Source organism: Streptomyces sp. NPDC031340 (assembly GCF_055569945.1).
In genome coordinates this window covers 1-57,671 of sequence record NZ_JBVIIE010000022.1, presented here as the reverse complement: position 1 = coordinate 57,671, position 57,671 = coordinate 1, and the positions used below count along the sequence as shown (strand labels likewise).

Genomic DNA, 57,671 nt, shown 5'->3' with positions numbered 1-57,671 from the left:
CGACCCCTCCTCGCACCAGGGCCGTACCACGCTCGCCCATGAGCTCACCCATGTCATCCAGCAGCGCAACGGCCCGGTGGACGGGACGGAGGCGCCGGGCGGGATCCGGGTGAGCGACCCGTCCGACCGCTTCGAGCAGGAGGCTTCGGCCAACGCCGAACGCGTGCTGGCCGCCCCCGCTCCGGCTCCCGCCCCAGACCTCGCCCCGGCGCCGGTCGCGGCGCCCTCCGATACCGCCCCGTCGACCGCTCCGGCAGCCGCCACGGCACCCGTGCAGCGCCAGGCCGCCGACGACGAGGAGGAGGAACCGGCTGACGTGCAGGGGTCGTTCGTGCAGCGGGCTGCGGAGGGCGGGAACGAGGAAGAGGAGGAGTCCGCGCCCGAGGCGTGAACCCCTCCCCTTCTCTTCCGGTTTCGCGACTCCCGTCCCTCCCGGTTTCGCGGGCTCGCCGCGCGTCAGCCGTTCAGCCGTCGGTCTCCGTGTTCGCCTTCGCCTTCGCCGTGATCTTGCCGCCGAGGAACAGGGACTCCGAACACTGCGACGGCGCCGGGGCCTTGACCGGCTTGCCCACCTCCCGGCAGCTCACGGCGATGGTGATACGGCCGCCCGAGCGCACCTCGATGGGGGTGACGAAGTGGTAGTCGGAGTCACGGAAGTTCTCCAGCGCCAGGTTGAGCAACTGCCCGTCGTCGGTGGAGATCACCAGGGTGCCCGCGTCGCCCTGCGGGTTCTGCACCACGATGTCGGTCAGTTCGAAGGTCTTGCCGTCCGGGACCGCGTACGCGGTCCGCCGGGTGGCGGCGCCGCCCACCGCGTCCCGCACCTGAACCCGGGCGCTCTCCGGTGCAGTGGAACCTCCGGACCCGCCGGACCCGCCGGACCCGTCGGATCCGCCGGACCGGCCGGGCTCGCCGGTCGCGCCGCCCGCCGGGGACGCGGAGGAGTCCCCGCCGGAGCCGGCCGAGCTTCCGTTCCCACCGCCGCCGGCCGGGTCCTGTCCCTGTCCGTCCTTGCCGCCGCCCTTCTGGTCGGCGTTCCCCTGCCGTACCGCGGACTCCAGGGCCTGCGGGGTGATCGCCTCACGGGCGGCCGACCGTACGGTGGGCCGCAGTACCGCGTACCAGAGCCCCACCAGCGCACCCGCCGCCAGCAGCGCCACGACGAGGGCGCGGGGAAGCCAGCGGGGCAGGATCGCCTGCTGCTCGTAGGAACCGTCCACGATCACCGGCTGGTACGGGTCCTGCCCCTCCGGCGTCCGGGGTGCCACCGCCACCTGGAAGGGGTGGGTGACCGGCATACCGCGCCACAGCCGTTTGGCGGGGCGCACGGTCAGCGTGGCGAACCTGGCCTGGCCGGGCGGGATCTCCACCTCGGCCGTGTCGAAGGCCAGCCGAGCCGCTTCGGTCGCTCCCCGCGCGCTCAGCGCGATCATGACGGGCGTGTTGCCCCTGTTGTCCACGGCCAGTTTGTGCCGCCCGCGCCACGTACCGCTCGAACCGGGCGGCACCAGTTCAGCGGTGATGTCGGTGAACGGGCTTACCGTCACGATCCGTTCGAGGACTGCCGTCTCGCCGCCGTCGGTCGTCGGCACCACACGCAGTCCGAGCGGTGTCTCTCCGGGCGCCACCTCCGAGGTGCGGGGCGGAGACAGCTTGACGGTGGCGCTGCCGGTAGCGCCCGGGTAGAGGGACAGGCTCTCCGGTTCCACCGTGGCCCAGCCGGCGCACGGCCCGACCACCTCGAACCGGCATTCCTCAACGATGGTCCCCGAGTTGAGCACCTGCACCGCAAGATCCGCCACGCCGCCGGGCTCGACGGTGACGGAAGACTCGTCCAGGCTCGCCGAAACACTCATGCGGCGCACCGTATTGTCCGCTACGACCCGCCAGGACCGGCCGCGCAGGAACACTTTCGGGCAATCCCGATGCCCTGTGAGTCACCAGCAATTCCCTTCGACATTCCAGGGCATTACCGTGGTCAGTTGGTAAAGGGGGACCCATGTGAATGAAACGTGATGCTGCCATGCTCACGATCTTTGCATCTTTCCCTGGTGTTCTCCCTCAGTCGCCCGAAGAGAGAGAGCGACATGTTGCAGATGAACGGAGAGCGCATCACGGTGGCGCTGCGCGCCCAGGACCCTTTGTCGCAGGCGGGAGTTTCCAGCCAGTTACGCACCCGCCCTGAAGTCAAGGTCGTCGAATGGGAGGAGGAGGACGCACCGCAGGTGGTGGTCGTCGTCCTCGACTCGGTCGACGACGATGCGTTACGCCTGTTGCGTCAGATCCGGCGGACCAGTACCGCGCGGGGGGTACTGGTCACCACCCACATAGACGAACAACAACTCGTGAACGCCGCCGAATGCGGCTTCGTCGGCGTCGTGAGGCGCTCCGAGGCGACCCCCGAACGGCTGGTGCAGGTGATCGGCTCCGTGGCGAGGGGCGAGGGCCAAGTGCCGCCCGACCTGCTCGGCAGCCTACTCGAACAGGTCGGGCGGCTCCAGGGACAGGGGCTCGCACCGCACGGGCTCTCCTTCACCGGGCTCTCGGCACGCGAGATCGAGGTGCTGCGACTGGTGGCCGAGGGGTACGACACCGCCGACATCGCCCTGAATCTTTCCTACTCCGAACGCACGATCAAAAACGTTCTGCACGCCGTCATGACGCGTCTGAATCTGCGCAACCGTTCACACGCGGTGGCATATGCGATGCGGCAAGGGCTGATTTGAGAAGCAGGTGGGGGTAGTCCCCCAATGCCTCATAGGGCAGCCGGTCCTTCCCCAAGGGCTGGCTGCCACCCCGCTGCCTCACGTATCCGCGATCCGCGATGGTTCGAAGACCAAACGCGCGATGTCCTGACGTACGTCCTGAGTGGGGTGTTCAGTGCGTTCTGTACGGGGGTTCCGGCGCTTTCCGTCACCCGCCGGTGCACGTCCTCATCAGGTGGTCCACATCGGCGTACTGACCGCCGTACTGCTCCTGGTGATCGGTGTCGTCACGGGAGCCGTCTACGGCGTGCCGGCCGCCACTCCGCAGCCGACGGTGACCCCGGCAGTGGTGGACGAGCCGCTCGACCCGGGCGGATCACTCACGGTGGACAAGCGGGTCCGTACACCCGTGGTACCGCCCCGGCCGGACGTCGTCCTGCTGGTGGACGGCACGGGCAGCATGCAGCCCACCATCGACAACGTCCAGAAGAACCTGAGCAGCATCACCGGCCGGGTGCGCGAGGAACAGCCCGACTCCCGCTTCGCCGTGGCCACTTACGGCGACCAGGAGGTCGACGGAGACCGGGTCTTCACGGTGCTCCAGGGACTCACGGACGACCTGGACGCCGTACAAGCAGGCGTCAACGGCCTCACCGCCGACCGGGGTTCGTACAGTCCGGGTCCCGCCGAGGACTGGATCAACGCCCTGTGGCAGATCGGCAACGGGGCGGGAGGGCAGACCGTCTTCCGGGAGGGTGCGAGCCCCGTCGTGGTGCTCGTCGGCGATGCCTCCAGTCACGACCCCAGCAAGGATCACACTCTCACCGATGCCGTGAACTCCTTGATGAGCGTGGGGGTACGGGTCATCGCCGTCGACGTGGCGACCGAACTCGGCGACGGTCTGAACGGCAACGGCGACAACGGCAACGGCCCCGGACAGAACCGGGAGCCGACCCACGATCCCGACCAGGCGAACAAGGTCGTACAGGCGACCGGGGGCAAGCTCTTCCAGAACATCGACGCCGACCAGGTCGCCGACACCGTCGTCCAAGGGCTGACCAACCTGCCCACCACCGTCACCCATCAGACGGTCAGCTGCGATCCCGCCCTCTCCGTCACCCTCGACCCACCGAGCCTGCGGGTGACGAGCGGGGAAACCGCCGCCTTCGACGAGACGATCACGGTGGCGGACGACGCCCCGCAGGGCATGACCCTGAGCTGCACCGTCCAGTTCCTGCTGGACGGCAAGCCACCGAGCGGAATCGCGCCGGCCGACGTGGTGCCGACCCGGGAGGTCCGCGGACAGCGGACCGCTTCCGGCGGATCCCCCGGCGACTCCGCCGACGGAGCGGCCGACGGAGGCGCCGACGCGGTGGGCGAGGCCCAGGGCGATTCCGACGGCAGCACCGGATCGGGTGCCGGACCGGATACCGGATCGGCCGCCGGGACCGTCGCCGGGACGATCCACGGCGTCATCGGCGGAGCCATCGGCGGTGTGGCCGGTGGCAGTGACGGTTCCGGCGGCCGGAGCACCGACCCCATCGGTGGTGTGATCGCCGGCGTCACCACGGGCGGCGGCGCCGGGAACGGCGGCCTGCCGACCGGCTCCGGCGGTGTGACCGGGGGCACCCGGACCGGCGGCCAGGACGGCGGCGGAAGCAGCGATCCGGGCCCCGCGGACTACCAGGAGCAGATCACCATCACCGTCAATGACGTGACCGCCCCCGTCGTCACGGTCGACGACCGAACCGTCGAGGCTTCCGGCGGCGACGGCGCCGTCATCGACTTCACCGCCACCGCCGAGGACGCGGTCGACGGCACGCTGCCCGTCACCTGCGACCCCGCCCCCGGCTCCCGTTTCCCCGTCGGCACCACCACGGTGACCTGCACCGCCACCGACTCGTCCGGCAACACCGGCACCGACACGGCCACCTTCACCGTCACCCCGGCTCCCGTACCGAAGCAGGCGGACATAGCCGTCACGGCGACCGCGTCCCCCGTCCCCAACTACACGGGCCTGAAGACCCGAGCCGGCTTCACCCTCACCAACGCGGGCCCCAGAACTGCCAAGAACGTTGTTCTGACGACCAGTTGGCCGCGCGTGCAAGGCGACGGCAAGCGCACCCTGTCCGCCCTGTCGAAGTGCACCCACGCGAAGCCCTGCACCATCGCGCCCGGCGAACGCCTCTCCGTCACCCAGAGCGCCGTCTACGACACCGCCGTCAGCGGTGAGATCCGTGCCTCGGTCACCGGCTCACCACGCGACCCCCGGCGCGCGAACAACACCGACACGGCCCGCATCCGCGTCCTCCAGCCGAAGCTGACCGTCACACCGCGGGTGGCCAGTCCCGGCGATGTGGTCGTGGCGCGCGGCAAGGACTTCCCGCCCGGCCGCACGGTCGCGCTCAGCTGGAAGCCGGGCATCACCGCGGCGCGTTCGGCGGTACGGGTCGGCCCGGACGGGACCTTCGAGGCGCAGGTGCTGGTGCTGCGCAAGGACCAGCTCGGGCCCCGCGTGCTCCGCGCCGACGTGCGCGGCCTGGACCGGCTGACGAAACCGGTGCTGATCGTGCAACCCAGCCTCCAGCCGCCGGACTTCGCGGGCCGGAGGTGAGGACGAGCCGTGATCCACGAGGTCGACGAGGCGCTGCGCACGATGTTCCGGACGGACGCTCTGGCGGGCGGCCGGGTGGCGGTTGTCTTCGACGCCCCCACCCGGGACTGGGCCGCCAAGGTCAACGCCCCCACCGTCAACCTGTACCTGTACGACATCCGTGAGGACATGCGCCGCCGCGAACGTGGCCTGCTCAACGAGTACGACGAACAGGGCACCATCGTGGCCCGGCGCCGCCCGCCGCGCTTCTTCAAGCTGTCGTATCTGATCACCGCGTGGACCAAGCGCCCCGAGGACGAACACCGCCTGCTCTCCTCGCTCCTGTCGTGTCTGCTGCGCTACGAGGCCCTGCCCCCCGCTCAACTCAGCGGCGCCTTGGGCGAGCTCGACGTCTCCGTACCCATGACGGTCGCGTTGCCGCCTCCCGAGGACCGTTCGTTCGCCGATGTGTGGAGCGCGCTCGGCGGCGAACTCAAGCCCTCGCTCGACCTGGTGGTGAGCGTGCCGGTCACCGAGTCCCCGGTGTACCCGGCGGGCCCGCAGGTCGGCGAGGAGGGCGTACGGCTCGACTTCGGCGAGCTGCCCCCGGACCGGCCGGCGCCCACCGCCCCAACCCAGCCGATGCCCGGCGGCGCCAACCTGCCGGTGTACGGGGCCCGCCGGGGCGGCATCGCGTCACGCGTGGCGGAGGAGCACAGGGAATGACGCTCCCCACGGACCCCTGTACCGCACCGGCGGACACGGACGCCTCCGACCCTGGCCTGCGCCACCTCCTGGACCGGGCGATCCTCGTCGAACAACGGGTACGGCGGGCGGTCCACGCCCGGCAGGTCACGGACCCGGCCCCGGACGACGCGTTCCGCGGCCTGTACCTGAGCGACGAGACGATCCACCGCCTCCTGGAACACGGCCGCCACCTCACGGTCACCGCCCCCGACGACACGGACGCGGTGTTCCTGGCCGAGACGGAGTCACGTGCCGACGCCGCGGAAGCGGCAGGTCGGCCCACCCGACTGCGGTCCCTGGCCCATGACTTCGGCCTCTCCCCGCTGGACACCGAGATCCTGCTGATCGCACTGGTCCCGGACCTGGACGACCGCTTCGAGCAGTTCTACGGCTACCTGAACGACGACGTCACCCGCCGCCGCCCCACCGCCGGTCTCGCCCTCGGCCTGTGCGGCCTGTCCGCGGCCGACGCGGCGGCCAGGTCACGCCTGTCCCCGCAGGCACCGCTCCGCTCCGGCGGCCTGCTGCTGGTGGAGGACCAGGACCGTCCCTTCCTGGCCCGCTCCCTCCGCGTCCCCGACCGGGTCACCGCGCACCTCCTCGGCGACGACACCCCCGATCCGCGCATCGTGGACGTTCTTGCTCCCTGGCAGGACGTCCCCGGCGTCGGCGACCCGTCGGGACTCGCCCATGCCCTCGCCACCGGGGTTCCCTTGGCATACCTCCGCGAGGAACAGGGCGGCGCGGGCGCCGCGCTCGCCGCCTCCGCGCTGGCCCGCGCGGGCCACGGTGTGCTGGGCGTCGGCCTGGACCGCCTGGCCCGCGATCCGGACCCCGCCGAGGCGGTCCGCGTTCTCACCCGCGAGGCCCGGCTGACCGCCTGCGGACTGGTGTGCGCACCACTCGACACTCTGACCAGGGAGCCGGACAAAACGGAGATCATCCGCCTGGTGACGGACGTCCCCGTCCCCGCGGTCCTGACCGGCCGGGCGCCATGGGACGCGACGTGGTCGTCCCGCCCACCCCTGCTCCTGCACGCCCCCCGCGTGGAACCGACGGCCCGGGCCGCACTCTGGTCGAACGCGTACCCCGCCCCCGTCCCCCCTGACTTGGACCTGGACCTGACCCGCCTCCTCTCCCCCTTCCTCCTGACCCCCGACCAGATCGTCAGAGCCGCCCGAGGAGCCTCCCAGGCCGCCGCGCTGGACGGCGGCACCCTCCACCCGGACCACATCCGCGCCGGCGCCCGCGCGCAGAACGCCGCGGGCCTCGACCGCCTGGCGCGCCGGATCGAACCGGCGGTGACCTGGTCCGACCTCGTCCTCCCCCCGGCCACGCTCACCCAACTCCGCGAACTCACCGCCCGCGCCCGCCACCGCGACCGGGTCCTCGGCGAGTGGGGGATGCGTCCGGGCGGCGGCCGGGGGCGCGGCGTGACGGCCCTCTTCGCGGGCGACTCGGGCACCGGCAAGACCATGTCCGCCGAGGTGATCGCGTCCGACCTGGGCCTGGACCTCTACACGGTCGACCTGGCCACGGTCATCGACAAGTACGTGGGCGAGACGGAGAAGAACCTCGAACGGATCTTCTCCGAAGCGGCCGGCATCAACGGCGTCCTCCTCTTCGACGAGGCCGACGCCATCTTCGGCAAGCGCTCGGAGGTCAAGGACGCGCACGACCGCTACGCGAACGTCGAGAGCGCGTACCTCCTGCAGCGCATGGAGACCTTCGACGGCCTGGCCATCCTCGCCACCAACCTTCGCGCCAACCTCGACGACGCCTTCACCCGCCGCCTGGACCTGGTCGTCGACTTCCCCGTCCCCGACGCCACCCAACGGCGCGCCCTCTGGGACCGCTGCCTGGGCCCGCTCCTCCCCCGCACCGCCGACCTGGACCTGGACTTCTGCGCGGACTCCTTCGAACTGGCAGGCGGCAACATCCGCTCGGTAGCGGTGACGGCGGCCTACCTCGCCGCGGAGTCGGGCGCCCCGGTGACGATGGCGAACCTCATCCACGCGGTCCAACGCGAATACCAGAAACTGGGCCGCCTGACCCTGGCGTCGGAGTTCGGGCCGTACCTGGAGCTGCTGGACTGACCCGAACCACACCCCGGCTACCGGTCCGACCCGTGTCCGGAGGTGCCGATGCTGCCTGCGAAACCCGCCATCGACCAAGAGAGTATGATTCTGAGTATGACTATGAAGCGGGTCACCGTCACCATCCCCGAGGAGCTTCTGAGCTCGATTCGTGAGCGCATAGGGGAGCGCGAGCTGTCCGCCTATGTCACGGACGCCCTCGTCCAGCAGGACAGGATCGACCGCCTCGGTGAACTCTCCGACTGGCTCCAGGAGGAGCATGGCGCCGTCACCGACGAGGAGCTGGCCGAAGCCCGGCGCATCCGCGAGGCCGCTCTGTCCCGCATCGCCGCCCAGCTCGCCGCGGAGCAGCGGGGCGCCGCGTGACATCACCGGTCACCTACGTCTTCGACAGCGAGGCGCTCTCCCGGGCAGTGCGGGGCGACCGGGTGGTTGCGTCCCTCATCGAGGACGCCCGCCGCGAGGGCATCCCCATCGTCCTCACGCCCATGACCGTCGTCGAGGCCGACGACGGCCGCATCCCGCAGGCCCGGTGGAACTGGATCACCTCCCGGCTCACGGTCCACCCTCTGGGCGCCGATCAGGCCAGGTCGGCCCAGGTACTCCGGCGAGCCACCGGGATACACGGGCACAAGTACGTCATCGACACCTTCCTCGCCGTCACCGCCCTCGACCAGCCGGGCGCCGTGATCGTCTTCACCTCAGACGTCGACGACCTGTCCAAACTCCTCGCCGACCAGCCGCGCATCGTCGTCCAAGCACTCTGACGGCCTGTGGTCCGCGTGCGGGGCCGCTTACGCCGCCGCCTATCCGTCGCCACCCTCGTCTGCTACAGGCACGGCGAACGCTCGCGGCTGATCTACCGCCCCTGCCCGGACGCCCGGCCCGACGGACGCAAGAGCTTCTCCTGGAAGGACTACCGCGACCTGATCCAGACCGCGCGCCAGCAGCTCGGCGACCCGATCGTGCTGGTCTGGGACCACCTCAACACCCATCTCACGGCGGGCATGCGCCGCTACATCGCCGGGACTGGCTCACCGTCTGCCAACTCCCGCCCTACACACCCAACCTCAATCCGATCGAAGGTATCTGGTGGGTACTGCGGCGCACCACCACGGCCAACCGCGCGTTCGCCGAACCGCAAGACCTGATCACCGCCGCCCGGCAGGGGTACGCCAGTTCCAGTACCGCCACGACGTCCTCGATGCCTGCCTCACCGGCACCGGACTCATGCCCACCCCACCATGACAACATCACGCATTGAGGGTCAGTGACTGCCCAGGGCCTTGCTCGTTGCGCTTCCGGCCCATCACCCGATCGGCGACTCACTCGAAGAAGCTCATTGATCTGCGGACCTTTGCCGAACCCTGCGTTCGATGGCCCAGTCGGTGGATTTCTTTGCCATCCAGGCAGTCTGCCGCAGTGTGCTCTCGCCCTCGGCTCGGGCGTCGAGGGCAATCCGCACCAATGCATCGCGATCATGCCCTTCTCCTCTCGCCGCGAGACTCAGGGCCGTACCCATCCGGATTGCAGGGGAGGAAACGCCCATCCTATCGTGAAGCCACTGCACGTCGGATGCACTGCCCAGCCGAAGTGTGATGGCTAGATTTGCCACCCCTTCGATTATGTCGATCTTCAACGGTTCGCCAACCTGCTCGCCATAGATCTGCCGGAGCGTTGAGATCAACTCCGGGCCGGATTCTTTAATATGTGAAAGCAGGTAAGCTGCCGAGCTTCGTACCGCTTCGCTATTATCCGCCCCGAGAAGGGGCATTACCGAGGCAATAGATTCCCTGTAGCTCTTTGAGATCGACTTCTCCCACGCAACCATCTCGGTGAAGTGATGCCGCATGGCTGGCTCATCGTCCCACCGGAACTGCCACGCCCCCAACGTATATTCGTACGCATCGCCCAAATAGTTGAGAATCTCTCTCCGGATGGACACCTCTGGACGCATGACTGCATCCAGCAGCATCGGAATTGCCGCGACAGCCTCTTTCGTGAATGCGACACCCTGGGGGCTGATCCTCTCTTCAAGAACACCCAGGGCTGAAGCGGCCGTCCGGCAATCTGACGCACAAGCCCGTTTGATCAGTTTCTGTAGCTTCACGCAGCATTCCCCAGTTTCACGCAGTCGGCGATCAGCGGTTTCTGATTGCTATGCCCATGTCAGACAGTAGGGGTGCACAGAACGGGCAAGGCATATACGGATCTCCATAATTATCCATTTCCGCATGCGCCGCCTCCATATTTCCATTTCTTGCCGGGTTGCTGACATGCTCGCCACCCTCGACATTCTCGTACACCCTGTTACGCCTGTTTCGCTCAGCCCTCTCCTTGTCCTTGGCGACCCTATCCTCGTATGCTGCATTGAGGCACTCTATCTCAGCGCAGCCGAGATGGTGATTCGGTCGCAAGCGCCTGATCTCCTTGAGTGCATCCGCATTGAGGGAGGACGCCGGACGCATTTGCATGCTTCTTCCTTCAAAGTATCCGCCATCTTGAGTGCGGAGAATCGCCACAGCCTTACACCTCCCCTTATTACTCTCAGCTAAGGCCATGAGTTCATCAGAATTCTTGTTTTTCTTTGACCTCTTGTTAGAACGCTTCTCCTTCTTTGGGTTTATTTTGCCGACGATCAACCAGTGCACTTTGTCGCGTGTTGCATAGAGTCGAGTTAGACCGTATTTAACCCGTAGAGGACTAAGGATCGGATTAATATCACTTTTCTCTGTATCGTCACCCGGCAGCTCGTTTACTTGTGCAACGGCCGCGTCCACGGCTTTGTCGAGGCGGGCCTGCTTCTCTTCTAGGGACGCTTGCTCGTGTCCTGTATTTTTCTTCTCGCTGAACTTTCCCTTGACTCTTGCCCAGAGTTTTTTTCCTGCTTTGGCGATGAATCTGGCGATTTTATCGATGGCGCGATTGAACGGCCGTGAGACTTTCTGGAAGACCTGTTTGATCTTATTGGCCAGGCCGCCGATCCCCAGCAGCGACGCCAGGAATCCAATCAATAGGGGAATGCTCGCCGCCAGGGCTGTTTCGACCATCTTCGGGACGCCTGCCGAGCCCCCGTTGGCGATGGCCACCACCGCATCGAGCACCGCGTTGACGAAGTCGATGATCTGGGCGCCCTGGGTCACGATGAAGGTGACGATGTCGACGATTCCCTTGACCGCGCGGACGAACGCCGAGGCCGGGTTGAGGAGGGAGAGGATCCAGGTGATGCCGGCGATGATGACCGTGGGGATCAGGTAGGACTTGAGGTCCTCCAGGATCGTGGACTTCAGGTCGCCCACCTCGGCCTGGATCTCGTCGACCGCGCCGGCCGGGCCCTCCGTCGCCAGGGCCTTCGCCACCGGGACGGACTGTTCGACCGTGTTCATCGCCTGGTCGGGGACGCCCTTGCGGGTGATGCGGGCGCGGATGTTCGCCCAGGTCAGGCCCAGGAGGGAGGCGATGAGCTGGATGATGCCCTTGAGGTCGAAGCGGGAGGGGATCTCGATGCCCGCCTTCGCCGACGTGCCCAACAGCCAGGAGACCAGGCCTGATTGGAGGTGCGTGCCGATGTTCGAGACGAATTGACGAAGGCCGGCGCCTACCGCACGGACCAGGTTGCCCAGGAAACCGATCGGGTCCTTGATGATCTTGGTGATGGCGGCCGCGGCCTTGGCCAGGATGCCCATCAGGAGGTTCTTGAGCTCCTTGATGGTGTTGATGACGTCCTTGACCGCGTCCACGGCCTTCTGGACCAGGCCCTTGTTCGCTTCCTGGAGTTTCTTGATCTCCTCGTCGACCTTGTTGAGGGCCTGGGTGTACTTCTGGGCCAGGGTCTGGACCAGTTGCTTCGACTTGTCGTTGACCTCCGATTCGAGGTCGTCGAACTTGTCGGCGAAGTCCTTGGCCGCCTCCTGGCCGAACTGCTTCAGGTCGGCGGGGAGTTTGTCCACCTCCCGCTTCAGGTCCGCGCGGCCCTTCGCGATCCGGGCCTTGGCCCTGCCGAGTTCCGTGCCGATCGTGTCGGCTATGGACGAGATGACGCCCTGCATCATGCGGACGTAGAGCTTGCGGGACTCCTGGAAGAGCTGGTTCGCCTCCTCCGGCATGCCCGCGATCTTGTCCTTGGCCCACTTGGCCGGGCCCCAGAAGCCGCCGTACCGCTTGTCCTTGTACGCCTTCATCCGGCGTTTCTGGTCGGCGTTGAAGGCGTCGCGGGCCTTCTTCTCCCCGTCCTGGAAGGCTTTGTCGACCTTGCCGTCCAGGCCCGTCAGGATGGCCTCGACGTCTTTCTGGGTGGCGTCGAAGACCTTCTGGAGCCTGGCGGTGACCTCCGCCCGCTTCTGCTCGTCCTTCGACTTGGTCTCGCCCTTGCCGCCGTCCACCTGTTTGCCCGCCGCGTCGCGGGTCGCCGTCAGGGCGGACATCGCCTGGGCGCCGGCCGCGGCCGCTCCGGACTTGGCGGTCGCCAACTGGGCCTTCTCGGCGGTACGGGCCTGGGCGGGGGCCGTCGCCGAGTGCTGCTCGGCTTTGCGCTTCTCCCCCAGCGCCGTGGTGAACTGCGGTTCGTTGCTCCTGGCCAGCTGCTCCTCGGTGACGTCGGCATCCGCCATCTGCTGGTCGGTCTTCTTCGGACCCTCGGAGAAGTCCGTGACCGCGGGCGGCTGTTGCTGCGGCGTCGCGTCGGCCGCGTTCGGGGCACCGGGATTCGCCGGAGGCTGGTCCGGGTGCATCGGGACGACCCGCTTCTCCTTGGCCTTGGAGGTGTCGGGGGCCGCCTTGGTCGTGGTCTCGATGTCCTTGGCCGAGGCCTTCTTGCCGTCGGTGACCTTGCCGTCGACCTCGCCCTTGATCTTCTCGGCCTTGTCTGAGTCGGCGAACTTGTCCGCCTCGTCGAGGTTCTTGGGGGCCTGGGCGGCGATCGCCTCGTTGACCGCCGCGATGAAGGCGGCCTTGTCGAACTCCCCGGGCTTCGCCGCGTTCATCTTCTCCGCGTTGGCCGCCTTGCCCTGGGCCTCCTTGTCGTCGGGCGGCGCCTTCGCCGCGTCCTGGGCCGAACGGGACTCTGCGGTCGCGGGTTTGTGCTGGGCCAGCTTCTGCTTCTTGGCGGCGATGTCGGCGGTGACCCTGCGCATGCCCGGCGCCTGCGACGGCGGCGGCTTCACCGGGGCCGTGTAGCGCTGCGCCACGAGACGGGAGACGGCCGCGTTGCCGGCCGCGCCCTGAAGGCGCTGTAGATTCCGCGGGTTCAGCCCCCGGCCCGAGGGCGCGGGGGGAGGCGTCCGCTCGGGCACGGGGGCGGGGGCGGGGTCCGCCTGCCGCGCGGACGGGGCGGACGGGGTGGGGCGGTCCTTCGGTGAGGCCGGCGATGCCTTGTCCGGGGCCGACTTCACCGCGTCACCCGGCCGGCCGCGCGGCGTCGGGACGGCAGGGCCGGCGGCGGCGATGGGGGCGGCAGTGGCGTCCGCGGCATGCTCTTCAGGGTGCCGACCTGTTCCGCGCGCGCAGGTGACAGGCCGGGTAGCGACGCGGGCAGAACGGCGTGCCCGAAGGGGAAGGGGCGTCGGCTGCACCTTCGGGCACGGAGTTCTGTACGCCGGTGCGGCCGAACGCCCTTCTTCGCAGATCGGCCGCACCGGAAAAATCACTGGCGTTTCCCCGGTCAAGGAGAGTGGTATGCCGTCGTACCTGTCCCCGGGCGTCTACGTCGAAGAGGTGGAGTCCGGGTCACGGCCGATCGAGGGGGTCGGGACCTCGGTCGCCGCCTTCATCGGGTTCGCCCGGAAGGGCCCGTTCCACGAGCCGACACTGATCACCAACTGGACGCAGTTCACCACCGTCTTCGGTGACTTCGTCGAGGGGACCTACCTCGCCACCTCCGTCTACGGATACTTCGCCAACGGCGGCGGGATCTGCTACGTCATCCGGATCGGCGGCACGGAAGAAGGCGGAGCCCGGGAAGAGGGAGCCCAGGAAGCGGAGGGCACGGAGGGCGTGAGGGAGGGCTGGCTCGGACCCACCGCCGCGCTCGGACCGTATGTCGTCAAGGCGCTGCCCGGCGTCACCGGGGAGATCACCGTCGAGGTCGCCGACCCCGAGGGCGAGGATCCGCCGCAGGACGTCTTCACCCTGGTCGTGAAGCGGGACGGGGTGGTCGCCGAGACGTATCCGTCGGTCACCACCAAGCGCAGCAAGGACAACGTGACCACGCAGGTCAGGGCCCGGTCGCGGCTCATCCGGCTGGAGGAGTCCGGCAAGGGGGCCGCACCCACCCGTCCCGGCGCGCAGTCCGTGACGCTGGCCGCGGCGCCCGGACCCGGCCCCGGCGCGGGGGCCGTCGCGGTGCCCGACACGCTGTCGGCGGACTCGTACGTCGGCGATCCCGAACGGCGCACCGGCTTCGGCGGTCTGGAGGCCGTAGAAGAGGTCACGATGGTGGCCGCGCCCGACCTGATGAGTGCCTACCAGCGGGGAGCGCTGGACCTGGAGACGGTCATCTCGGTGCAGCGCGGGCTGATCACCCACTGCGAGGCGATGGGGGACCGGATCGCCATCCTCGATCCGCCGCCCGGACTGAGTCCGCGGCAGATCAAGACCTGGCGGGAGGAGACGACGGGCTTCGACTCCAAGTACGCCACGCTGTACTACCCGTGGATCAAGGTGTTCGACCCGGCGGTGGGCCGCGACGCGTTCGTGCCGCCGAGCGGGCACGTCGCCGGTGTCTGGGCGCGCAACGACGAGACGCGCGGCGTGCACAAGGCGCCGGCGAACGAGGTGCTGCGCGGCGCGGTCGGGCTGCAGACGCAGATCACCAAGGGCGAGCACGACCTCCTCAACCCCATCGGGCTCAACTGCATCCGTGCCTTCCCCGGCCGCGGCATCCGGGTGTGGGGCGCGCGCACGCTCGCCGACGACCCGTCGTGGCGGTACCTGAACGTACGGCGGCTGTTCAACTACCTGGAGGAGTCGATCCTGGCGGGCACCCAGTGGGTGGTCTTCGAGCCGAACGACGACGCGCTGTGGGCCCGGGTCCGGCGCACCATCTCGGCGTTCCTGGTCAACGAGTGGCGCAAGGGCGCCCTCTTCGGGCTGACCCCGGACGAGGCCTTCTACGTGAAGTGCGACCGCGAGACCAACCCTCCGGAGTCCATCGAGGCGGGCCAGGTCATCTGCGAGGTCGGGGTGGCCCCGGTCAAGCCGGCGGAGTTCGTGGTGTTCCGGCTCGCCCAGCTCTCGGCGGGGTCGGGCGGGATCGACGAGTGACGGTGGGTGGCTTCGAGGCCCTCACGACGGACGGATTCTAGGAGGCTTGCATGCCGCTCCCCGAGCTCGACAGCTCCGTAGGACACTCCTTCGGCCTGGAGTTCGACAGCGTTCTCATCAAGCAGATCACCGAGGTCAGCGGTCTGAAGATGGAGCAGGACGTCATCGAGCTGAAGCAGAACACGGCCGACGGCAAGTACGCGATCAAGAAGTTGCCGGGCCGTCCCAAGGCCGGAGAGGTCACCGTCACCCGCGGCCTGACGGAGGACAACAGCTTCGAGCAGTGGATCAAGGACTCCCGGTTCGGGAAGATGACCAACGCCCGCCGCAACGGCTCGATCATCGTCTACGACTACGAGGGCCTCCCGATCAAGCGCTACAAGCTGATCAACGCCTGGCCCAAGTCGCTGGAGATCAGCACGCTCAAGGCCGGTGACACCTCCGTGCTGACGGAGAAGCTGGCGATCACCTACGAGAGCGTGGAAGTCGACTGATGTGGCGCAACACGATCGCCGCGTCGGCCCCCGGCGGTACGGAGGCGGACCGCGGCGGGGCGGTCGACACGCTGCGCACCGAGTTCCCCTTCGCGTTGCCGCGCGGGTACGTGGACGAGTCCGGGACCGTGCACCGCGAGGGGATCATGCGGCTGGCGACCGCCCGCGACGAGCTGGTGCCGCTGCGGGACGACCGGGTCCGGGAGAACTCCGCCTACCTGTCGGTGGTGCTGATCTCGCGGGTGCTCGTGCGCCTCGGCACGATCGAGGACGTCCACCCAGGCATCGTCGAGGACCTGTTCGCCACCGACCTCGCCTTCCTCCAGGACTTCTACCGCCGGATCAACGCCGAGGGGCACACCCGCGCCGCGGTCACCTGCCCCTCGTGCCGGGAGAACTTCGCGGTGGACCTGTCCGGCGGTGGTCGCCTGGGGGAATCATGACGTACGCGGCCGACCGGATCCATGAGGAAGTCGCGTACCTGGCCTTCCACTTCCACTGGTCCCTCGACCAGATCCTCGATCTCGAGCACCCGGACCGGCTGCGGTACGTCCAGTACGCCGCCCGGCTGAACGAGCGGTGACGCGGATGGGGTGGCTGTCCTGGCTCGCCGGTGGGCGCGGGCGCGGCGACGGTGCGCGGGGTCCCGCCGCGGGGAGCGCGCCGGACGCGAGCGGTCCGCCGGCGCACGCACCGGGGTGGCGGGAGGTGCCGCCGTTGCAGCGTTCGGTGGGCGCTCCCGCCCTGGTGACGGATCCGGCGGGGTTCCGCGGTTCGCTGGGCACCTGGCGGGACGCTTCGTTCCGCACCCCGCTCGGCCATCTGGTGAGTCCTGAGGCGCCGTCCGGGCTGGGCCACGGGCTCGTGGAGCCGACCGCGTCCGCCGCACCGCCGACGGTGAGCCGTCAGGCGCACCCGGATGCCTCGCATCGGGAGGCCGCCGGCCCGACGCGGGAGTCGGGCGCCCCGGGGTTGAGCGGTGGACTGCCGCTTCCGGTCGTTCCGTTGCAGCGATCGGTGGACGCTGGTGGATCCGACGACCTTTCGCCCACACCCGGCGCAAGCGGTGCCGACGACGTGGACACCGCCGCGCCGTTGGTCTCGGCCCCGGCTCCCGGCCTGCCGTTGCGTCAGCTGGACCGCGTACCGGTCGAGGACAGACAGGCCGGTACGACGCCGGAGGGCACCCCGCCGGCTTCCCCGCCGACACCGTCAGCACGGTCGGCGCCGACGTCCGCGTCACCGCCGGTCCAGCGGGCCGCCGAGCCCGGGTCCGCCCGCCCGCACGTCGGCTTCGGCCTGGGTGAGCCGTTGACCTCGCTGCCGCCCACGGCCCAGCGGAAGCCCGCCGCGAGCAGCGGTGGCGCCCTGCCTCCGGACGAGCCCAGGTCCGCCCCGTCGGCGGACCCGTCGTCCAAGCCGCTGCTCGCGGACGATCCACTCGTCGCGCGGCTCCAGGACCCCGGCCCGACGCCCGCACCCGCACCCGCACCCGCACCCGCACCGGAGCCGACCGTCGCCGCCACCGCCACGCCTGTACCGATCCAGCGGGCCACCGCGGCCGGAACGCCGGTGCCGGCCGAACCGGTTACGGCGGCAGAGCCGGTGGTGCCGCTGGTCGCACAGAGGTCGGTACCGCTCTTCTCGGAAGCGCGGGGCGGGCCCGGTGCGCACCCGGTCGAGGCCGAGCCGCGCGTCGTGCCGCTGCGGTGGGCGTCCGGTCCCGGGGACGGCCCGGCGGCGACGGCGGGCGGGGGTCCCGCGGGCGCGGCTGGAGCGCCGTCAGGACATTCCCCGGTGCCGCCCGCCCAGCGATCCGCCCAGCGATCCGCCCAGCGATCCGCCCAGCGATCCGTCGCTCCGGCGGCGGCCGACCCGCCGCCGGCCGTACGGACGCCCTCCCCCGCGGCGCCCCGCCCGCTGCCGGACGCCGGTGCGGTGGCCGTCACCGCGGGGGTGGCCCAGCGCATGGCCGACGGCTCGGTGGTGTTCCGCTCACCGTCCGCGTCGGCCGTACGTCCCGAGTCGTACGGTCCGCCGTCGGCGGCGGTGCCGCTCCCCCAAGCCGTACAGCGCGTGTCGTACGCCCCGTCGCCCGGGTTCGTGCAGCCCGGGTTCGTCCAGCGTGACGCGTCCGGTTCCGGGCCTCCGCCCCTAGACCCGCCCGACCCGCCGGACCCACCGGCCGCGTCCTCCGAGCCGTCCCCCGAACCGCCCCCCGAGAGCTCGGGCACCGCGTCGTCCGCCGCCGGGGAGCAGGCCCGGGATCAGGCGTCCGGCGGCTCCGGGCGCGGCGCGCCGAAGGTGGACGACGAGCTGGTGCGGGCCCTGGTGGCGCCGCTGAGCCGGCTGCTGAAGGCGGAGCTGCGGCTGGACCGGGAACGGGCCGGCCGGCTGATCGACACCCGGCACTGACGCGGCGCCGACGAGCGCGGAGAGACGGACGAGTGCGGAGGGACACCAGACACCCGGCACCGACGGGTGCGGAGAGAAGAGGTACGGCATGTCCGTGACCGATGACCCGGCGGTCAGCGTCTGCTTCGTCGTCACCGTGGACGGCATCGAGCTGGGCTCGTTCAACACGTGTGAGGGCCTGGGCTGCGAGGTGGTGCTCGAACAACGCGAGGAGGGCGGCAACAACGGTCACCTGTGGCAGCTGCCCACCCGCCTGAAGTACCCGAACATCAAGCTGTCGAGGCCGCTGACCCGGGACACCGAGAAGGTGGCCAAGTGGTTCGCGAGCATGACCACCGGCATCAAGCGCAGGACGGCGCACATCGAGGCGCGCACCGGCGACGGCCGCAAGGTGGCGCAGTGGGGGCTGCTGGAGGTGGTGCCGGTGCGCTGGAGCGGGCCCGCGTTCAACCCTGAGTCCCCCAAGGTCGCGACGGAGACCATCGAGATCGCCCACCACGGCTATGTGATGGAGGGCTGAGCGGTGGGTTCACCGGTGGCGTTCAGCGCGGCGGGCGCGGGGGCGGGTGCCGTCCGGGGGGCCGGTGGCGGGTCCCGGCCCAAGCTGGAGCACGCGTACCTGGAGCTGCGCACCCCGCCGCCGGGCGGCAGTCTGACACCGGGCGCGCCCTGTGGCCGGATCGACTTCCAGTTCAATCCGAAGGAGCTGTCCCTGACCAAGGCGGCGGCCTGGAAGCGGACTCCGGCCAAGGGGGCGAAGAGCGCGGGACCGCCCGAGTACCAGGGGCCGCAGCCCAGCAAACTCACGGTGGAGATGTTCTTCGACGCGAGCGACACGCAGGACACCAGCGTGGTGAGCGCGGTCGAGAAGCTGTTCGCGTGCTGTGTGCCGACGAGCGAGACGCGGCAGCAGCAGCGGGCCTCACCGCCGTGGGTGGTCTTCCACTGGGGCGGGCTCACCGGTTTTCCCGGTTACGTCAGCCAGGTGCAGGCGAAGTACACCCTGTTCACCACCTCCGGAGTGCCGATCCGGGCGGTGTGCCAGGTCACGATGGAGGAGATCACCGGGGAGACTCCGGGGCAGAACCCCACCTCGGGAGCGCTGCACGCGCGCCGGGTGCACCGGGTGCGCGCCGGGGACTCGCTGGCGTTGCTGGCCTGGCGCGAGTACGGCGACCCGGCCGCCTGGCGGGCGATCGCGGAGGCGAACGGGATCGACGATCCGATGCGCCTGCCCGAGGGCCGCGAGCTGCTGCTTCCCGCGCTGGACGAGCTGGAGCGGGGCGCGGGCGGTGGCGACGGACACGACGGAGGTCGGTGAGGCCGGTCATGGTCAATCAGAGCGTCGCCAAGGTACTGGTGGTGGAGTTCGACGGCCGTCCGCTGCCACCGCCGGTGGCGAACACCCTGGTCGAGGGGTACGTGGACGACAGCCGGACGCTGCCGGACTTGTTCGTGCTGCGTTTCCGCGACCCCGGCCGGGTGCTGCTGGAACAGACGGGCGTCCGGATGGGTACCCGGGTGCGGCTGCTGGCCGTCGCCGGGGGTGGTCCCGCGCCGCGTCCGCTGTTCACCGGGAGCGTGACGGCGCTGGAGGTGGAGTTCGACGACACGGGCACCTTCACGGTGGTGCGGGGGCTGGACGAGTCGCACCGGCTGCTGCGCGGCCGCCGGGTGGCCGGCTACCAGAACATGACGCTAGCGGACATCTGCGTCCGGGTGGCGCGGCGTGCGGGGCTGCAGCCGGGCACGGTGGACGTGGCGGGCCCGGTGCTGGAGCACGTGGCCCAGCCGAACGTCAGCGACTGGGAGTTCCTGAGCTCACTGGCCGAGGAGGCGGGCGCGCAGATCCATGTGACGGACGGCCGGCTGAACGTCGTGCGGCCCACGGAGGCGGGTGCCGCTCCGGAGACGTCCGCGCGGGCCGAACGCGATCCCCTGGTCCTGGAGCTGGGTGACAACCTGCTGCGCTGCCGGGCCGGGGTGTCCGCCGCCGAGCAGGTGTCGGCGGTCGAGGTGCGGGGCTGGGACGTACGGGCGAAGCAGCCGCTGGTGGGCCGCGCCGACGCGGGCCGGGCGGCGACGCTGGAGCTGGGGGTGACGGCGGCCGAGGTGGCACAGCCGTTCGGCGAGGCGGACTTCGTGGTGTCGGACGCGCCGTACGACAACCAGGCGCGGGTGGACCAGGCGGCGAAGGCGCTCGCCGCGCGGATCGCGGGGTCGTTCGCGGAGCTGGAGGCGGTGATCCGGGGCAATCCGGAGGTGCGGGCGGGTGGCGCGGTCACGCTGGCCGGAGTGGGCGCGCCGTTCGAGGGCCGGTACACGGTGACGTCCTCACGGCACGTGTTCGATCCGGTCCGCGGCTACGAGACCTGGGTGACGGTCTCCGGGCAGCAGGAGCGTTCGCTGTTCGGGCTGACCGGCGGCGGGCCTGGAGGCGGTACCGGGGCGGGCTCCCGGTGTTCCGGGCTGGCGAACGGCACCGTGACGGACACCAAGGACCCGGAGGGCCTGGGCCGGGTCAAGGTGCGGTTCCCGTGGCTGTCCGACGAGTACGCGAGCGACTGGGCGCGGACCGCCCAGGCGGGCGGGACCGGCGGTGGAGCGGCGTTCATCCCCGAGGTCGGCGACGAGGTGCTGGTCGGGTTCGAACAGGGGCACCTGGACCGTCCCTACGTGCTCGCCGGTCTCTACAACGGTCAGGACAGGCCGGGGCAGGGGCAGGGCGGCGCGGGACAGGCCGCGGGCCCGGGCGGCCAGGGGGGCCAGGGGGGCGGTCAGGACGCGGAGGCTGTCGACCCCACGAGCGGCGCCGTCAACAAGCGCGCGTTCGGCTCTCGCGGCGGCAACAGACTGGAGCTGCTGGACGCGGCGAACGGCCCGCAGGGCGTACGGCTGGTGACGGGCGACGGGAAGCTCAGGATCGATCTCGACCGCAGGGGCACCACCATCGTGGTGCACAGCGACGGCACGGTGGAGATCGAGGCGAAGGAGCAGGTCTCGATCAAGGCGGGCAGCGGGGTCGCGCTGGACGCGGGCAGCGGCACGCTGGAGCTGACCGGCGACGCGGTGAAGCTCACCGCCCGCAGCGGGGTCCAGGTGGACGGCGGCACCGGCCGGGTGAAGCTGTCCACCGGCGGCGCGGTGGAGGTGCGGGGCAACCAGGTGGCGGTGGACAGCACCACCCGCACCGAACTCAGGGGCGGTAACACGCTCACCGTCAACTCGCCGCTGGTGCGCATCAATTGAACCGCACGGCACGGCACGGCACCGAACGGATCAGGATCAGGCAGGGGGCACAGCACATGCCAGCAGCCGCACGCGTCGGCGATCCCACCGGGCATCCCGGGGTGATCGGCCCGCCCGGAGTGCCCACGGTGCTGATCGGTGGGCGGCCCGCGGCCACGGTGGGCACCGCGCACCAGTGTTCCTCGCCCGCCGCGCACGGCCCGTCCGCCCTTGCCCCGCCCGGCAGTTCCAGTGTGCTCATCGGCGGCCGGCCGGCCGCCCGGGTGGGCGACGCGGCGGCCTGCGGCTCGCCGGTCACGTCCGGGTGCCCGAGCGTGCAGATCGGAGGGTGAGGGATGGGCCGGCAGTTCATCGGCGCGGGCTGGGCGTTCCCGCCGCGCACGGACGCCACCGGCAGCGTCGCGCTGGTGCGGGACGAACGCGAGATCGCGGAGTCGATCCGGCTGATCCTGGCCACCTCGCCCGGCGAGCGGCCGATGCGTCCGGAGTTCGGGTGCGCGCTCGGCGACTACGTGTTCGCGCCCGCGGACGCCGGCACGGCCGGGCAGCTCGCCTACGAGGTGCGGCTCGCCCTGGAGCGGTGGGAGCCGCGCATCGAGGTGACGGACGTCGCCGTACGGTTCGACGAGGCGGACGACGGCGTGCTCTACATCGACGTCGGGTACGCGGTGCGCGGCACCAACGATCCGCGCAACCTGGTCTTCCCGTTCTATGTGATCCCGGACGGCGAGGGGTCCGCATGACGCTCCCCAGCCCCAACCTGGACGACCGGCGCTTCCAGCAACTGGTGGACGAGGCCAAGCGGTTGGTGCAGCAGCGCTGCCCGGAGTGGACCGACCACAACGTCTCCGATCCCGGCGTCACACTGATCGAGGCGTTCGCCACCATGGTCGACCAGCTCGTCTACCGGCTGAACCGGGTGCCGGACAAGAACTACCTGACGTTCCTGGACCTCATCGGGGTGCGGCTGTACCCGCCGACGGCCGCGCGCACGGAAACCACGTTCTGGCTTTCCGCGCCGCAGCCCGACACGGTGCGCGTCGCGGCCGGGACCGAGGTGGCCACCGTGCGCACCGAGACCGAGGACGCGGTGGTGTTCACCACCGGCCGGGATCTGTCGATCGTGCCGTGCGCGCTGTCCCGTCTGGTCACCTGGCCGGCCACCGGCGATGCCGCCGACCGGTCCGCGGAGCTGGCCCTCGGCCGTGACGTGCCGTGTTTCGGCACCGCTCCCACGCCCGGGGACTGCCTCTGCGTCGGGCTGTCCCAGCCGGTGCCCGGCTGCGCGGTGGTACTGCGCCTGGACTGCCGGGTGGACGGCGTCGGGGTCGATCCCCGCCGCCCGCCGCTGGTCTGGGAGGCGTGGGACGGCGCCGCCTGGGCGGCGTGCGAGGTCGAGAAGGACGACACCGGCGGATTCAACAAGGCCGGCGAGGTCATCCTGCACGTGCCCGCCGCGCACACCGCCTCCGTGCTGGCGGGGCACTCCGGCGGCTGGCTGCGCTGCCGCCTGGTGGACGCCGCGGCGGACCAGCCCGCCTATGTGGCGTCGCCGACGGTCCGCCGGGCGAGCGCGTTCACGATCGGCGGAACGGTGGCGGCCGCGCACGCCGAGACCGTCGTGGAGGAGGTGCTGGGCCTGTCGGAAGGGGTGGCCGGGCAGGGCTTCCGGGTGGCCCGGCCACCGGTGGTGGCGGACGAGCAGCCGTTCGTGGTGGAGGTGGCCGAGGGACGCGGCTGGGTGGAGTGGACACGGGTGGACGACTTCGCGCACTCCACCCCCTACGACCGCCACATCACCCTGGACCCCAACTCCGGCCAGGTGGACTTCGGGCCCGCCGTGCGGGAAGCCGACGGCACGCTGCGGCTGTACGGCGCGGTACCGCCGAAGGGCGCCCCGGTGCGGGTGCGGTCCTACCGTACGGGCGGCGGACGTCGGGGCAACGTGGCACGGGGCGCCCTGCGGGTGCTGCGCAGCTCGCTGCCGTTCGTGGCACGGGTGGAGAACCGCCGTCCGGCGCTGGGCGGGGTGGACGGCGAGACGGTGGAGAACGCGCGGGTGCGGGGGCCGATGACGCTGCGCACCCTGCACCGGGCCGTGGTGCCGCGCGACTACGAACTGCTGGCGCGCGAGGTGGCGCCGGACGCGGCCCGGGTGGCCTGCGTCCCGGCGGGACCGGGCGATGCCGGGGAACCGCCCGAACAGGCGGGCGGTGTAAGGCTGTTGGTGGTGCCGGCCGGTCGCAACGACGAGCAGGGGCGGATCCGGTTCCAGGAGCTGATCCCGCCGCGGGACACCCTCGCGATGATCGCGTCGTATCTGGACGAGCGGCGCCCGATCGGCACCCGGCTGGTCGTGGAGCCGCCCTACTACCAGGGCGTCACCGTGGTCGCCTCGGTGGTGCCGGGCCGCGGGCTGGCGGTCGAGCGGCTGCGGGGCGCGGCGTTGGCCGCGCTGTACGGCTACTTCAATCCGCTGACCGGCGGGCCGGACGGGCAGGGCTGGCCCTTCGGCCGCCCGGTGCACTCCGGGGAGGTGTTCGCGGTGCTGCAACGGGTGCCCGGCGTCGACCTGGTCGAGGACGTCATGCTGTTCCCGGCGGACCCGGTCACGGGACAGCGCGGCGACGCCGCCACGAAGATCGAACTGGACCGGCACGCACTGGTGTTCAGCTATGAACACCAGCTGCGGGTGAGGGAGGCGTGAGTGCGCGGAACACTTCCCGGACTGCCGACACCGCACCCGCTGCTGCATCAACTGCCCGCGGTCTATCTGGACCAGCCCTTCGTCGCCGGCTTCCTGAGCGCGCTGGACGAGGTGCTGGCGCCGGTGCTGCTCACCCTGGACAACCTGCCCGCCCACCTGGATCCGCGCACCGCGCCCGAGGACCTGCTGTCGTTGCTGGCGGGGTGGGTGGCGGCGAACGCGGACGAGGACGGGGACGGGGACCGGCCGGTCGGCCGGCGCCGCGCCGTCGTGGCCGGGGCGGTGGCCCGGCACCGTCAGCGGGGGACCCGGGCGGGACTGGCCGCGGCGATCCGGGCGGAGACGGGCCTCGAACCGGAGATCAGCGAGAGCGGCGCCACGTCCTGGTCCGGTGAGCCGGGGTCGGCGCTGCCCGGTTCGGCGCGGCCGTGGGTGCGGGTGCGGCTGCGGATCGCGGACGCGCAGGCGGTGGCACCGGCCCGGGCGCGGCTGGAGAGGCTGGTGGCCGCCGAGGTGCCCGCGCACGTCGGGTACGAGGTCGAGGTCGTGGCGGCGGACGGGACTGATGCGTGATGATCTGTCCCGACTGCGGCCACCGCAACGCGCCCGGCACCCGCTTCTGCGCGTCCTGCCGGGCGTTTCTGGCGTGGGAGGAGGAACGGGCCGGGGAACCGCCTCCCACCACGGGCCAGGCCACTCCCCCGCCTCCGGAGACACCGCCGGAGACAACGCCGGAGACAACGCCGGATTCGCCTCCGGAGACAACGCCGGCCACACCCCCGTCCGACGCCGCCGGCCCGGCCACGACGACGTCCCCGGCCACACAGACGTCCTCGGCCGCACGGACCTCCCCGGCGCCACAGACATCCTCGGCCGCGCAGACGTCCCCGACCGCGCAGACGGGGGCGCCGTCGGCAACGCCGCCCGTGGTCGCCCCGCGGCGGCCCGACGACCCTCCCGAGCGCGCACCGGACCACCGCACCGGCGCCGCCGCGGACCCGCCACCCGAGGTGCCGCCCCGGCCGGACTCACCGCCGCACCGCCCCGGCCGCGCCTGCCCGGGCTGCCGTGCCGAGAATCCGCACGACCGGCGGCTGTGCGAACGCTGCGGGACCCTGCTCGACCCCGCGCGGCCGCCCGGCCAGGCTCCCCGGGCGCCCTGGTGGCGTCGCGTCCTGCCGGGTCGCGAGCGGCGGCCGCCGGCCGCCGGAAGCAGACCCAGGACTCGGGCGTGGCGCCGGCCGCGACTGACGCTGCCGGTGTTCCTGATCGTCCTCGCCGTCGCGGCATGGCTCGCCCGGGCGCAGTTGACCGAGCTGTTCACCTTCGCCGAGGACAGCGCCGGTGCCCCGAAGCCGCTGCACCCCGCGCAGGTGCGCGCCTCCAGCCAGACGCCGTCCCACCGGGCGCAGGCGGCCTTCGACAGCCTCAGCAACCGCTACTGGGCGCCGGCCGCCACAGGACCCGGCACGGGGCAGTATCTGGAAGCCGACTTCGAACGGCCGGTGCGGTTACGCAAACTCCTTATCACCTCCGGGAGTTCGACGAAGGCGGACGAGTTCCTCGGCCAGGCCCGGCCCGCGCGGATCACCGTCACCCTCATCTCCTCACAGGGCGAGCACACCACCAAGAACCTGGACATCGACGACAAGCCCGGCCAGCAGAGCTTCGACGTCCGGGGAGCGGACGTGACGCGGGTGCGGCTGACGGTGGACGCCGCCTACGCCGCACGGAAGGACCGCCGGGTGGCCATCGCCGAGGTGGAGTTCTTCGGACGCCAGTGAGACTCGGCAGCACCATCCACCGCGAACATGCGACGAAAGATCCTGCGCGACTGCCGTCTCAAGGGAGACGGCGTACACCACGCCGTGCTCGGCATCGCACGTCTGCACAACGTCACCCTCGCCGGGTGACGGAAAACGAGCAGGTCATCTGCCGCGCTGTAGATCATTTACGGGACAACGCCTAGGCATCCGTGTGGACGGCGCGTCGGCGGAGGCTGATTCCTATCGCCGCCACGATCTGTCGAGAGCGATCGACTTGAGTTGGCTCATCGTCAGCACGGGTCTCTTCCGGGTCGCGGGCGTTCCGAAGGAAGAGGCGTTCAGCTCAGTCACCAGAACCCTGAACCCGTCTTCGTACAAGACGTCGGCATCCCTCTGGACGGCACCGGTCTCCTGGTCCGGCTTCCCCTGCCGCGTGACGATTCTGGCCCCGCCAGGCGTGGAATCAGAATACCGGAACAAGGAGAACATCTCGGGGCTTTTTTGATCCCATTGCTGGATGCTGATGGCCAGCAACGACTTTCCTTTTCCGTCGTCCACTGTCAGATCAACGTAACCGCGATCCCCTCCCTCCTCATCGGCAATGGTCAGGTCCTCGCTCAGCATACCCTTCAACTGTGCAAGAATTTTGTGCTTTTTCATCCTTCCTGCGCTCGGTGGCGTGGGCGGGGCCGGAGGCTCCGGCACATGCGGGAGGAGCGACGTCCATTCGGTTGACATCGCGATCCTGGATAGTTGGCCGATGGTCAGCGGCAGCGATCCATTCGGCGCCTTGCCTGCGTTCCTTTTCTCGGCTTCCGTCTGCACGACGGACACCTGACCTCCGCCCCGACCCGTGAACTGCGCCACCCACCGCTCCTTGGAGTTAGGATCGAGGAGCTTCTCGTGGCCTTGATAGGAAATCAGCTTCCCGCCCCTCTCAGCCGTCTTCTCGACGCAATGGTCATACGGATGGGTGGAGCGAAGTGGGCACGCGGGGTCGGGTGTACCGTCCGGGAGCCAAGAAAGGCTGACTTCGACCAAAGATGCCCCGCGATCATTTCTGAACAGGATTTGGCCGGAGGATGCAGCCGACGTCGCCCCATTCCTTGGGAGCTCCGACACCCGCCCGTGCGGCAGCAGCGTCATGAGGGACTGTGCCATACGGTCCGCGGACACAGGTCTGCCTCCCGGCCGATTTTCCACCGCTTTCGACACCGCAAGAGCGATGAGCCCCAGCATGATGACCGCCGAAAGCGAAACGACTCCCCGGAAATTGCGAGAGACCAATGATCTCGACTTCTCCTCGATCGGTGAACTTTTCTTCATCCATAACATGAAATCACCAGCCCGCTGTTGTGTGCTGCCGTCAACTGTTCGGCTGTCACGCCGCTCATTGAGGCGTGACAGCCGAACAGCTATCAAGCAGGTCGACCGACTAGCAGTCGGCCCACAGGCCGCCGACGGGGGTGACACCTATGAAGGCCCCGTCGCTGATCACCGAATCCAAAGGGTCGCTGTACGTGAACGGGGCCCCAACGTATGGCCATGCTCCGTTCTGGAAACCGTACTTATCGGAGGCATCTCGACTGTATCCGCAGATCCTCCACTGCTCGTTCCAGTTGATAACGGAGTTGATGGGCTGCGGGAATGTCTTGAATCCGCCGCTCTCGTTGCAGTTGTAGAAGTACTCACTTCCCGAATAGTTCTGGCCCGAGTAGAACCAGGCGTATGCGCAGTCACTGACGGACGCTGCCGAAGCGGGAGTTGACGTGACGACCGAAGCCGTCACACCACCCCCTGCCGAAAGAATCGCCGCGGCAATCAATGAGACCATCTTCTTCATCATTCTGTGCAACCTTTCTTCAGTATCGTTTTACCGGTGGCGGGAAGTTCATGGTTCTATTGCGGAATTCCCTGGATTTCGGAACGCCTTCCCGCCGGGAGCGTCGCCGAAAGGGAACGGCGGGCTGCCGGAACCCCACTCCCGGGGACCCCCGAGTTGCGACCGACCCGGAAGCTCTCCCAGATACTGAGGTGGTAGCGCCTGGACGCGGTTGACGTACACAGGGCGGGCGGGCTGGGCCGTCGCAGTCTGCGTGGCGTTCGATGGCTTCGTTCTGACGGCGCCTGGCGCCGGACGATCTCCGTGGCTACCCATGGAAGCCGGCGGTTCGGGTAAAGGCGCGGCTGGGAACGGAACACCACGCGTCGACGGTGCGGAAGCGCCCGTTCAGGTCGGTCTGCCGGGAGAGCACTGAGAGCATGGCCCTCGCAGTTGCGGCGACGAGCTCGCAGACCGCACCACCGCGTGAGTGGGCAACCCGATCCCGCCCTTCCTCCGGTGCTCGGTGGACCGACCCTTCCGGCCGGCGCGGGCTTGCGCTTGGCCCCTCGATGCAGGGATCTATGACGCTTCGCGCGCACCGGTCAGGGGTCGACCCACATCATCGAAGATCAAGGAAATATCTCCTCACCGTAGCCAACCCGGCTTGGCGCCAGACCCGTTGACGCAACCCTAATACTGATTGGACACACTGTCCAACGATCTGTGCAATGACTTCCCTCCATTGGCTGGCGTCCGCACCAGAAGGGCGCAGTGAACCGGTCGCGTACGGACTGCCCGTACCGGGATGTCCGTCATGGCTGTCGGGTACCAGCCGTCGTCAATTGAGGTCCGTGATCTCGCCGCGGTTGATCGACCTCGACGCCTGGCGCCCGACAAGGCCGGTTGATCGCCGACCGCATACATTCAGGCGTGGCTTCTCACGTTCGGGTCCCAGCGGCTTCGCGGCAGTCTCGTGGGCGCCGTCGTGCCGGGCCAAGCAGTCCGGCGCGCGAGCCGGGCATGCGCCGACGCCCGCCGTCGAGCAGGTGCGGTTCAGGGCGTCAGTTCCGTCGGAAGCTCGGCGGACAACGTTGGCCAAGGAAGCGCTCTTCGGCACGGATCCCGACGCGCACGTGACCGGTGTGGCGGTGCCGACCGGGACGGGGGGCAAGGTACCGGGCCACTGGCGGGTCAGCGGCCGGTGGTCCTACAGCTCCACTTCCCCGAACGCCAGACGGGCCGCAGTCGGCGCGCTGCTCAAGAACGATCAGGATGTGGTCGTCGGCCAGGCGCTGGTCCTGATCCCCGTCGGCGACCTCACACCGGAGGACACCTGGCACATGCCCGGCACGCGGGCCTCGTCCCGGCCGTCGGCCCAGAGGTGTACGGCAAGTCGCTCCTGGACGTCGACGAGCTCGTGAGCCTCACGGTCTGACCGCGGGAGCCTGATGGTCCCACCGGCCCCGAGCGGTGCCGCCGCCCCCACGAGAGCCGTTCCGGCCGCTCCGTAGGATGGCGGCATGGCTTCCACCACGCGACGACGTTCCACCGCGGCCGACCGGCGGGCCGCACTCGAGGAGCGCATGGTGTCCGCGCTCGAGGAACTCCTGCGGGGCGGTCTGACCTACACCGAACTGAGCGTCGAACAGATCGCGCACGCCGCGGGGATCTCGCGGTCGACCTTCTATCTGTACTTCCGCGACAAGGTCGACGTCCTGCTGCGGGTGAGCGGTTCGCTCAGGACCCGGAGCTACGAGATCGCGGAGGCGTGGGAACCCTGCGGGCCCGACGGCGGCGCCGACGGGCTGGCCCGCACCTACGAACAGATCATGCGTCACTACCGCGAGCACGCGGCCCTGCTGTCCGCCATCCACGAGGTGGCCGCCTACGACCCCGCGGTCCGCGACTCGTGGTCGGCGCACCAGGACCGCTTCGTCGACAACACGGTGGCGGTGCTGGAGGAGGAGCAGCGGGCCGGCCGCACGCCCGCGGACATCGATCCGCGGCTCGCCGCGCGGTTGATCGTCCAAGGGGGCGGCGAGGTCATCACCCGGCAGGTGGTCGGCGGCGACGGCAGCGACGACGCCGACGTGGCCCGGGAACTCGCCCACGGCTACTGGCACGGCGTGTACCGCCGCCCGGCGGGGCGGCCCACCGTTCGCCGGTGATCCCGGCGGCTGAGGAGCGGGCGTGCTCGATGGTGTCGTAGGCGACGATGTCGAGGATCGTGCCGTCGTCGCACACGACGATCCGGCGCCACTGGAAGCCGGGGCGGCCCTTGAGGTACTTACGGTGCAGGTGCGCACTCGACGCGCGCCGGGCCGATCGTCAACACGTCGGCGCCGGCCAGGGAGAAGAATCGAGGAGATCACTGGAACGACGACACCCGCCCCAGCCAGGAGCTGGAAGCGGGTGCTGACTTCCCCTGCCCGAAAACAGGACAACGTGGCGGAACCTGGGGAACTCTGCCTCTGTGTGTCCGAGGGGGGACTTGAACCCCCACGCCCGATAAAGGGCACTAGCACCTCAAGCTAGCGCGTCTGCCATTCCGCCACCCGGACCAGGTGTCTGCCGCCCGGCCGGGGTGTTCCCCCGCGGCGACGAGGACAACAATACCAAGCTTTCAGGGTGCCTTTCACCTGCGTTTTCCCGGGGATGCCCGCCCATGCCGGTCCGGGGATGCCCGTCCTGCCGGTCCGGGGATGGCGGGCGCGGTCAGGACCGGGCGCGGGCGTGGTACGACCGTCGCGTGTGCTCGGTGTGGTCGCGCATGAGCGCCGCGGCGCGCTGTTCGTCCCCGTCGGCGATCGCGGCGGTCAGCGCGCGGTGCTCGGCCCAGGACTGCCGGCCGCGCTGCCGGGCCACGGGCGCGTAGTACCAGCGCACCCGGCGGTCGACCTGCGCCGCCAGGTCGGCGAGGACCGCGTTGCCGGCCAGCTCCATGATCTTCGCGTGGAACCGGGCGTTCAGGCGGACGGTCACGTCGAGGTCGACGTCGATGTCGTCGGCGTCGGCCTTCTCGGCCTCGGCACACAGTCGCTCCAGCACGGCGAAGCCGGCGCTGTCCGGGTGCGCGGCGGCGAGCCGGGCCGCCTCGGCCTCCAACAACGTCCGCACGGTGAGCAGTTGGTCGACCTCCTGGTCCGTCGGCTGGTGCACGAACGCACCCTGGGCGGGCCGCAGATCGACCCAGCCCTCGGTGTTCAGCCGCTGCAGCGCCTCGCGCACGGGCTGGCGGGAGACGCCGAGATGCCCGGCGAGTTCGCTCTCGACCAGGTGCCGGCCGGGCTCCAGGGCGCGCGTGGTGATGAGTTCGAGCAGTGCCTCGTAGACGCGGTCGCGCAGCGGGCCGGGCCGTTCCAGCCTGGGCACCGCCCCCTGCGGCAGCCCTGTCGGCAACATCGGGATGTCCCCCTCCCGGCAGCGCGGGACGACGGCAGACGTGGAAATGACGGTGCGCTTGTCCTCGGTCCGCAGTCTACGGCGCACCGTCACCCAGGGCCCGGAAAGCCCACCGGGAGCCCGGCGGGCGAACGGCCCGAGCAGGGGGTCTCAGGGGCAGCGTACGACCTGGCCCGCGTAGGACAGGTTCCCGCCGAAGCCGAACAGCAGGACCGGGTCCCCGGTACCGATCGCGCCGCGTTCGACCAGCTTGGACAGGGCGAGCGGGATGCTCGCGGCCGACGTGTTGCCGGAGTCGGTGACGTCGCGGGCGACGACCGCGTTGACGGCGCCGATCTTCTGGGCGAGGGGTTCGATGATGCGCAGGTTCGCCTGGTGCAGGACGACCGCGGCGAGGTCCTCGGGCGCGAGGCCGGCCCGTTCGCAGGCCTGGCGGGCGATCGGGGGCAGCCGGGTGGTGGCCCAGCGGTAGACGCTCTGCCCCTCCTGCGCGAACCGCGCCGGCTGCCCCTCGATGCGCACGGCGTGCCCCATCTCGGGCACCGAGCCCCACAGCACGGGCCCGATGCCGGGCTCCTCCGCCGCCTCCACCACCGCGGCCCCCGCCCCGTCGCCGACGAGCACGCAGGTCGTACGGTCGCTCCAGTCGGTGACGTCGGACATCTTGTCGGCGCCGACGACCAGGGCGCGGACCGAGGCGCCGGCGCGGACCGCGTGGTCGGCGGTGGCCAGGGCGTGGGTGAATCCGGCGCACACGACGTTGAGGTCCATCGCGGCGGGCGAGGACATGCCGAGCCGGGCGGCGACCCGGGCGGCGGTGTTGGGCGAGCGGTCGACCGCGGTGGACGTGGCGACCACGACCAGGTCGATGTCGCCGGGCGTGAGACCCGCCGCCGCGAGCGCCTTGGCGGCGGCGTGGGCGGCCAGCTCGTCGACGGGTTCGTCGGGTCCGGCGATGTGACGCGTGCGGATGCCCACCCGGGTCCTGATCCACTCGTCGCTGGTGTCGACCAGGGCCGCCAGGTCCTCGTTGGTGAGCACCTTGGCGGGTTGGTAGTGGCCGACGGCGGTGATGCGCGAGCCGTTCATCGGGTGGGTCCCCCTGGTTGCCTGGGTAACGGGAGCCCTCAGTCTGTTCAGTGACCCGTGAGTACGGCGGCAGCCGAGGCGACAGGATTCGGCCGCCGGGGTTGTCGGCTTCCATCAGGATCTCGGACGACCGAGCAAGTCGACCGCGCCGACTGCGAGGCGGGCCGCGGCCCCACCCCCTCCATGTGCAGGACAATGAGTCTCCGCATCGAATGAGTTTCCGCATCAAGGGCCGCTCCGGCTACCAGTTGCCAGCTACCAGCTACCAGCTACCAGCACGTACAGAACCGGGACTGAGACACGACATGGGACGAGTCACGGAACGACGCAAGGTGATCCGCATCCGCGACGGGGCCGTCTCCACGCGCCCGGACACGCTGGTCGCCGAGGAACCGCTGGAGATCCGGCTGAACGGCAGACCGCTCGCGATCACCATGCGCACCCCGGGCGACGACTTCGCCCTCGCCGCCGGCTTCCTCGTCAGCGAGGGCGTGCTCGCCGAGCGGCAGGACCTGCGGAACATCGTGTACTGCGCGGGCGCCACGGCGGACGGACACAACACCTACAACGTGGTGGACGTGCAGACCGCGCCCGGGGTGACGATCCCGGACATCACCCTCGAACGGAACGTGTACACCACGTCCTCCTGCGGGCTGTGCGGCAAGGCCAGCCTCGACGCGGTGCGGACCACCGCCCGCTGGCCGATCGCCGACACTCCCCCGCTCCGCCTGGACCCGGACCTGCTCGCCAGCCTCCCGGACCGGCTGCGCCCGGCCCAGCGGGTCTTCGACCGGACCGGTGGGCTGCACGCCGCCGCCCTGTTCGCCGAGGACGGCGCACTGCTCGACGTGCGGGAGGACGTGGGCCGGCACAACGCCGTCGACAAACTCGTCGGCCGCGCCCTGCAGAACGGGGACCTGCCGCTGTCGCGGGCGATCCTGCTGGTGTCCGGCCGTGCCTCCTTCGAGCTGGCGCAGAAGGCCGTGATGGCCGGCATCCCGGTGCTCGCGGCGGTCTCCGCGCCGTCCTCCCTCGCCGTCGACCTGGCCACGGAGACCGGCCTGACCCTGGTCGGCTTCCTGCGGGGCAACTCCATGAACGTGTACGCGGGCGGCGAACGCCTGGTGCTGAACTGATGGCCCGGTAGCCGCCCGCGGCGGCGCGGCGGTCGAGGGCTCCGGGCTGTGGCCGGCCATGGACCGGGTGGGCGCGAGCCGCTAACGTCGCGGAGCGTGCCCGACGACGCACGAGCACGACAGCGAACGGGGACCGGCCTCGGCCTGCTGCTGGCGCTGGTCCTCGGGGCCGTGCTGCTCACCCCGCACGGGCGGGGCGGCGGCGGGGAGGGCGAGGGCCGCTGCGCCCCGCACGCCGTGTCCTCGTGGGCGGCGGACTCCGCGCTCACCGGCGAGTTCGCCCGCTACGGCGACGACGGCGCCCGTACCGACGACTGGACCGGGGGCGACGGCACCCACTCGGTGCGGCTGCCGGACGGCCGGGTGCTGTGGCTGTTCTCCGACACCTACCTCGGCCGGGTGCACGGCCCGCCCAACCCGGCCGGCGAGTCCTCCGCCTGGCGGGACACGAGCGCGCCGCTGGTGCGCAACTCGGCGGTGCTGATGCGCGGCGGGCGGCTCAGCGGCACCCTGCCCGCCCCGCTGTTCGCCGACCCCGCGCCGAACCAGTGGCGCTGGCCGGTCGCGGCCCGTGTCGAACCGCGCGCGCCGGGTGCGCGGGAGCGGGTGGTGCGGGTGCTGCTGTGGGTGCGCACGGCGGGAGCGCCGCCGTGGGTCTACGGGGTGCCCACCGCCACCGAGGTCGCCACGCTCACGCTGCCCGGCCTGCGCGTGGAGTCGGTGGTGCGGGTCCTCGACCAGGGGCTGGTGCCCGACCCCGCCCGCCGGGTGCTGTTCGGCACGACGCTGGTCGAGGAGGGCGGCTGGACGTACGTCTTCGGCGGCGACGACCGGCAGGCCGCGTCCCGTCCGGCCTCGTCGGCGTACCTGGCGCGGGTGCCGGAGGGCAGGCTCGCCGATCCCGCCGCCTGGCGGTACCGGCAGGGGGCGGGGTGGGGGCCGCGGCCGCTGCCGCTGCGGGGGGCGGCGGTGGGCAGCGCGTTCTCGGTGGTGCACCGGGGCGGGACGTACCTGCTGTTCACCATGGCCGCGGGTGTGAAGGGGATGACCACCCTGACGTCGTACTGGGCCTGCTCCCCCGCGGGGCCCTGGCACGGGCCGGGCGCGGGCGTCCGGCTGGCCCTGCCGCGGGGCCGGGTCGCCGCCTACAACCCGCAGGCGCATCCCGAACTGTCCGCCCGGGGCCGTCCGGTGCTCAGCTACGACGTCAACTGGACGGAGGCGCAGGGCGCCTCGGCGAGCATCAACGCGGACGTGGGGTTGTACCGACCGCGGTTCGTGACGCTGCGCCTGACTCGGTCTCGGTGACGTCCTCGACGGGGTCGTGGGAGCGGCGCTTGGCGATCACCGCGCACACCATCAGCTGCATCTGGTGGAAGAGCATCAGCGGCAGCACGGCCAGCGAGGCGTGGGCGCCGAACAGGACACTGGCCATCGGCAGTCCGGAGGCGAGGGACTTCTTGGAGCCGGCGAACTGGATGGCGATCCGGTCGCCGCGGCCGAAGCGCAGGGCCTTGGCTCCGTACCAGGTCAGCGCCAGCATCACCGCGAGCAGGACCGCCTCGACCGCCAGCAGGCCGCCGAGCCTGGCCGGGCTGACCTGGTGCCAGATGCCCTGGACCATGCCCTCGCTGAAGGCGGTGTAGACGACGAGCAGGATCGAGCCGCGGTCGACCAGCCCGAGGACCTTGCGGTGGCGGGCGACGAAACGCCCGATCCAGGGGCGCAGCAACTGCCCGGCGAGGAACGGCACCAGCAGTTGCAGCACGATCTTGACGAGGGAGTCCGCGGAGAACCCGCCGCCGCTGTTGCCGAGCAGGGCCGCCGCCAGCAGCGGGGTGACGACGATGCCCACCAGGGAGGAGAAGGAGCCCGCGCAGATCGCGGCGGGGACGTTGCCGCGGGCGATGGAGGTGAAGGCGATCGACGACTGGATCGTCGACGGGACGAGGGTGAGGAACAGCAGGCCGTCGTAGAGCGGGCGGGTCAGCAGCACCGGGACGGCACCGCGGGCGGCCAGGCCGAGCAGCGGGAAGACGACGAAGGTGCAGGCGAGGACGGTGACGTGCAGCCGCCAGTGCCGCAGTCCGTCGAGTGCCTCCCGGGTGGACAGCCGGGCGCCGTAGAGGAAGAACAGGACGGCGATCGCGGCGGTGGAGGCACCGGAGGCGACGTCCCCGGCGGTCCCGCGCGCCGGGAAGAGGGCCGCGAGGCCCACGGTCCCGAGCAGCAGCAGGATGTACGGGTCTATCGGCATCCAACGCGGCCATTGCAGATGCTTCACGGTGCTCCACTTGCTGGTCTGTTCCGACGGTGCGGGGGGTTGATCCTCTCTCCATGGTCCCCCTCGGGCCGGTGATCGGGAATCCGTCATACCGCTCTGACTGTGATGTCGTTCCGTGATGACCGGCTATCGTGTTCCGCGTGTACGACACCTCCCACCTGCGCACCTTCCTGGCGGTGGCGCAGACCCTGAGCTTCACGCAGGCCGCGCGGCGGCTCGGGGTGCGCCAGTCGACCGTCAGCCAGCACGTGCGGCGGCTGGAGGACAGCGCCGGGCGGCAGCTGCTCAGCCGGGACACACACTCCGTGGAGCTGACGGAGGACGGCGAGGCCATGCTCGGGTTCGCCCGCCGGATCCTGGAGGTGCACGAACAGGCGGCGGCGTTCTTCACGGGTACCCGGCTGCGCGGCCGGCTGCGCTTCGGCACCTCGGAGGACTTCGTGCTGACGGGGCTCTCGGAGATCCTGGAGGCCTTCCGGCACGACCACCCGGAGGTCGACCTGGAGCTCACGGTGGGGCTGTCCGGCATCCTGCACGAGCAGCTGGCCGCCGGAAAGCTGGACCTGGTGCTGGCCAAGCGGCTGCCGGAGGACCCGCGCGGTGAGCTGGTGTGGCACGACGAGCTGGTGTGGATCGGGGCGGAGCGGCTGCGCCTGGACGCGGACCGCCCGGTGCCGCTGATCGTGTTCCCGCCGCCGGGCATCACCCGTGCCCTCGCCTTCCAGGCGCTGGAGCGGCAGGGTCGCCCGTGGCGGGTGGCGTGCACCAGCACCAGTCTCAACGGGCTGATCGCGGCCGCCCGCGCGGGCCTCGGGGTGATGGCGCACTCCCGGCGGCTGATCCCGCCGGGCCTGGTGCGGGTGCCGGACCGGGCGGGGCTGCCGGAGCTCGGCCAGGTCGACTTCGTCCTGCTGCACGACCGCCGCCGCGCCGCCGCCCGCGGCGCGGCCGAGGCCCTGGCGTCGGCCGTCCTGGCGGCCGGCGACCGGCTGCACCGCAGGTAGGGCCACCCGTCGCGGCAGGACGCCGGCCGGGACGGCGGCGGAAGCGCTGCCGGGGAGGGGCCGGCCGGGGCGGTGGTGCCGGAGTGACGGAACCGGGCTCGGCGGCGCAGAGAGAAGGAAGACGGCCGCGCGGCGCGGACCACGCAGACCAGGCGGACGGCGCGGACGAAGCGGCCGGGGGTGGACACGCGGGTGCGTGATCGGGTCGTACAGATTCGGTGGAGATTACCGTCCCGAAACTTACTGAATGGTCAGTTCCCTGTCCGACCCTTCCCCATGTGCGCCCATTTTCCGGCACCGACCAGCACATAACTGAGCGTTTCTCGGCTTTTGCCCCCCTCCCACCCCGCCCCGGCGTGGGGTAGCTTTCACGGCGCCGTGCGGAGCGTCACCAGGATCGGGGAGCGGGGTTTGCGCGAGTTCACCAACCCTCCGTTGGCGTTGCCACCGCCGGTGGGCGGACTGGCCGACGTCGTCTTCCGGCGTGCCCAGGACGATCCGCTGCACATCGCCATGGGCCGCAAGGACGGCAGCGGGGTGTGGCGGGACGTGACCTCGGCGGAGTTCCGGGACGAGGTGCTGGCCCTCGCCAAGGGGCTGCTCGCCCAGGGCATCCGGTTCGGCGACCGGGTCGCGATCGTGTCCCGCACCCGCTACGAGTGGACGCTCTTCGACTTCGCGCTGTGGACGATCGGCGCCCAGGTGGTGCCGGTCTACCCGACCTCCTCGGCCGAACAGTGCTTCTGGATGCTGTACGACGCCGAGTGCACGGCCGCGATCGTGGAGCACGAGGACCACGCGATGACCATCGCCACCGTCATCGACCGGCTGCCGCGGCTGCGCCGGCTGTGGCAGCTGGACGCCGGGGCGGTGCGGGAGCTGTACGACGCCGGGGCCCACCTCGAGGACGACGTGGTGCACCGCCACCGGCAGGCGGTGACGCCGGACTCGATCGCGACGATCATCTACACCTCGGGCACCACCGGCCGCCCGAAGGGCTGCGTCATCACGCACGGCTGCTTCATGTACGAGGCGGACACGGCCATCGAGCGCTGGGAGCCGGTGTTCCACTCGAAGAAGGGCGACGAGGCGTCCACCCTGCTGTTCCTGCCGCTGGCGCACGTCTTCGGGCGGATGGTGCAGGTCGCCGCGGTCCGGGGCGGGGTCCGCTTCGGCCACCAGCCCCAGCTGCACGCCGCGGCCCTGCTGCCCGACCTGGCCGCGTTCCGGCCGACGTTCGTCCTCGCGGTGCCGTACATCTTCGAGAAGGTCTTCAACTCCGCCCGCCGCAAGGCCGAGAAGGAGGGCAAGGCCGGGGCCTTCGAGAAGGCCGTCGACGTCGCCGTGAAGTACGCGGACGCGGTGGAGGCCAAGGCGTGGGGCATCGGGCCCGGGCCGACGGCCGGTCTGCGCATGCAGCACCAGCTCTTCGACAAGCTCGTCTACTCCAAGGTGCGGGCCGCGATGGGCGGCCGGATCCGCAACGCCATGTCGGGCGGCTCGGCGATGGACCGCAGGCTGGGCCTGTTCTTCGCGGGCGCCGGCGTGCAGATCTACGAGGGGTACGGGCTGACCGAGACGACGGCCGCCGCGACCGCCAACCCGCCCGAGCGCACCCGTTACGGCACCGTCGGGCAGCCGATCCCGGGCGTCACCGTGCACATCGCCGACGACGGCGAGATCTGGCTGCGCGGCCCCAACGTCTTCCACGGCTACCTCAACAACCAGAAGGCCACCGACGAGACGCTGCACGACGGCTGGCTGGCCACCGGCGACCTGGGCTCCCTCGACGCCGACGGCTACCTCACCATCACCGGCCGCAAGAAGGAGATCCTGGTCACCTCCGGCGGCAAGAGCGTCCCGCCCGGGGTGCTGGAGGAGCGCGTCCGCGACCATCCGCTGGTCAGCCAGTGCATCGTCGTCGGCAACGACCGCCCGTACATCGCCGCCCTGGTCACCCTCGACCAGGAGGCCGTCGAGCACTGGCTCACCATGCGCGGCAAGCTGCGGATGACGCCGGCCGAGCTGGTGCGCGACCCGGACCTGGAGACGGAGGTGCGACGGGCGGTGGTCGCCGCCAACACCCTTGTCTCGCAGGCGGAGTCGATCCGCACCTTCCGCATACTGGCGCAGCCGTTCACCGAGGAGCACGGTCTGCTGACCCCGTCCCTCAAGCTGAAGCGGAAGGCCATCGAGAAGGCGTACGCGAGCGAGGTCGAGGCGCTGTACCGGGTGTAGCGGCGCCGGATACAGCGGCGCCGTACCGGGTGCAGACATGTGTCCGGTGGGCGGATTCCGGTGTCAGGAATGCATCACGGCCCGTGATCGTTGACGATGGGGAGTATCACCTGACACGCGACCGTAAGGATCAAGAGCTCGTGAGCAGCAAGGTCCCCCCGATCACCCTCAACAACGGCGTCGAGATGCCCCAGCTGGGCTTCGGCGTCTGGCAGGTGCCGGACGACGAGGCGGAGCGGGCTGTCGCCACCGCGCTGGAGGCCGGGTACCGCAGCATCGACACAGCGGCGATCTACGGCAACGAGGAGGGCACGGGCCGGGCGATCGCCGCCTCCGGCCTCCCCCGCGAGGACGTCTTCGTCACCACCAAGCTCTGGAACGGCGACCAGGGGTACGACGCCACGCTGCGCGCCTTCGACGTGTCGCTGGCGAAGCTCGGCCTGGACCACGTCGACCTGTACCTCATCCACTGGCCGACGCCGGACCGGGACAAGTACGTCGACACCTACAAGGCGTTCGAGAAGCTCCACGCCGACGGCCGTGTGCGGGCCATCGGCGTCTCCAACTTCGAGCCGGAGCACCTGCGGCGGCTGATGGACGAGACGTCGGTGATCCCGGCCGTCGACCAGATCGAGCTGCACCCGCACCTGCAGCAGCACGCGGCCCGCGAGTTCCACGCGGAGCAGGGCATCGCCACCGAGGCCTGGTCGCCGCTAGGTTCCGGCAAGGGCCTGCTGGAGGTCCCGGCGATCGTCGCCATCGCGCAGAAGCACGGGCGCACCCCGGCCCAGGTGGTGCTGCGCTGGCACCTCCAGCTCGGCAACATCGTGATCCCCAAGTCCGTGACGCCGTCCCGGATCAAGGAGAACATCGAGGTGTTCGACTTCAGCCTGGACACCGAGGACCTGGCCGCGATCAGCGCGCTGAACGAGGACCGGCGCCTGGGCCCGGACCCGTCGACGTTCAACGTGGCCTGATCCACGGGCAGTCGGAGGCCGCCCGCCCTGTCCGGGGCGGGCGGCCTCGCGGGTGTTGGAGCGCTCTCGAAGTCAAGACCGGGCTCGGTTCACCCGGGGCGGTTCACCCGGGGCGGACGGCGGTGTGCACCGTGTGGGCGGCCAGCACGAAGACGTCCGGACGGTGGTGCACGCTCGCCCGGTCGTCGGGGTCGAGGAGACGGTCGAGGGTGGCGCGGTCGTCGGCGTCCAGGGCGTCGCCGAACCCGTCCCGCAGCCAGGACAGGCTCGCGGCGACGTAGGCCCGGGCCCGGTCGGGGGCCGGTGCGGGCAGGTCGAGGAGGAAGCTGCGGGTGCGGGCGTGCGTCAGGCCCGCACCGGTCAGCAGGGCCGGCCAGTCCTCCACCTCGTCGACGGAGCCGGGCAGATCGGCCCGCATGCGGGCGAACCGCTCGGCCTCCAGGGCGTCCAGCCGGGCCTGGAGACCCGGGCGCCCGAAGCCGAGGTCGCGCGGCAGGTACCGGGACGGCAGCCCGCCCTCCATGATCGCGAGCGTGCCGCCGGGCGCCAGCCGACGTGCGAAGGCGGCGAGGGCGGCGCGCTGGTCGCCCAGGTGGTGCAGGCTGCGGCCGGCCCACAGCAGGTCGGCCGGGTAGTCCGACTCGTCCAGGACGTCGGGGAGTTCACCGGCGAGCGTGTCGAACCGGTCGGCGTATCCGAGCCGGGCGGCCCGGGCCCGGGCACGCTCCAGGAGTGGCTCGGAGCCGTCGACGGCCAGCACGCGGGCGCCGGTGAACGTCTCGGCGAACAGGCACGAGACGACTCCGGGACCGCTGCCCGCGTCGACGATCAGCCCCGGCTCGGTCACCTCCTTGCCGAGCCAGAAGAGTGCCTGCTCGTACAGGGGGGTGAACAGTTCGGCCTGGGCCTCGAGGAACGGGGCCATCTCGGCCCAGTCGATGTCCGTGTGGTGCCCGTGGGCAGGGTGGCCGTGGTCGTCGTGGCCGTGGTGGCCTTGGTGGCCGTGGTCCGGGTGCGCCATGGTCGTCAGCCTCTCGTCCTGGGATGCCGCCAGCGTGCTCCGACGCACCGGACGAGGCCAATTCTGTTGCGGGCGCGGCAAAAAACGGGATGCGCGGGACGCGTGGTCCCGCGCGAGCCGCCGGCCGACGAGGTCGGCCGTGGATTTCGCGATCCGCCGGGGTCGTGCCCGGGAGGGCGACCCCGGCGGATCACCGGTGACCGGCCGGGATGTGGTTCACCGGCAGGTCACCGCGTTACTGCGCCACCGCACTGCCGTGCTACGGCAGCGGCGGGTAGGCGTTCTGCATCAGCTGCTGGAACTGGGCCGAGAACCAGTGCCCGGACAGCGGCGCGTTCGGCAGGGCGCCCGACATGCTGTTGCCGTTGCGGGCGTTGCCCGTGTACGTCGGGTCGCACATCCGGTCGAAGCCCTTGCCCTCGTCGTTCGCGATGGCGCTGCTGGAGCCGTCGGACTCACCCGGGGGCTTCATCCAGACGTAGGCGTCGATGCCGGCCGCGGGGCTGGCCTGCGGGCGCTCACCGAGGCCGGCGCCGGACTGGTTGCACCAGTTGCCGACGTGGATACGGCGGTCGTAGCGGCCGCCGTCGACGTAGGCGTCGACGCTGGTCGTCGGGCCTGCCGAGGTCGGCCGGGCGGTGCCGCCCCAGCCGTTGCGGGAGGTGTCGATCAGCATGCCGATGTTGGAGTTGAAGCCCACCGAGACCAGTTGGTTGCGGAAGGCCTGCGCGAAGGAGAGCTCGTCGACGTAGCGGTTCCAGTCGACCCACTTCGACTGGCGCACGGAGGTGCCGTTCACCGAGTCGTTGATGGTGAAGTGGTCTTCCTTCAGGGCGCTGTAGTTGGCCGTGTTGGTGATGAAGCCGGCGACGTCGTCGACGGTCGCGCCCTCGCTGGTGGCCGCCTGCTTGAACAGGGTGGCCGACGCGCCGAAGTTGTCGTCCCAGCCGATCCAGCCGTGGTGGCCGGCGTCGAGGTAGTTGTAGACGTTCGAGATCGCGCCGAGCTTGGCGAGCGCGTAGCCGACGCCCTTGATGTAGTTGCCGTTGGCGAGCATGGTGTCGCAGTTGGCGGTGGCGGTGGGCCGGCTGCCGGTGTTGGTGACCAGGTTGGGCAGCGAGTCGATCTCGATGGTGGTGACGATCCGCAGCGAGGAGTACTTCGGGTCGGCCAGGATCGCCGCGATCGGGTCGATGAACTGCGTCTTGTACTTGTCGATCTCCGTCGGGCCGAGTTCGCCGTTGGAGGCGAGGGCGGCGCAGTCACGGCCGGGCAGGTCGTAGATGACCAGCTGGACGACCTCTTCGTTGCTGCCCTTCTGCGCGAGGGCCTTGTCGAGGTGGTCGCGCAGGCCCATGCCGCCGTTGACCCCGTTGATCGCGGCGATGCGGTCCAGCCAGACGCCGGTGGGCTGGTTGGAGACCCGGCTGCCGCCCGGCTCGGCGGCGGCCTTCGCGGACCACTCCGGGTTCACGTAGACCTTGGCGCCGGCGTACGGGTTGTCGACGCGGCCGCTCGGGTCGGTGGTGCCGCCGCCCCCGTTACCGCCGCTTCCGTCGTCGACGTTGCAGGTCACGCCGTCGAGGGTGAACGTGCCCGGCACCGCGTTGGTGCCGCTGTAGGTGCCCTGGAACCCGAAGCTGGCCGAACCACCGGTCGCCAGCGTCCCGTTGTAGGACTCGTTGTTCGCCGTCACGGCGGTGCCGCTCTGGCTGACCTTGGCGTTCCAGTAGTTGGTGATCTTCTGGTTGCCGCCGTAGGACCACTTCAGCGACCAGCTGCTCTTCGCGGCGCCGTTGTTCGTCACCGTCACGGCGGCGGTGAAGCCGGTGTCCCACTGGTTCTGCACCTTGTAGTCGACGGTGCAGGGGATGGCGGACAGGCCGGCGTCCGCCGGGACGACGGCCGTCGCCGTCCCGGCCGTCCCGGCGACCAGCGCCAGGGCGGCGAGTATCGATGTTCTCGTGCGGCTCATGAAAGCGGGTTTCCTGTTCTGTCGGGGGATCAACCGTTCAGCGCGCGCAGGTGGTCGCGCAGCCCCGCGCCGTACGACGTGGGGGTACCGTCGTAGGCGGAGATGAGGGAGGGACCGGAGGAGCAGTCCCAGGTGTTCCAGGTCCAACCGAGGTAGGAGAGCCCCCGGTCGTCGAACCACTTCATGACCTGGTCGACGAAGGAGTGGGAGCAGGTGTTCTCACCGATCTCCCCGGCCACCAGCGGCACCTGGGCCGCCACCGGAGCGAGCGTGGAGTTCCAGCAGCTCTCGTTCGAGCAGGTGTTGAAGTTGTAGACGTGATAAGCGGCGACGAGATTGCCCGTGGGGTCGCTGGGCTTGTACGTCAGCCACTGGCTGAGGTCGTTCGAGTAGGCGAGCCCGCCGGCCAGGACGACGTTCTTCGCGCCGGTGGCGCGGACCGCGTCGACCAGGTCCTGCATGCCCGCGACCTCGTAACCGATGCCGGGGCAGTTGCCGCCGTCCCGCCAGCACTGCCACGCCTGGGTGGTCGTGGAGGTCGCACGGTCCGGATAGGGCTCGTTGAACAGATCGAAGGCGACGGCCGGATCGTCCTTGAAGGTACTCGCCACCGAGGACCAGAACGAGGGCGAGTACTGCATGTCCGGCATCGGCTTCTGGCAGGTGGCGTGCACGTCGGAGCAGCCGGCCGAATTGCCGGTGTACTGGCCGTAGCTCCAGTGCAGTTCGACGATCGGCGTCATGCCGTGCGCCTCGACACGGGCCACCAGGTCCTTGACGGCATTGACGTAATTGGCCCCGCCGTACTCGGGCTTGATGTTGGAAAGGCCCAGCCAGCACTCCTCGTTGAGAGGAATGCGGACCGTGTTGGCCTTCCAGTCCGCTATCGCCTTGACCGCGGCATCGTCGACGGGACCGTCCCAGATGCCGTAGCCCTGCACGCACATGAACTCGCCACCGGACCGGTTGACACCGAGCAGCCGGTGGGTCGTTCCCCCCGCGTCCACGAGCTTGTTGCCCGAGACGTGCAAGGCGGGCGCCGGGCCGCCGCCCGTGCCGGGCGGGTCGCTCGGCGTGGGCGTCGGTGTAGGCGTCGGCGACGGCTCGGCGTCGACGTTACAGGTGGTGCCGTTGAGCGTGAACGACGCCGGCACGGCGTTGTTCCCCGACCACGAGGCGATGAACCCGGCGCTGACGCTCGCGCCGGTGGCCAGGGAACCGTTCCAACTCTCGTTGGCAGCGGTCACCTTGGTGCCTGACTGGGACCACTTGGCGTTCCAGCCCTGGGTGACCTTCTGTCCGCCGGAGAAGTCGAAGCCGAGGCTCCAGCTGCTCAGCGCGGCCGAGTTGTTGGTGATCGTGACGGAGCCCTGGAAGCCGTCCGCCCACTGGCTGGTGACGGAGTACTCCACCGTGCACGCGGGCGTGGCTCCCTGCGCCGTCACGGCCGGCACGGTGACCGCCCCGATGAGGGCGGTCGCACCGGCAATGGCTAAAAGTGCTGAACGCGGGGGGTGTCGCATGAGCGACTCCTTGCAGATCAGGCGCACCGCAACCGGCGCGTCGACTGATGGAACCGCTCCCACTGGTGAGCAAGAAGCTAGCGCCAAGTGACCGAGCTGAACAGAGGGTGACAGAAACTTTCTTGACTTGTCCTTGTCACACAGCCGTCGAATCTTTTCGACTCTTCGAACATCTTGACCGCTCCTACCCTCATCCCCACTATGGGAGCGCTCCCACTGGTTCAAGGCTTGTTGCTCCTCCCCACTTTCTCCGAGCCGCAAGGAGGAACCGGCACATGCATTCCAGACGCAGACGCCGCACCGCATGGGCGGGGCCGCGGCGCCTGTGGACCGCCGCTGTGGCGGTCCTCGCGCTCCCGTTGGCCATGCTGTCGACGGGCTCAACGACCGCCCAGGCGGCGGCACTTCAGTGCAGCGTCGACTACAAGACCAACGACTGGGGCTCCGGCTTCACCGCGGATCTGACGATCACCAACCGCGGTACGGACGCCATCGACGGATGGACGCTGACGTACAGCTACTCGGGCAACGAGAAGCTCACCAACGGCTGGAACGGCACCTGGTCCCAGTCCGGTCAGCAGATCACGGTGAAGGACGCCGGGTACAACGGGAAGGTGGCCGCGGGCGCCGCCGTCTCCACCGGCGCGCAGTTCACCTACAGCGGCACCAACGCCGCGCCCACGAGCTTCGCGATCAACGGCACCACCTGCGCCGGCGCCCACCAGCCGCCGGTCACCGTGCTGACCAGCCCCACCGCGGGCGCCGTCTACACGCAGGGCGACGCGGTCCCGCTCGCGGCCACCGCCGCGGCCGCCGACAACGCGACGATCAGCAAGGTCGAGTTCTACGACGACACGACGCTGCTGGGCACCGACACCAGCTCGCCGTACACGTTCTCGGCCTCTGGCTTGACCGTGGGCAGTCATTCTCTGGTGGCGAAGGCGTACGACAGCCTGGGCGCGTCCGCCGAGTCCACCCCGGTCGGCATCACGGTCGCCTCCGGTCCCGCGGTGGTCGCCGCACCGACCCAACTCGGCGTCCAGCAGGGCAAGACGGGCACGTACGAGGTGAAGCTGTCCACTCAGCCCTCCTCGAACGTCACCGTGACGACGGCCCGCGCGAGCGGCAACTCCGGCCTCACCGTGTCCGGCGGTACGACCCTCACCTTCACGCCCTCCAACTGGAACACCGCGCAGCAGGTGACCGTCACCGCCGACTCCTCCGGCACCGGCTCGGCGACCTTCGAGTCGACGGCGACCGGCCACTCCAAGGCCACCGTCACCGTCACCGAGCTGGCCGCCTCCAAGGCGTACGACGCCCGTTTCCTGGACCTCTACGGGAAGATCACCAACCCGGCGAACGGCTACTTCTCGCCCGAGGGCATTCCCTACCACTCGGTCGAGACGCTGATCGTGGAGGCGCCGGACCAGGGTCACGAGACCACCTCGGAGGCGTACAGCTACCTGCTGTGGCTGCAGGCCATGTACGGCAAGGTCACCGGTGACTGGTCCAAGTTCAACGGCGCGTGGGGAATCATGGAGAAGTACATGATCCCCACCCACGCCGACCAGCCCACCAACTCGTTCTACAACGCGTCCAAACCGGCCACCTACGCGCCGGAGCTGGACACCCCGAACGAGTACCCGGCCAAGCTGGACACCGGCGTGTCGGTCGGCTCGGACCCGATCGCGAGCGAGCTGAAGAGCGCGTACGGCACGGACGACGTCTACGGCATGCACTGGATCCAGGACGTCGACAACGTCTACGGCTACGGCAACGAGCCCGGCTCGTGCGAGGCGGGGCCGACGGCGACCGGACCGTCGTACATCAACACCTTCCAGCGCGGTCCGCAGGAGTCGGTGTGGGAGACGGTTCCGCAGCCCACCTGTGACGCCTTCAAGTACGGCGGCACCAACGGCTACCTGGACCTGTTCACCGGCGACTCGTCCTACTCCAAGCAGTGGAAGTACACCGACGCCCCGGACGCCGACGCCCGTGCGGTGCAGGCCGCCTACTGGGCCGACGTGTGGGCGAAGCAGCAGGGCAAGGGCAGTGACGTCGCCACCACGGTCGGCAAGGCCGCCAAGATGGGCGACTACCTGCGCTACGCCATGTACGACAAGTACTTCAAGAAGATCGGCAACTGTGTCGGCCCGTCCACCTGCGCGGCCGGGACCGGCAAGGACGCCTCGCACTACCTGCTCTCCTGGTACTACGCGTGGGGCGGCGCCACGGACACCAGCGCCGGCTGGGCCTGGCGCATCGGCTCCAGCCACGTCCACGGCGGCTACCAGAACCCGCTCGCCGCGTACGCGCTCAGCAGCTACGCGGACCTGAAGCCGAAGTCGGCGACGGGCGCGGCGGACTGGAGCAAGTCGCTTTCGCGGCAGCTGGAGTTCTACCAGTGGCTGCAGTCGTCCGAGGGCGCCATCGCGGGCGGCGCGACCAACAGCTGGGCGGGCCGGTACGCGACCCCGCCGTCGGGCACGCCGACCTTCTACGGCATGTACTACGACTGGCAGCCCGTCTACCACGACCCGCCGTCCAACCAGTGGTTCGGCTTCCAGGCGTGGTCGATGGAACGGGTCGCCGAGTACTACCAGCAGACGGGTGACGCCAAGGCGAAGGCGGTGCTCGACAAGTGGGTGAAGTGGGCGCTGTCCAAGACCACGATCAACCCGGACGGCACCTACCAGATCCCGTCGACGCTCCAGTGGTCGGGCCAGCCCGACACCTGGAACCCGTCGAGCCCGGGCTCCAACAGCTCGCTGCACGTCACCGTCGCCGACTACACCAACGACGTGGGCGTGGCCGCCGCGTACGCCAAGACCCTGACGTACTACGCCGCCAAGTCCGGTGACGCGACGGCCAAGTCGACGGCGAAGGCGCTGCTGGACGGCATGTGGGCGAACTACCAGGACGACCTGGGCGTCGCCGTCCCGGAGACCCGCGCCGACTACAGCCGCTTCAACGACAGCGTCTACGTCCCGAGCGGCTGGAGCGGGAAGATGCCGAACGGCGACACGATCAACTCGTCGTCGACGTTCTCCTCGCTGCGTTCGTTCTACAAGAACGACCCGGCCTGGTCGAAGATCCAGAGCTACCTCGCGGGCGGAGCCGCGCCCGTCTTCACGTACCACCGTTTCTGGGCCCAGGCGGACATCGCCCTGGCCATGGGCTCGTACGCGGAGCTTCTCGAATAGCCCCCGCCGAGCGCTCCGCGGGAAGGGCGGCACCGCGACCGCCGCCCTTCCCCGGAACCGCTTGAAGGCTCCGTGTGCGTGGCCTCGCCACCTGACGGCGAGGCCGACCTGCCGGGCGGCCCCCACCTGCACTGGGGACCGCCCGGCACTCGCGCGTCTTCCCCTGTTGTCCCCCGCTCAGGAAGGACGTCCCACCGTGCGAAGAACCCGCATCCTCACGGCCGTGCTGGCGCTCGCGGCCGGTCTGCTCGCGGGCACCCCGCCCGCACTCGCGGCCGGCAGCGCGCCCAGGGCGACGCTCACCGCCGACACCTACACCTGGCACAACGCCCGCATCGACGGCGGGGGCTTCGTCCCCGGCATCGTCTTCAACCGCACCGAGAAGAACCTGGCGTACGCCCGCACCGACATCGGCGGCGCCTACCGCTGGCAGCAGTCGACGAAGACCTGGACGCCCCTGCTGGACTCGGTCGACTGGGACCACTGGGGGCACACCGGCGTGGTCAGCCTCGCCTCGGACTCCGTCGACCCGGACAAGGTGTACGCGGCCGTCGGCACGTACACCAACAGCTGGGACCCGGGCAACGGCGCCGTGCTCAGGTCCGCCGACCGGGGCGCAAGCTGGCAGAAGACCGACCTGCCCTTCAAGCTGGGCGGCAACATGCCCGGCCGGGGCATGGGCGAACGCCTGGCGATCGACCCGAACAAGGACAGCGTGCTGTACCTGGGCGCGCCCAGCGGCAAGGGCCTGTGGCGCTCCACGGACTCGGGCGTGACCTGGTCGCAGGTGACGGCCTTCCCCAACCCCGGGAACTACGCGCAGGATCCGAGCGACACCTCCGGCTACGGCTCCGACAACCAGGGCATCGTCTGGGTCACCTTCGACGAGTCCACGGGCACGTCGGGCAGCGCGACGAAGACGATCTACGTCGGGGTCGCCGACAAGGACAACGCGGTGTACCGCTCGACGGACGCCGGCGCGACCTGGACCCGGCTGGCCGGGCAGCCGACCGGATACCTGGCGCACAAGGGCGTGCTGGACGCCGAGAACGGCTACCTGTACCTCGCCTACAGCGACAAGGGCGGCCCCTACGACGGCGGCAAGGGACGGCTGTGGCGGTACGCGACTGCGACCGGCACCTGGACGGACATCAGCCCGGTCGCCGAGGCGGACACCTACTACGGCTTCAGCGGGCTGACCGTCGACCGGCAGCACCCGGGCACGGTGATGGCGACGGGCTACAGCTCCTGGTGGCCGGACACGCAGATCTTCCGCTCCACGGACAGCGGCGGGACCTGGACCAAGGCGTGGGACTACACGTCGTACCCGAACCGCGTGAACCGCTACACCATGGACATCTCCTCCTCGCCGTGGCTGTCCTGGAACGCGAACCCGTCACCGCCCGAACAGGCCCCGAAACTCGGGTGGATGACCGAGTCGCTGGAGATCGACCCGTTCGACTCGAACCGAATGATGTACGGGACGGGCGCGACGGTCTACGGCACCGAGGACCTGACCAAGTGGGACAGCGGGAGCCAGTTCACCATCAAGCCCATGGTGCAGGGGCTGGAGGAGACGGCCGTCCTCGACCTCGCCTCTCCCCCCTCGGGCGGCGCCCAGTTGTTCAGCGCGCTCGGTGACATCGGCGGCTTCCGTCACACGGACCTGACCAAGGTCCCGTCGATGATGTACACCTCGCCGAACTTCACCACGACCACCAGCCTGGACTTCGCCGAGACGAACCCGAACACGGTCGTGCGCGTCGGCAACCTGGACTCCGGCCCGCACATCGCGTTCTCGACGGACAACGGCGCCAACTGGTTCGCAGGCACCGACCCTTCGGGCGTCAGCGCCGGCGGAACGGTCGCGGCGGCGGCCGACGGCAGCCGCTTCGTGTGGAGCCCCGACGGCACCGGCGTGCAGTACACGACCGGCTTCGGCTCGTCCTGGTCGGCGTCGAGCGGCATCCCCGCGGGCGCGATCGTCGAGTCCGACCGGGTCGACCCGAAGACCTTCTACGGCTTCAAGTCGGGGAAGTTCTACGTGAGCACGGACGGCGGCGCCACCTTCACGGCATCCTCCGCGAGCGGCCTGCCGAGCGGTGACAGCGTCCGCTTCAAGGCGCTGCCCGGCACGAAGGGCGACGTGTGGCTGGCCGGCGGGGCGAGCGGCAGCGCGTACGGCCTGTGGCACTCCACCGACGGCGGAGCGAGCTTCACCAAGCTGGCGAACGTCGACCAGGCCGACACGATCGGCTTCGGCAAGGCGGCGACGGGAGCGTCGTACCAGACGCTCTACACCAGCGCGAAGATCGGCGGGGTGCGGGGCATCTTCCGCTCCACCGACAAGGGCGCGAGCTGGACCCGCATCAACGACGACGCCCACCAGTGGGCCTTCACGGGCGCCGCGATCACCGGCGACCCGCGGGTCTACGGGCGGGTGTACGTGTCGACGAACGGGCGCGGGGTGATCTACGGCGACACCTCCGACACCGGCGGGGGCGACACCGGCGGCGGCACGGACCCGACGCCCACCCCGACCGGCGCCTGCACGGTGACCTACAAGATCACCAACCAGTGGTCGGGCGGCTTCCAGGCGGACGTGCAGCTGAGCAACACCGGGTCCACCGCGTGGAGCGGCTGGTCGCTCGGCTGGTCCTTCCCGGACGGTCAGCAGATCTCCCAGCTGTGGAACGCCGACTTCACACAGTCGGGCACCGCGGTGACCGCGAAGAACGTGGCCTGGAACGCCAATGTGGCGGCCGGGTCGTCGGTGAGCTTCGGCTTCACCGGGAGCTGGTCCGGCTCGAACCCGAAGCCGGCCTCGTTCAAACTGGGCGACCAGGAGTGCACGGTCGCCTGACCGGCCGGTGGGTGCGCGCACCGCGGGGCGCGCACCCACCTCCGCTCACGGCGTGTACACCGTGGGCCGCGGCGCCGTCGCCATCCCGTCGCCGATGAAGAAGCTCGGGTGCGGGGGCTGGTTGTAGGCGGTGTTCTGCCAGGCCAGGGCGGTGCGGTACTGGGTGTCGTGCAGCAGGGTGGTGATCCTGGTGCTCGTCTCGTACGGCGTCGAGTAGATCCTCAGCGCCGTGTTGTCGCTGGTCGGCCAGACGACCTCCTCACGCCAGTCGCCGAGGATGTCGCCGGACAGCGACGGCGTGGCCTTGGTGCTGTTGTTGGAGTGCACCGACGCGCCGGTCAGCAGGCGGGTGTCGGACGAGGTGCCGTACTTGTCGATGTGGGTGCCGTCGAGGAGTTCGCGGACGGTGTCGCCGTCCCACCAGGACAGGAAGTTGGTCGAGCCCGGCTTGCGGCTCGCGACGACCGTGCCCTTGGGACTGCGGATGCCGCTCTCCGCGGCCGACCAGGACTCGGCGCCCGCGCTGCCGGCCCAGATGTCGCCGGAGACGCCGCGCCCGTTGTCGCCGTTGGCCGGGGTGGACCAGATGACCTGGCCGGTCTTCGCGTCCGCCATCCAGGACGACGGCTTGGAGCTGTCCTCGTCGACCTTGAACTCCTCCAGGCCGGCCCGGGACGGGTCCAGGTCGCCGACGTGCATGGCGTCGCCGTGGCCGTTCTTCGTGGTCCACAGCCCGGAGCCGTTGTCGTCGACGGTCATGGCGCCGTAGACGATCTCGTCCTTGCCGTCGCCGTCGACGTCGGCCACGGACAACTGGTGGTTGCCCTGGCCGTCGTAGCCCTTGCCGCTGTTGGTCGAGGAGTTGGTGTCGAAGGTCCAGCGGCGGGTGAAGGCACCACCTCGCCAGTCCCAGGCGGCGATCACCGTGCGCGTGTAGTAGCCGCGGGCCATGATCAGCGAGGGGCGGGAGCCGTCCAGGTAGGCGGTGCCCGCCAGGAACCGGTCGACGCGGTTGCCGTAGGAGTCGCCCCACGACGAGACCGTGCCGCGGGCCGGGACGTAGTCGACCGACTGCATCGCCTTGCCGGTCTTCCCGTTGAACATGGTCAGGTACTCGGGGCCGGACAGCACGTACCCGCTGGAGTTGCGGTAGTCGGCGGAGGCGGAGCCGATGACCGCGCCGGTGCCGTCGACCGTGCCGTCGGCGGTCTTCATGGCGACCTCGGCCTTGCCGTCGCCGTCGTAGTCGTAGACCTGGAACTGCGTGTAGTGCGCGCCGGAGCGGATGTTGCGGCCGAGGTCGACGCGCCACAGCCGGGTGCCGTCGAGGGTGATGCCGTCGACGACGGTGTTGCCGGTGTAGCCGGACTGGGAGTTGTCCTTGGCGTTCGTCGGCTGCCACTTCAGGACGAAGTCGAGCCGGCCGTCACCGTCGAGGTCGCCGACGGAAGCGTCGTTGGCCTCGTAGGTGTAGGCGACGCCGTCGGGGGTGGTGCCGCCGGCGGGCGGGCTGATGCGGACGTCCTTGTAGCCGTTGCTCATCTGCACGGCGTGCTCGGAGTCGCCCTGCTCGGCGCCGTTCACGACCGCGCGGACGGTGTAGTCGGCGTCGGCGGCGCCGCCGGAGTTGAAGTAGTTCGTGGAGCCGGTGATCGGGCTGGAGTTGAGCTTGGTACCGGACCGGTAGACGTTGAAGGCAACGTTGTCCGGGTCGGTGCCGAGCCAGCGCCAGCTGATCAGGTTGCCGCTGCTGGTGTGCACGCTGACCAGGCCGCGGTCTAGCTTCTCGACCTGCCTTGCGGTGGCCGCCTGGGCCGCCGTGGGGGGAAGCAGCGCGGTGAGTCCGGCGCCGACGAGGGCGGCGGCCGCCGTCGCCGCGGAGAGCAGGACTCGGCGTCTGCGGTGCGGGTGCTGCACGGGACGAACCTCCAGGGAGGACGGATGGGTTCCGCTCCCTCAGTCGCCGCCGCCGCGGGCCGCGTTGCCGTAGATTCCGGCCAGTTCGGCGATGTTTCGCGCCATCTTCGCGCGCAGTTCCGCCGGGCGCAGCACCTCGACGTCCGCGCCCAGGCGCAGGAACTCGCCGTGCGCGTGGTCGACGGACTCGATGGGCACGGTGAACAGCCGTCGGCCGTCGGCCTCTTCGGGTCCGGCCGGCACCGCTCTGGGGAGCACGGCTCCCGGCGCCGGCCGGACCAGGGCCTCGCCGCGGTGCAGCCGCTCGTGGAAGCCGCGCCGGTACGCCGTCCAGTACGCGGCCAGGTCGAAGTCGTCCGGGCGGGCGAACTCCTCTTCGCTCCCCTCCGGACTTCACCCGGGCTTCCTGAAGGCGCGCAGGTGGAACACCGGGTCGGGGCGCGGGCGGTCCTGGTCGGGCAGCTGGGCGAGCCGGGTGGCGAACCGCTCGGTGAGCGGGTCGCCGGGCGGCAGGGTGACGAACCAGCCGCGCCGCAGGTCGGCGATGGTGCGGCGAGGGCTGCGGCCCTGACCCCGGCCCGGGAAGCCGGCCTGCCCGGCGGGGAGCAGGCCGTGCTCGGCGGCGTACCGGGTGACGCGGTCGGCGGAGTCGCGGGCCGGGCTGCGCGGGCGGGCGGCGAGGACGGCGTCGATGTCGCTGCCGACGTTGTGGGACGCGGCCTTGTCCACGGTGGTGACGTACACCCCGCCGGGACGCAGCACCCTGGCGCACTCGCCGACGACGGCGCGTACGCCGTTCTCGCCGAGGAGATGCAGCAGCCAGACGCTGGTGACGGCGTCGAAAGCGGCGTCCGGGAACGGCAGCGCGCGGCTGTCCGCCAGCACGACCGCGCCGGGCAGCCGCGCGGCGGCCGTCCGGGCCATGCCGGAGGTCCGGTCGACGCCGGTCACCCGCGCGGCGGGCAGCGCGGCGGCCAGTCTCCGGGTCACTATCCCGGTGCCGCAGCCGACGTCGAGGAGCCGGCCGACGCGGGCCGGGAGCAGGCCCAGCACGGCACCGGCGGCGGCCTCGGCCCTCGGCTCACCGCCGCGGGACGCGTCGTAGACGTCGGCTTCCTTGTCGTAGTCGAGCACGGGCGTCACTCGGCCCCGTGCCCGGGCGCGAGCGCCTCCACCCTGCGCGCGAGCGCGAAGTCCAGCTCGGTGATCTTTCCGCCGACGCTGTGCGTGCTCACGGACAGGGAGACGGTGTGGTAGCCGAGGGTGAGGTCGGAGTGGTGGTCGAGCTCCTCCTGGACCTGGGCGACGTGCACGACCATGGCGGCGGCCGCGAAGTGCGAGCCGAGCCGGTAGGAACGGGTCAGGCGGTCACCGTCGGCCGTCCAGCCCGGCAGCTCGGCCAGCCGGTCCTCGATCTCGCTGCGCGACAGCGGTTCGACGGGCATGAACTCGCTCCTCTCCGAACACCGGTACACCTCTCCAGCCTGCCACAGCCCTGCCACCGCGTCCCTGGTCAGAACCACGCGGGACGGCCTGCGCCGCAGACATCCGGCCGCCGTCCCGGCCCACGGCCGGGCAGCCGACGGCCCGGGAGCCGGCGGAGGGGCAGCCGTCGGCTCGGCAGTCGGCGGCCGGGCAGTCGGCGCACACGGCCGCCTGGCCGACACGGCGGCGGCCCGCGGGCACGGCACCCCGCCCGACGATCGGCGCGCGCGACGGCGGACACGGCACCCGGCCGACGGTTGGCGCGCGCGGCGGCGGGCCGACGCGACGGCCACCGCCGGTTCCCGGGCCCGTACCCAGGCGCCCACCGTTTGCCGTGCCACCGCCGCGGGGGAGCCCGCCCGCTGGTCGCGTCCAGCGGGCGCGGGGCGCCGCGGGTGAGGACCGGCCGGTCGCCGCGCCGCGCGGGCAGGTCGATCCGCGCTGCGGAGCGGCGGTGGTGGGTGGCCGGCAGACGGGCCGGCAAGCTGCCGGGCCCGCGTTCGGCGTCGGCCACCAGGCAGGAGACGGACGATCGCGGTCCGATCACGCCGGTCAGGCCCACGCCGTCGACGATCGGCTCGGACAGGGGGTGCCGCGGCCCACCGCGTGGAGCCGGGACCCCGCGGTGAGCCGCCCTGGCCCGGTGCGGCGGCCGCCGGCCACCGGTTGCCGTGCCGCGCCTCGGGGGCGCCCCGGTGGGTGGTCGTTGTCGTCGACTACGGTCGTGCGTATGACGATTCTCGCCTCCGGCGGCTCCGCGCCCGCCGTCGTCCCCGCCGGTCAGGGTGTCGGCCCGTTGTTACGGGACTGGCGGGAGCGGCGGCGGGTCAGCCAGCTGGAGCTGGCGCTGCGCGCCGACTCCTCCGCCCGGCACATCAGCTTCATCGAGACGGGCCGCTCCCGGCCGAGCGAGGAGATGGTGCTGAAGCTGGCCGAGCACCTGGAGGTGCCGGTGCGCGAGCGCAACGCCCTTCTGCTGGCGGCCGGTTATGCCCCGCGCTACCCGAAGACCCCGCTGGACTCCCCGGCGCTGGACGCCCTGCGCGCGGGCCTGGAGCGGCTCATCCAGGGCTACGAGCCCTATCCGGCGCTGGTGGTCGACGCGACGTACGACGTGGTCACGGCCAACCGGGGCGTCATGATGCTGCTGGAGGGCGTCCCCGACGCCCTGTTGACGCCCCCGCTGAACGCGATGCGGCTGACGCTGCACCCGCAGGGCCTCGCGCCCCGCATCCGCAACCTGCGCGAGTGGCGCGGGCATCTGCTGGCCCAGATGGAGCGGCAGATCGCCCTGCACCGCTCCGAGCCGCTGCGGGCGCTGTACGAGGAGGTGGCCGCGTATCCGGTGCCGGAGAGCGGGCAGGACCACGAACCGGCCGAATCGGTGCCGTACTTCGCGCTGCCGATGGTGATCGAGCACGCGGGCCGGACGCTGTCGTTCGTCTCGTCCATCTCCACGTTCAACACGCCCATGGACGTGACGGTCGCCGAGCTGGCCATCGAGACGTTCCTCCCGGCCGACCCGGCGACGGTCAAATACCTCCAGTCGCCGGTGCCTCAGGCGTGACGACGCGCGCTTCTCGGCGGATCCTGTGAGAGTTACGGCGGAACATGACACACTGCTTCGCGCAGACGACGGTGCGTAGGGGAGGCGTGGCGTGAGTGAGCGGCGTCCCGCTCCCACGGTGGGGCAGGTGGTGCTCGGCAGGCGCCTGCAGGAACTGCGGGAGGCGGCCGGCCTCAGACGTGAGGAGGCCGCGAGCGTGCTGCGGGTGGCGCCGGCGACCGTGCGGCGGATGGAGACGGCCGAGGTCGCGCTGAAGATCCCGTACGTGCAGGTGCTGCTGACCACGTACGGCGTGCCGGAGGACGAGGCGGCCACCTTCGTCGCGCTGGCCGAGGAGGCGAACCGGCCGGGCTGGTGGCAGCGGTTCCACGACGTGCTGCCGGAGTGGTTCAGCCTGTACGTCAGCCTCGAGGGCGCCGCCCGGATCATCCGCTCCTACGAGCCGCACTTCGTGCCGGGGCTGCTGCAGACCCCGGAGTACGCGCGCGCCGTCATGGAGGCGGGGACGGTCGGGCAGGCCGGCCCGGAGAACATCGAGCGGCACGTGTCCCTGCGCATGGCCCGGCAGCGGCTGCTGGAGCGCCCCGACCCGCCCCACCTGTGGGTGATCATGGACGAGACGGTGCTGCGGCGCCCGGTGAGCATCCGCGCCGAGGTGATGCGCGACCAGCTGGACAAGCTGCTGGAGTTCACGGAACGCGACCGGATCACGCTCCAGCTCGCCGAGTTCGCCGACGGCCCGCACCCGGGGACGGTCGCGCCCTTCACACTGTTCCGGTTCGCCCAGCCCGAGCTGCCCGACCTGGTCTTCACCGAGTACCTCACCGGCGCGCTGTACCTGGACTCCCGCGAGGAGGTCTCCGCGCACCTGGAGGTCCTGGACCACATGACCGCGCGCGCCGCCTCGGCCGAGCGCACCAAGAAGATCCTGCGGGAGTACCGCGAGGAATTCTGAGCCGACCCGCCCGCCCCCGGATCACGCACCGCACCTTCCGAGCACCTCCGAAGCACAGCACCTCTGAAGCGCCTCTGAAGCACGCCGAAGCACGGCCGAGCACCGCAGAAGCACGCCGAAGCACCACAGCAGCACGCCGAAGCACCGCCGAGCACCGCAGAAGCACCGCGGAAGCACCTTCCGAGAGACCGAGGAGAAGACAACGCATGACCGGATCCGACGCCGCCGCCCAGATCGACACGAGCCGGCCGCACCCGGCCCGGGTGTACGACTGGTGGCTGGGAGGCAAGGACAACTACCCGGTGGACGAGGAACTGGCCCGCAGGATCCTGGCCTCGGACGGGACGGCGGTGCGCGGAGCGCGGGCCAACCGCCGGTTCATGCACCGGGCCGTGCGCACGGCCGCCGAGGCGGGCGTGCGCCAGTTCCTGGACATCGGCACCGGCATCCCCACCGAGCCCAACCTGCACCAGGTCGCCCAGGCGGCCGCCCCGGACGCCAGGGTGGTGTACGCGGACAACGACCCGATCGTGCTGCGGCACGCCCAGGCGTTACTGCAGAGCACGCCCGAGGGCAGCACCGACTACGTCCACGCCGACGTCCGCGATCCCGGGACGATCCTGCGCCTGGCCGGCGAGTCGCTGGACTTCGACCGTCCGGTGGCGCTGTCCCTGGTGGCGCTGACCCACTACCTGGGCGACGCGGAGGACGACGTGTACGGCCTCGTCAAGCGGTACGTCGACGTGCTGGCGCCGGGCAGCCACCTGATCGTCTCCCAGGTCACCCAGGACCTCAGCCCGGACGGCGTGGCCAAGGCCGCGGAGCTGTTCCGCAGGAGCGGCACGCCGTTCTACCCGCGCACCCTGCCGGAGTTCTCCCGCTTCTTCGACGGGCTGGAACTCCTCGGCCCCGGCGTGATCCCCGTCTACGGCTGGCGCCCGGACCCGGTGGATGTCGCCGCGCAGGCCGAGGGCGTCGTACCGGTCTACGCGGGAGTCGCCCGCAAGAACTGACCGGCTGCTGACCGGCTGCTGACCGGCCGCTGAACGGCTGCTGAACGGCTGCTGACCGGCACGCGCCGGAGGCGCTGGGCGCGGGGGGGGGGGGGGCGGGGGGGGGGGGGGGGGGGGGGGGGGGGGGGGGGGTGGGGGGGGGGGGGGCGGAGGGGAGGCGGG

Annotated in this window: 48 protein-coding genes, 1 tRNA gene and 1 pseudogene (1 of these 50 running past the window's edge); 34 read left to right on the top strand and 16 right to left on the bottom strand. The window is 70.7% G+C overall.

Annotated features, from left to right (window positions below; translation table 11 throughout):
- A protein-coding gene (locus ACZ5GT_RS18980; RefSeq protein WP_469024943.1) for an eCIS core domain-containing protein crosses the window boundary here: on the top strand, window positions 1-391 show its 3' portion. 443 nt of this gene lie to the left of the window's left edge; the window shows 391 of its 834 coding nt (coding positions 444-834); the start codon falls outside the window, past its left edge; it ends in the stop codon at window positions 389-391.
- A 73-nt stretch (window positions 392-464) separates the two neighbouring features.
- Here ACZ5GT_RS18980 and ACZ5GT_RS18975 read toward each other — a convergent pair whose 3' ends face one another.
- Window positions 465-1,856: a COG1470 family protein gene (locus ACZ5GT_RS18975; RefSeq protein WP_469024940.1), complete on the bottom strand. Its 1,392-nt coding sequence runs from the start codon at window positions 1,854-1,856 to the stop codon at window positions 465-467.
- A gap of 231 nt (window positions 1,857-2,087) precedes the next feature.
- Here ACZ5GT_RS18975 and ACZ5GT_RS18970 point away from each other — a divergent pair, with 231 nt between their 5' ends.
- The 7 genes from ACZ5GT_RS18970 (at window position 2,088) to ACZ5GT_RS18940 (ending at window position 9,405) form a co-directional block, all read left to right on the top strand.
- A complete protein-coding gene (locus ACZ5GT_RS18970) occupies window positions 2,088-2,726 on the top strand; it encodes a helix-turn-helix transcriptional regulator (protein ID WP_469024935.1) in 639 nt (212 codons plus the stop codon).
- Between the two features lie 214 nt (window positions 2,727-2,940).
- Complete coding sequence (locus tag ACZ5GT_RS18965; RefSeq protein WP_469024927.1) at window positions 2,941-5,319, top strand: VWA domain-containing protein; 2,379 nt, start codon at window positions 2,941-2,943, stop codon at window positions 5,317-5,319.
- Between the two features lie 9 nt (window positions 5,320-5,328).
- Window positions 5,329-6,024 (top strand): Pvc16 family protein, encoded by a 696-nt coding sequence (locus tag ACZ5GT_RS18960; protein ID WP_469024922.1) that lies wholly within the window; start codon window positions 5,329-5,331, stop codon window positions 6,022-6,024.
- The gene (locus ACZ5GT_RS18955; RefSeq protein WP_469024916.1) at window positions 6,021-8,141 is read left to right on the top strand and encodes an ATP-binding protein; all 2,121 of its coding nucleotides are present in this window, start codon (window positions 6,021-6,023) and stop codon (window positions 8,139-8,141) included. The genes ACZ5GT_RS18960 and ACZ5GT_RS18955 overlap by 4 nt, the downstream gene beginning before the upstream one ends.
- Window positions 8,142-8,237: 96 nt before the next feature.
- Window positions 8,238-8,507 carry a hypothetical protein gene (locus tag ACZ5GT_RS18950; RefSeq protein ID WP_469024909.1) on the top strand — a complete coding sequence of 90 codons (270 nt, stop codon included), beginning with the start codon at window positions 8,238-8,240 and terminating at the stop codon, window positions 8,505-8,507.
- On the top strand, window positions 8,504-8,908 hold the full coding sequence (locus ACZ5GT_RS18945) for a hypothetical protein (protein WP_469024905.1): 405 nt from the start codon (window positions 8,504-8,506) through the stop codon (window positions 8,906-8,908). The genes ACZ5GT_RS18950 and ACZ5GT_RS18945 overlap by 4 nt, the downstream gene beginning before the upstream one ends.
- Window positions 8,905-9,405, top strand: a complete 501-nt coding sequence (locus tag ACZ5GT_RS18940; RefSeq protein ID WP_469025242.1) for a transposase — start codon at window positions 8,905-8,907, stop codon at window positions 9,403-9,405. The genes ACZ5GT_RS18945 and ACZ5GT_RS18940 overlap by 4 nt, the downstream gene beginning before the upstream one ends.
- Window positions 9,406-9,480: 75 nt before the next feature.
- Here the strand turns inward: ACZ5GT_RS18940 and ACZ5GT_RS18935 are convergent, their stop codons facing one another.
- Window positions 9,481-10,251 (bottom strand): hypothetical protein, encoded by a 771-nt coding sequence (locus ACZ5GT_RS18935; protein ID WP_469024902.1) that lies wholly within the window; start codon window positions 10,249-10,251, stop codon window positions 9,481-9,483.
- Window positions 10,252-10,282: 31 nt separating this feature from the next.
- Entirely contained in the window at window positions 10,283-13,273 is a 2,991-nt protein-coding gene (locus ACZ5GT_RS18930) for a phage tail protein (RefSeq protein ID WP_469025239.1), read from the bottom strand.
- A 541-nt stretch (window positions 13,274-13,814) separates the two neighbouring features.
- Here ACZ5GT_RS18930 and ACZ5GT_RS18925 point away from each other — a divergent pair.
- From ACZ5GT_RS18925 to ACZ5GT_RS18860, 14 genes and pseudogenes are all read left to right on the top strand, one after another.
- Entirely contained in the window at window positions 13,815-15,401 is a 1,587-nt protein-coding gene (locus ACZ5GT_RS18925) for a phage tail sheath family protein (protein ID WP_469024898.1), read from the top strand.
- A gap of 50 nt (window positions 15,402-15,451) precedes the next feature.
- Window positions 15,452-15,895 (top strand): phage tail protein, encoded by a 444-nt coding sequence (locus tag ACZ5GT_RS18920; RefSeq protein WP_469024895.1) that lies wholly within the window; start codon window positions 15,452-15,454, stop codon window positions 15,893-15,895.
- Window positions 15,895-16,338, top strand: a complete 444-nt coding sequence (locus ACZ5GT_RS18915) for a hypothetical protein (protein WP_469024892.1) — start codon at window positions 15,895-15,897, stop codon at window positions 16,336-16,338. The genes ACZ5GT_RS18920 and ACZ5GT_RS18915 overlap by 1 nt, the downstream gene beginning before the upstream one ends.
- Window positions 16,335-16,478: a DUF6760 family protein gene (locus ACZ5GT_RS18910; protein ID WP_469024889.1), complete on the top strand. Its 144-nt coding sequence runs from the start codon at window positions 16,335-16,337 to the stop codon at window positions 16,476-16,478. Before ACZ5GT_RS18915 ends, ACZ5GT_RS18910 begins: the two co-directional genes overlap by 4 nt.
- A gap of 494 nt (window positions 16,479-16,972) precedes the next feature.
- Window positions 16,973-18,310: a hypothetical protein gene (locus ACZ5GT_RS18905; protein ID WP_469024886.1), complete on the top strand. Its 1,338-nt coding sequence runs from the start codon at window positions 16,973-16,975 to the stop codon at window positions 18,308-18,310.
- Between the two features lie 88 nt (window positions 18,311-18,398).
- On the top strand, window positions 18,399-18,830 hold the full coding sequence (locus ACZ5GT_RS18900) for a phage tail protein (RefSeq protein WP_469024882.1): 432 nt from the start codon (window positions 18,399-18,401) through the stop codon (window positions 18,828-18,830).
- Between the two features lie 3 nt (window positions 18,831-18,833).
- On the top strand, window positions 18,834-19,631 hold the full coding sequence (locus ACZ5GT_RS18895) for a CIS tube protein (RefSeq protein ID WP_469024879.1): 798 nt from the start codon (window positions 18,834-18,836) through the stop codon (window positions 19,629-19,631).
- Window positions 19,632-19,639: 8 nt separating this feature from the next.
- Window positions 19,640-21,559: a VgrG-related protein gene (locus ACZ5GT_RS18890; RefSeq protein WP_469024876.1), complete on the top strand. Its 1,920-nt coding sequence runs from the start codon at window positions 19,640-19,642 to the stop codon at window positions 21,557-21,559.
- 56 nt (window positions 21,560-21,615) lie between these two features.
- Window positions 21,616-21,891: a PAAR domain-containing protein gene (locus ACZ5GT_RS18885; RefSeq protein WP_469024869.1), complete on the top strand. Its 276-nt coding sequence runs from the start codon at window positions 21,616-21,618 to the stop codon at window positions 21,889-21,891.
- Window positions 21,892-21,894: 3 nt separating this feature from the next.
- Window positions 21,895-22,302: a GPW/gp25 family protein gene (locus tag ACZ5GT_RS18880; protein ID WP_469024866.1), complete on the top strand. Its 408-nt coding sequence runs from the start codon at window positions 21,895-21,897 to the stop codon at window positions 22,300-22,302.
- Window positions 22,299-24,266: a putative baseplate assembly protein gene (locus tag ACZ5GT_RS18875; protein ID WP_469024863.1), complete on the top strand. Its 1,968-nt coding sequence runs from the start codon at window positions 22,299-22,301 to the stop codon at window positions 24,264-24,266. The genes ACZ5GT_RS18880 and ACZ5GT_RS18875 overlap by 4 nt, the downstream gene beginning before the upstream one ends.
- Window positions 24,267-24,839, top strand: coding sequence for a phage tail protein (locus ACZ5GT_RS18870; RefSeq protein WP_469024860.1), 573 nt, complete (start codon window positions 24,267-24,269; stop codon window positions 24,837-24,839). It begins immediately after the preceding gene.
- A gap of 686 nt (window positions 24,840-25,525) precedes the next feature.
- A complete protein-coding gene (locus ACZ5GT_RS18865) occupies window positions 25,526-26,050 on the top strand; it encodes a discoidin domain-containing protein (RefSeq protein ID WP_469024856.1) in 525 nt (174 codons plus the stop codon).
- 36 nt (window positions 26,051-26,086) lie between these two features.
- Window positions 26,087-26,179: pseudogene (locus ACZ5GT_RS18860) on the top strand (IS5/IS1182 family transposase); the annotation flags it as partial.
- Window positions 26,180-26,272: 93 nt separating this feature from the next.
- Here ACZ5GT_RS18860 and ACZ5GT_RS18855 read toward each other — a convergent pair.
- Window positions 26,273-27,367, bottom strand: coding sequence for a hypothetical protein (locus ACZ5GT_RS18855; RefSeq protein WP_469024853.1), 1,095 nt, complete (start codon window positions 27,365-27,367; stop codon window positions 26,273-26,275).
- A 100-nt stretch (window positions 27,368-27,467) separates the two neighbouring features.
- Window positions 27,468-27,878 carry a hypothetical protein gene (locus ACZ5GT_RS18850; protein ID WP_469024848.1) on the bottom strand — a complete coding sequence of 137 codons (411 nt, stop codon included), beginning with the start codon at window positions 27,876-27,878 and terminating at the stop codon, window positions 27,468-27,470.
- A gap of 1,070 nt (window positions 27,879-28,948) precedes the next feature.
- Here ACZ5GT_RS18850 and ACZ5GT_RS18845 point away from each other — a divergent pair.
- Both ACZ5GT_RS18845 and ACZ5GT_RS18840 read left to right on the top strand, forming a co-directional pair.
- Window positions 28,949-29,278 (top strand): hypothetical protein, encoded by a 330-nt coding sequence (locus ACZ5GT_RS18845; protein ID WP_469024845.1) that lies wholly within the window; start codon window positions 28,949-28,951, stop codon window positions 29,276-29,278.
- A 99-nt stretch (window positions 29,279-29,377) separates the two neighbouring features.
- Window positions 29,378-30,025 carry a TetR/AcrR family transcriptional regulator gene (locus ACZ5GT_RS18840; protein ID WP_469024842.1) on the top strand — a complete coding sequence of 216 codons (648 nt, stop codon included), beginning with the start codon at window positions 29,378-29,380 and terminating at the stop codon, window positions 30,023-30,025.
- 308 nt (window positions 30,026-30,333) lie between these two features.
- Here the strand turns inward: ACZ5GT_RS18840 and ACZ5GT_RS18835 are convergent.
- The 3 genes from ACZ5GT_RS18835 to ACZ5GT_RS18825 form a co-directional block, all read right to left on the bottom strand.
- Window positions 30,334-30,418: transfer RNA gene (locus ACZ5GT_RS18835), tRNA-Leu, on the bottom strand.
- A 154-nt stretch (window positions 30,419-30,572) separates the two neighbouring features.
- Window positions 30,573-31,259 carry a GntR family transcriptional regulator gene (locus tag ACZ5GT_RS18830; protein WP_469024839.1) on the bottom strand — a complete coding sequence of 229 codons (687 nt, stop codon included), beginning with the start codon at window positions 31,257-31,259 and terminating at the stop codon, window positions 30,573-30,575.
- A gap of 150 nt (window positions 31,260-31,409) precedes the next feature.
- Window positions 31,410-32,348 (bottom strand): beta-ketoacyl-ACP synthase III, encoded by a 939-nt coding sequence (locus tag ACZ5GT_RS18825; RefSeq protein ID WP_469024836.1) that lies wholly within the window; start codon window positions 32,346-32,348, stop codon window positions 31,410-31,412.
- 305 nt (window positions 32,349-32,653) lie between these two features.
- Here ACZ5GT_RS18825 and fdhD point away from each other — a divergent pair, with 305 nt between their 5' ends.
- Together fdhD and ACZ5GT_RS18815 are read left to right on the top strand one after the other, a co-directional pair.
- A complete protein-coding gene (fdhD, locus tag ACZ5GT_RS18820; protein ID WP_469024833.1) occupies window positions 32,654-33,484 on the top strand; it encodes a formate dehydrogenase accessory sulfurtransferase FdhD in 831 nt (276 codons plus the stop codon).
- 96 nt (window positions 33,485-33,580) lie between these two features.
- A complete protein-coding gene (locus ACZ5GT_RS18815) occupies window positions 33,581-34,792 on the top strand; it encodes a hypothetical protein (RefSeq protein ID WP_469024830.1) in 1,212 nt (403 codons plus the stop codon).
- Here the strand turns inward: ACZ5GT_RS18815 and ACZ5GT_RS18810 are convergent.
- Complete coding sequence (locus ACZ5GT_RS18810; protein WP_469025234.1) at window positions 34,728-35,741, bottom strand: bile acid:sodium symporter family protein; 1,014 nt, start codon at window positions 35,739-35,741, stop codon at window positions 34,728-34,730. The two genes, ACZ5GT_RS18815 and ACZ5GT_RS18810, sit on opposite strands and share 65 nt — an antisense overlap.
- A 167-nt stretch (window positions 35,742-35,908) precedes the next feature.
- Between ACZ5GT_RS18810 and ACZ5GT_RS18805 the strand changes: the two genes are divergently transcribed.
- The 3 genes from ACZ5GT_RS18805 (at window position 35,909) to ACZ5GT_RS18795 (ending at window position 39,987) form a co-directional block, all read left to right on the top strand.
- Window positions 35,909-36,772, top strand: coding sequence for a LysR substrate-binding domain-containing protein (locus tag ACZ5GT_RS18805; RefSeq protein ID WP_469024823.1), 864 nt, complete (start codon window positions 35,909-35,911; stop codon window positions 36,770-36,772).
- Window positions 36,773-37,183: 411 nt separating this feature from the next.
- Window positions 37,184-39,010 (top strand): AMP-dependent synthetase/ligase, encoded by a 1,827-nt coding sequence (locus ACZ5GT_RS18800; protein ID WP_469024820.1) that lies wholly within the window; start codon window positions 37,184-37,186, stop codon window positions 39,008-39,010.
- 140 nt (window positions 39,011-39,150) lie between these two features.
- Window positions 39,151-39,987 (top strand): aldo/keto reductase, encoded by an 837-nt coding sequence (locus ACZ5GT_RS18795; protein WP_469024815.1) that lies wholly within the window; start codon window positions 39,151-39,153, stop codon window positions 39,985-39,987.
- 103 nt (window positions 39,988-40,090) lie between these two features.
- Here ACZ5GT_RS18795 and ACZ5GT_RS18790 read toward each other — a convergent pair whose 3' ends face one another.
- The 3 genes from ACZ5GT_RS18790 to ACZ5GT_RS18780 form a co-directional block, all read right to left on the bottom strand.
- Window positions 40,091-41,008, bottom strand: coding sequence for a methyltransferase domain-containing protein (locus tag ACZ5GT_RS18790; RefSeq protein WP_469025227.1), 918 nt, complete (start codon window positions 41,006-41,008; stop codon window positions 40,091-40,093).
- 259 nt (window positions 41,009-41,267) lie between these two features.
- The gene (locus ACZ5GT_RS18785) at window positions 41,268-42,983 is read right to left on the bottom strand and encodes a glycoside hydrolase family 6 protein (protein ID WP_469024812.1); all 1,716 of its coding nucleotides are present in this window, start codon (window positions 42,981-42,983) and stop codon (window positions 41,268-41,270) included.
- A gap of 29 nt (window positions 42,984-43,012) precedes the next feature.
- Window positions 43,013-44,506 (bottom strand): cellulase family glycosylhydrolase, encoded by a 1,494-nt coding sequence (locus ACZ5GT_RS18780; RefSeq protein WP_469024809.1) that lies wholly within the window; start codon window positions 44,504-44,506, stop codon window positions 43,013-43,015.
- A gap of 275 nt (window positions 44,507-44,781) precedes the next feature.
- Here ACZ5GT_RS18780 and ACZ5GT_RS18775 point away from each other — a divergent pair, with 275 nt between their 5' ends.
- Window positions 44,782-47,709, top strand: a complete 2,928-nt coding sequence (locus ACZ5GT_RS18775) for a glycoside hydrolase family 48 protein (protein ID WP_469024806.1) — start codon at window positions 44,782-44,784, stop codon at window positions 47,707-47,709.
- 196 nt (window positions 47,710-47,905) lie between these two features.
- Window positions 47,906-50,572: a cellulose binding domain-containing protein gene (locus ACZ5GT_RS18770; protein WP_469024801.1), complete on the top strand. Its 2,667-nt coding sequence runs from the start codon at window positions 47,906-47,908 to the stop codon at window positions 50,570-50,572.
- Between the two features lie 45 nt (window positions 50,573-50,617).
- Here the strand turns inward: ACZ5GT_RS18770 and ACZ5GT_RS18765 are convergent, their stop codons facing one another.
- From ACZ5GT_RS18765 to ACZ5GT_RS18750, 4 genes are all read right to left on the bottom strand, one after another.
- Window positions 50,618-52,489, bottom strand: coding sequence for a rhamnogalacturonan lyase (locus tag ACZ5GT_RS18765; protein ID WP_469024798.1), 1,872 nt, complete (start codon window positions 52,487-52,489; stop codon window positions 50,618-50,620).
- 39 nt (window positions 52,490-52,528) lie between these two features.
- On the bottom strand, window positions 52,529-52,771 hold the full coding sequence (locus ACZ5GT_RS18760; protein WP_469025220.1) for a WYL domain-containing protein: 243 nt from the start codon (window positions 52,769-52,771) through the stop codon (window positions 52,529-52,531).
- A 111-nt stretch (window positions 52,772-52,882) separates the two neighbouring features.
- Window positions 52,883-53,623, bottom strand: coding sequence for a class I SAM-dependent methyltransferase (locus tag ACZ5GT_RS18755; protein ID WP_469024793.1), 741 nt, complete (start codon window positions 53,621-53,623; stop codon window positions 52,883-52,885).
- A gap of 5 nt (window positions 53,624-53,628) precedes the next feature.
- Window positions 53,629-53,934: a 4a-hydroxytetrahydrobiopterin dehydratase gene (locus ACZ5GT_RS18750; RefSeq protein ID WP_469024790.1), complete on the bottom strand. Its 306-nt coding sequence runs from the start codon at window positions 53,932-53,934 to the stop codon at window positions 53,629-53,631.
- Between the two features lie 770 nt (window positions 53,935-54,704).
- On the opposite strand from ACZ5GT_RS18750, the gene ACZ5GT_RS18745 reads away from it, so the two are divergent.
- The 3 genes from ACZ5GT_RS18745 (at window position 54,705) to ACZ5GT_RS18735 (ending at window position 57,509) form a co-directional block, all read left to right on the top strand.
- Window positions 54,705-55,541, top strand: coding sequence for a helix-turn-helix domain-containing protein (locus tag ACZ5GT_RS18745; protein ID WP_469024787.1), 837 nt, complete (start codon window positions 54,705-54,707; stop codon window positions 55,539-55,541).
- 91 nt (window positions 55,542-55,632) lie between these two features.
- Window positions 55,633-56,496: a helix-turn-helix domain-containing protein gene (locus ACZ5GT_RS18740; protein ID WP_469024784.1), complete on the top strand. Its 864-nt coding sequence runs from the start codon at window positions 55,633-55,635 to the stop codon at window positions 56,494-56,496.
- A 206-nt stretch (window positions 56,497-56,702) separates the two neighbouring features.
- Entirely contained in the window at window positions 56,703-57,509 is an 807-nt protein-coding gene (locus ACZ5GT_RS18735) for an SAM-dependent methyltransferase (protein ID WP_469024780.1), read from the top strand.
- Window positions 57,510-57,671 lie beyond the last annotated feature (162 nt).

Coding starts and splice junctions, on each gene's coding strand:
- ACZ5GT_RS18975 (WP_469024940.1), bottom strand. CDS start 1,856: ATGAGTGTTTCGGCGAGCCTGGACGAGTCTTCCGTCACCGTCGAGCCC.
- ACZ5GT_RS18970 (WP_469024935.1), top strand. CDS start 2,088: ATGTTGCAGATGAACGGAGAGCGCATCACGGTGGCGCTGCGCGCCCAG.
- ACZ5GT_RS18955 (WP_469024916.1), top strand. CDS start 6,021: ATGACGCTCCCCACGGACCCCTGTACCGCACCGGCGGACACGGACGCC.
- ACZ5GT_RS18950 (WP_469024909.1), top strand. CDS start 8,238: ATGACTATGAAGCGGGTCACCGTCACCATCCCCGAGGAGCTTCTGAGC.
- ACZ5GT_RS18930 (WP_469025239.1), bottom strand. CDS start 13,273: ATGCGCAGGGTCACCGCCGACATCGCCGCCAAGAAGCAGAAGCTGGCC.
- ACZ5GT_RS18925 (WP_469024898.1), top strand. CDS start 13,815: ATGCCGTCGTACCTGTCCCCGGGCGTCTACGTCGAAGAGGTGGAGTCC.
- ACZ5GT_RS18920 (WP_469024895.1), top strand. CDS start 15,452: ATGCCGCTCCCCGAGCTCGACAGCTCCGTAGGACACTCCTTCGGCCTG.
- ACZ5GT_RS18915 (WP_469024892.1), top strand. CDS start 15,895: ATGTGGCGCAACACGATCGCCGCGTCGGCCCCCGGCGGTACGGAGGCG.
- ACZ5GT_RS18910 (WP_469024889.1), top strand. CDS start 16,335: ATGACGTACGCGGCCGACCGGATCCATGAGGAAGTCGCGTACCTGGCC.
- ACZ5GT_RS18900 (WP_469024882.1), top strand. CDS start 18,399: ATGTCCGTGACCGATGACCCGGCGGTCAGCGTCTGCTTCGTCGTCACC.
- ACZ5GT_RS18890 (WP_469024876.1), top strand. CDS start 19,640: ATGGTCAATCAGAGCGTCGCCAAGGTACTGGTGGTGGAGTTCGACGGC.
- ACZ5GT_RS18885 (WP_469024869.1), top strand. CDS start 21,616: ATGCCAGCAGCCGCACGCGTCGGCGATCCCACCGGGCATCCCGGGGTG.
- ACZ5GT_RS18880 (WP_469024866.1), top strand. CDS start 21,895: ATGGGCCGGCAGTTCATCGGCGCGGGCTGGGCGTTCCCGCCGCGCACG.
- ACZ5GT_RS18875 (WP_469024863.1), top strand. CDS start 22,299: ATGACGCTCCCCAGCCCCAACCTGGACGACCGGCGCTTCCAGCAACTG.
- ACZ5GT_RS18855 (WP_469024853.1), bottom strand. CDS start 27,367: ATGTTATGGATGAAGAAAAGTTCACCGATCGAGGAGAAGTCGAGATCA.
- ACZ5GT_RS18850 (WP_469024848.1), bottom strand. CDS start 27,878: ATGATGAAGAAGATGGTCTCATTGATTGCCGCGGCGATTCTTTCGGCA.
- ACZ5GT_RS18840 (WP_469024842.1), top strand. CDS start 29,378: ATGGCTTCCACCACGCGACGACGTTCCACCGCGGCCGACCGGCGGGCC.
- ACZ5GT_RS18830 (WP_469024839.1), bottom strand. CDS start 31,259: ATGTTGCCGACAGGGCTGCCGCAGGGGGCGGTGCCCAGGCTGGAACGG.
- ACZ5GT_RS18825 (WP_469024836.1), bottom strand. CDS start 32,348: ATGAACGGCTCGCGCATCACCGCCGTCGGCCACTACCAACCCGCCAAG.
- fdhD (WP_469024833.1), top strand. CDS start 32,654: ATGGGACGAGTCACGGAACGACGCAAGGTGATCCGCATCCGCGACGGG.
- ACZ5GT_RS18810 (WP_469025234.1), bottom strand. CDS start 35,741: ATGCCGATAGACCCGTACATCCTGCTGCTGCTCGGGACCGTGGGCCTC.
- ACZ5GT_RS18790 (WP_469025227.1), bottom strand. CDS start 41,008: ATGGCGCACCCGGACCACGGCCACCAAGGCCACCACGGCCACGACGAC.
- ACZ5GT_RS18785 (WP_469024812.1), bottom strand. CDS start 42,983: ATGAGCCGCACGAGAACATCGATACTCGCCGCCCTGGCGCTGGTCGCC.
- ACZ5GT_RS18780 (WP_469024809.1), bottom strand. CDS start 44,506: ATGCGACACCCCCCGCGTTCAGCACTTTTAGCCATTGCCGGTGCGACC.
- ACZ5GT_RS18775 (WP_469024806.1), top strand. CDS start 44,782: ATGCATTCCAGACGCAGACGCCGCACCGCATGGGCGGGGCCGCGGCGC.
- ACZ5GT_RS18750 (WP_469024790.1), bottom strand. CDS start 53,934: ATGCCCGTCGAACCGCTGTCGCGCAGCGAGATCGAGGACCGGCTGGCC.
- ACZ5GT_RS18745 (WP_469024787.1), top strand. CDS start 54,705: ATGACGATTCTCGCCTCCGGCGGCTCCGCGCCCGCCGTCGTCCCCGCC.
- ACZ5GT_RS18735 (WP_469024780.1), top strand. CDS start 56,703: ATGACCGGATCCGACGCCGCCGCCCAGATCGACACGAGCCGGCCGCAC.